Source organism: Pseudomonas sp. FSL W5-0299, from assembly GCF_005930655.1.
GTDB classification, from domain to species: Bacteria; Pseudomonadota; Gammaproteobacteria; order Pseudomonadales; family Pseudomonadaceae; genus Aquipseudomonas; species Aquipseudomonas mandelii.
On record NZ_RXHX01000023.1, the window covers coordinates 57,672 to 104,514 of the forward strand.

A 46,843-nucleotide genomic window follows, 5' to 3' on the forward strand; every position below is an offset into this window, starting at 1 on the left:
GCTGCGGCGCCGCCGCTCTCGACCATGGTTTCGGTCAGCGTGTTCCAGGCCCCGCACTCGCCGCACTGGCCGGCCCACTTGGGGAAGGTTGAGCCGCACTCGGTGCAGCCGTACATGCGCTTGGCCTTGGCCATCTGAACTCCCGGCAAAAACCGCGATGATAGCTCAGCTGACGCAGATCAGCGCGGCGCCGCTGTGCGGATTTCACCGTTGGCCAGACGCGCGGCGCTGTTGCCCAACGGATCTTCGGCATTCAGGTCGGCGCCCTTGGCCTTGAGCTCATCCAGCAATTCGACTCGCTTGAACAGTCCCGCGTACATCGCGGCCGTCTGGCCAGCGCCGTTACGTTGGTCGGGGCTGCAATGGGCGGCCAACAGGGTTTTGGCGATCTGGATTTCGCCCTTGAAAATGGCGCCCATCAGGGCGGTGTTGCCGCGCTGATCCTGCGCGCAGGCATCGGCCCCTGCCGCGAGCAAACGGTCCACGGCGGCTGCCTGGCCGTGATAAGCCGCAAGAATCAGCGCGGTGTAACCCTTGCTGTCGCGGGTATCGAGGGCGTAACCGGCCTCTATGAAGGTATCGAGCATCGGCACGTCGCCACGGCGGGCGGCGTCGAAGTAGTAATTTTTCAGTTGAACCTTCAGCGCTGCGGGATCTTCGGCCGGCGCGCCGAATACGCTGAAACACACGCACGCCAGAAACAGCGATAGGCAAAAACGCATGGCAATCTCCTTGGTCTGACGGGACCTCGTCAGAGGCCCCGCTTTTTCAGGCAAACGCGATCAGTCCGCCAGCTTGGCCGCCAGTGCCTTGACCCGGCCCAGATCACCCTTGGCCACCTTGGTCACGCCGCTCCCGTATTCCGGGTCGGCCTTATAAAGGAAGGACAGGATGATGTGCTTGCTCTCGTCATCGGTGGTGGCCAGTGAGCCGCCGAAGCTCTCGATCAGGTCCTTGCGTTCTTTCTTGCTGAACGAGCGATACAGATCGCCGGCTTGCTTGAAGTTCTGCTCACGCTGGATCTTCGCCTGCTGCGTGCTGCCCGACAGGGCCGACTGGCTGTAACGTGCGGTTTGCGACTCGTCACGAGGCAGCAAACGGCTCGGCTGATAATTCACACCGCTGCTGCTATGGCCGATGTTCATCGCGCCATCCTGATTACCGTTGTTCACGGCGACCTTGGGTGCATTGATTGGCAATTGCAGTGCATTGGCGCCCAGGCGATACAGTTGAGTATCGGCATAAGAGAACACCCGTCCTTGTAATAAGCGATCTTCGGAAGGTTCGATGCCAGGAACAAGATTGGCCGGTGCCATGGCAACTTGTTCTGTTTCCTGGAAGACATTTGCCGGATTTCGGTTCAACACCATTTGTCCAACTTTTCGCTCAGGAACTCCGGGCCAGATTTTGGTTGCGTCCAATGGATCGAAATCAAACTTGTACAAGTCTTTAGGATTTAACACCTGGACGTACAAGTCCCATTTTGGAAAGTTACCCTTGTTAATATGAGACACCAAATCATTAGTCATATGACTGTAGTCTCGACCTTGAACGTTGGTTACTGCTTTTGGATCGAGGTTATTAATCCCCTGCAGACTTTTCCAGTGAAACTTCACGTAGTGAACTTCACCCTTGGCATTAACTAACTTGTAAGCATGAACACCGTTACCGTCCATTTCCCGATAACTGGCGGGTGTACCGGAATTGGAATACAACTCCGTCAGCGTGCGAGTGGCCTCTGGAACATGGGAAAAGAAATCGAAGCGGCGGGCATCATCGTCCAGGTTGGTACGTGGGTCCGGCTTGAAGGCGTGGACCATGTCCGGGAATTTGATGGCATCACGAATGAAAAAGGTCGGAAAATTGTTGCCGACCAGGTCCCAGTTGCCGTCCGCCGTATAGAACTTGGTCGCAAAGCCCCGGGGGTCACGCAGGGTTTCTGGCGAATGGTTGCCGTGGACGACCGCCGAGAAACGCACAAACACCGGCGTGCTTTGACCGCCAGCGAACACCTTGGCCTTGGTCAGGTCACTCAGGTCGTCCGTCACGGTAAAGGTGCCGTGGGCACCGGTGCCGCGGGCATGCACGACGCGCTCGGGAATGCGCTCGCGATCAAAGCGTTGGAGCTTCTGGATCAGTTGCACGTCCTGTAGCAGCACCGGGCCATTGGCACCGGCGGTTTGCGAATTCTGGTTGTCGCCGACGGCAGCACCGTTATCGCGGGTCAGGGGGGCAGCGTGGACGGAGAAGGTCAGCAGGCTGGCGGTTAATACGCCAAGGGTACGCCGATGGGGGAAAGCCCCAAGGCCAAGGGTGGAAGTCATATCAGGTTCCTCTGTTTTCAAGGCGCACTCCAAGTGCGCTGCCCAGAGGCTAGTGGCCCGGAGCGCAGAACATAAATAGAAAGAACGTAATGCGATGATTCAGAGAATTGTGTGGCTAATCAGCCTGTTAGCGCGTAGTTCGCGCGCGATTGCTGGCACTTTGCAAACTAAATGCCTGCAAATGTGTCGATAAACATGGGCATTGTAAGAAGGCGTTTCGAGCAGGACAGGATTTGCTGATTTACACTGCGTTCACCAACCTCATCTGTAACAAGGAAATAACCTATGGGCGTGATAAGTGAGTTCAAGGCCTTCGCGGTCAAAGGTAATGTGGTCGACATGGCCGTCGGTATCATCATCGGCGCCGCGTTCGGCAAGATCGTTTCATCGTTTGTCGGCGACGTGGTGATGCCGCCAATCGGCCTGCTGATCGGTGGGGTGGACTTCAGTGACCTGGCGGTTACCCTCAAGGCAGCCAACGGCGATATCCCGGCGGTGGTGCTGGCCTACGGCAAGTTCATCCAGAGCCTGATCGACTTCATCATCGTCGCCTTCGCGATCTTCATGGGCGTCAAAGCCATCAACCGTCTGAAACGCGAGGAGGCCGTGGCCCCCACCCTGCCGCCGGTTCCAACCAAGGAAGAAGAGCTGTTGAGCGAGATTCGTGACCTGCTCAAGGCCCAGAACAATCAGCCCTGAAGGCTGGTTGCGTGCAAAAGAACGGCGCCTTCGGGGCGCCGTTTTTTTTTACCAGAAGTTCTCCACCGCCACTTGGCCGGGTCGTCGACTGAGGCTCAAGTGCATGTCCCGCTGCTTGAGCAGCTTGCGTGTGTCATCGATCATCTGGGGGTTGCCGCAGAGCATGACCCGCGAGTGCTCGGGCGTCAGCGCCACCCCCGCCACCCGCTCCAGTTCTCCGTTGTCTATCAGCGTCGTGATTCGCCCGTTAAGGGCGCCGGGGTGCTCCTCGCGCGTGACGGTCGCGATGAACTGCAACTTGTGCGCGTATTCGGCCAGATAGTCGCGCTGCGCCAGCCCCGCGATCAGCGCCTGATAAGCCAGCTCGCGGGCTTCCCTTACGCTGTACACCAGGATGATCCGCTCGAATTTCTCCCACACCTCAAAGTCCTGCAGGATCGACAAAAATGGCGCCACGCCGGTGCCAGTGGATAGCAACCAGAGATCACGACCGTCGACGAAACGATCCAGCGTCAGGTAGCCGAAGGCCTGACGGTCCACCAACAGCGTATCGCCGACCTCCAGCCGACTCAGTTCGCTGGTGAACTCCCCGCCTGGCACCACGATGGAAAAGAACTCGAGAAATTCGTCATGGGGCGAGGAGACCATTGAATAGGCGCGCCATACCGTGCTGCCATCGGTCCGGGTAACGCCCAACCGGGCAAATTGCCCCGCCCGAAAACGAAAACCGGGGTCTCGGGTGGCCCGCAACGTGAACAGGTTGGGGGTCAACGGCTGAACGTCGGTCAGGGTCTGGCGAGTGAATTTTTCTGCGCTGGCGGTCATGGGGTGCTCCATTCAACAGATGCCCCAGTGTCCCGCAAAGCGAGTGATGTAAACACCGGTGATTTGTAGTGGCTTTAGACGAGCCACCCATGTCCTGGGGTTACTGATGCGATTGTAAGTGCCCCTCCTGTCACACTAACCAAAGGGTACAACACAAAATTCAATAGAAGCATTGGGTACAACATATAACGTTGTTAATCCTGACTAAGAACCAGTTATTTACTTTTCAACCTTTTCAAGAGCAAAAAAATTGCAGCCTCTTCGTAGGAATACTCCTACACTCGTGACGTGCCGGATTTCGGATCCAATGTGCACCCCCCAGATACCCCGTATGGAGTTACGCCAATGGAAATGTGGAAGGAATCACGTTTAAGACAGATATCTGAAGCGAGAGACGTTGGAGATGCCTATGAGATATCACTGGATTTCGTCAAAAGCCTTGGCTTTAATTTTTGTGCATTTTCAATCACTTCTCACTTACGAGGCCCACACTTCGATAGAGTGAATTTCAACAACTACCCAAGTGGCTGGAACGCGGAATATGAACAAAATCACTTCAGAGAAATAGACCCAGTAGTAGCTCATTGCAATCATTCAACAATGCCCATTTTATGGGAAGAGAAGGTTTATTCGAAGACACCAACGCTGTGGCAAGCACAGAAACAACTCGGTTTGCAGTATGGCTGGTCGCAATCGCTCCATGGCGACAACGGGCTGCGCAGCATGCTCAGCCTGGCAAGAAGCGACTGCCCCATCACCCCCTATGAATGGTATGAAAAACTGGGCTACACGATGTTCATCAGCAACCACCTGCATGGGCTCGTCGCGAAAAAATTGCCTGATCGCGTGAAGGATTACTGCAAACCGCATTTATCGGCACGCGAGATCGAGATATTGAAACTGTCAGCCGATGGCAAAACCGCCTACGAGATAGGCATCATCCTGTGCATCACTGAACGCACCACGAATTTTCATATTCACCGAGTAATAATGAAACTGGGCGTCAACAACAAGCTTGCGGCAGTGGTCGCAGCCACCAGGGCGTGCTTGATCTGAGCAGTACACCCCTAATAACCAGGAGGAAAAACCTGCGGGCAATCCAAAAGAAAAAAACGTACCATTTGCGGCTCCTCCAGAGTGTTGACGAATGCACCATTACGTCGCAGTCCACTCGGACGGTCCCGCCCGCTACAACGCTTCAGGCAGCGGGACACCACACCCGTTGACTACCCAGAGCCCCGCCTCATGCCCCTGCTCGAAACGCCCTTCGCCCAACTCGATCTGATCCGTCAGCCAGAACAGCAGAACGAACCACTGCAAGCTTTCGATGCCGCAGACGAGTACATGCTCAATTATCTGGCCGAGCAGCAACCGGCCGTGGACACCCGAGTGCTGGTGCTCAACGATAGCTTCGGCGCGTTGGCCGCGAGCCTGGCGGGGCACGTTGTGGTGACCAGCAGCGGCGACTCGTTTCTGGCCTTCCAGGGCCTGGAAAAGAATCTGATCCGCAACGGCCAGGCCTTTGATGCCGTGCCGAGCGTACCGGCCAACGAAGCCTTTGCGGGGCCGTTTGACCGCGTGTTGATCCGGGTGCCGAAAACCCTGGCCTTGCTGGAAGAGCAACTGATTCGCCTGCAAAGCCAACTGGCCCCGGGTGCTCAGGTGATTGCAGCAGCGATGGTCAAGCATCTGCCCCGTGCCGCCGGTGATCTGCTGGAGCGTTACATCGGCCCGGTGCAAGCCTCGTTGGCGGTGAAAAAAGCCCGGCTGCTGATCGCAACGCCTGAAGCCAAAAACCCAGCCGTGTCCCCCTACCCTTCACGCTATCAACTCGACACACCGGCGATCGAACTGCTGAACCACGCCAATGTGTTCTGCCGCGAAGGGCTGGACATCGGCACTCGAGCATTTCTTCCACACTTGCCACAGAACCTCGGGACAGCGCGCGTTGCCGATCTCGGTTGTGGTAACGGCGTACTGGCAATCGCCAGCGCTCTGCAAAACCCTGAGGCCCATTACACGCTGGTGGACGAGTCATTCATGGCGGTGCAATCGGCCGCCGAAAACTGGCGCGCAGCTCTGGGTGATCGTGACGTGATCGTCCGCGCCGACGATGGCCTGGCCGGACAAGAACCGCAATCGCTGGACGTTGTGCTGTGCAATCCACCGTTTCACCAGCAACAAGTCGTAGGCGACTTTCTCGCCTGGCGGATGTTCCAGCAAGCGCGCGAAGCTCTGGTAACCGGCGGTGCGCTGTACATCGTCGGCAACCGTCACCTGGGTTACCACAGCAAGCTCGCGCGGCTGTTCCGTGGCGTCGAGCAAGTGGCGGCCACGCCGAAATTCGTCATTCTCAAAGCCCGCAAATAATCGCAGGTAAAAAAAACCCTCCGTGACAGGAGGGTTTGAATCCGTGCCGCAAGGCAACGGGGATGGGAATGTCGGGTGTTTCAGTGCGTGGACAGACCTGCGGCGTTCATGAACATGCGCATCAGGCTGGCCACGATAAACAGGGCCCCCACGCTACCGACCCAAATCAAGGCCAACCAACCGAGCCGCTGCCAAAGCGGTTTTTTCTCTGCCGCCTTGATTTCCTCCAGGGAATGTTTGCCAGCCATCATCTTGACCTCCTCTGAAACGGCGCAGGTTCAAGCCCTGCGCCATTGTCGTGTGCGCTAGTGATAACCGTCTTCGTGGGTCACCTTGCCGCGGAACACGTAGTAGCTCCAGAAGGTGTAACCCAGGATGAACGGGATGATGAACAGCGTACCGACCAGCATGAAGCCCTGGCTTTGCGGCGGTGCAGCAGCGTCCCAGATCGAGATCGAAGGCGGTACGATGTTGGGCCACAGGCTGATGCCCAGACCGCTGTAGCCGAGGAAGATCAGCACCAACGTCAGCAGGAATGGCGTGTAGTTCGCATTGCGGGCCACGGCGCGGATCAGACCGTACATGGTCACCAGCACCAGGATCGGTACCGGCAGGAACCAGAACAGGTTCGGCAGGGTAAACCAGCGGGCCGCGATCTCGGCATGGGCCAACGGGGTCCAGATACTGACGATACCGATCACCGCCAACACCACGAACGCCAACGGCCGCGCCAGATCATGCATCTGCTGCTGCAACTTGCCTTCGGTCTTCATGATCAGCCAGGTGCAACCCAGCAGCGCATAAGCCACCACCAGCGCGAGGCCGCAGAACAGGGTGAACGGTGTCAGCCAGTCCAGTGAACCACCGGCAAACTGGCGATTGACCACTGGCAACCCATCGATGAATGCCCCCAGGGCCACCCCCTGGAAGAAGGTTGCAGCAATCGAACCACCGATAAACGCCTTGTCCCACAGATGACGCTTGTGGTCCTTGGCCTTGAAGCGGAACTCAAACGCCACGCCCCGGAAAATCAGCCCGATCAGCATGAAAATCAGCGGCAGGTACAGCGCCGAGAGCACCACCGAATAGGCCAGCGGGAACGCGCCGAACAACGCCGCGCCACCCAGTACCAGCCAGGTTTCGTTGCCGTCCCAGACCGGGGCGACGGTGTTCATCATCACGTCACGGTCGGTCTTGCCCGGGATGAACGGGAAGAGAATCCCGATCCCCAGGTCGAAGCCGTCCATGACCACGTACATCATGATGCCGAAGATGATGATCACGGCCCAGATCAGCGGAAGATCAATACCCATGACTCAAATCTCCTTGGTCAGGCTGGGACCGTGGTCGTCGTCGGCGGAATCGTCGGCGGCGGACAGCGGACGGGCCGGCGTGCGTTTCTTGCCTGGACCACCCTCGGGCGTTTCCTTGCCTTCGTCGATCTTCGGCCCTTTGCGCACCAGGCGCATCATGTAGCCCAGACCGGCACCGAACAGCGCGAAATACACCACAACGAACAGGACCAGCGTGATGCTCATCTGCAGGAAGCTGTGATTGGAGGACGCGTCCGCCGTGCGCATCAGGCCATAGACCACCCACGGCTGACGGCCGATTTCAGTGGTGAACCAGCCCGCAAGGATCGCAATCAGGCCGGATGGGCCCATCCACAACGCCAGATATAGGAACGGACGCGAGGTGTACAACTTGTCACTCTTGCGCAGCCACAGGCTCCACAATCCTGTGAAGATCATCAGCATGCCCAGACCCACCATGATCCGGAACGACCAGAACACAATGGTGGAATTCGGCCGGTCTTCAGGCGGGAAGTCCTTGAGCGCCGGCACTTGCTTGTCCAGGGAATGGGTCAGGATCAGGCTGCCCAGGTAGGGAATTTCTACCGCGTATTTGGTCCGCTCTTCTTTCATGTCGGGCCAGCCGAACAGGATCAGCGGGGTCGGCTCATCGCCGTGATTTTCCCAGTGACCTTCGATCGCAGCGATTTTCGCCGGCTGGTGCTTGAGCGTGTTGAGCCCGTGAAAGTCACCGATGACCGCCTGAATCGGCGCCACGATCAATGCCATCCACATGGCCATCGAGAGCATGGTGCGGATCGCCGGGTTGTCCTTGCCGCGCAGCAAATGCCAGGCCGCGGAAGAGCCGACGAAGAAGGCAGTCGCGACGAACGCGGCCGTCGCCATGTGCATCAGGCGGTAGGGGAATGAGGGGTTGAAGATCACGGCGAACCAGTCGGTTGGAATGACCTGGCCATTAATGATTTCGAATCCTTGCGGGGTCTGCATCCAACTGTTGGAGGCGAGAATCCAGAAGGTCGATATCAGCGTGCCGATGGCAACCATGACCGTGGCGAAGAAGTGCAGATTGCGCCCGACCTTGTTCCAGCCGAACAGCATGACGCCGAGGAAACCGGCCTCAAGGAAGAACGCTGTGAGGACTTCGTACGTCAGCAACGGCCCGGTCACGGAACCGGCGAAATCCGAGAAGCGGCTCCAGTTGGTGCCGAACTGATACGCCATGACCAACCCGGACACCACACCCATGCCGAAGTTGACGGCAAAGATCTTCGACCAGAAATGGTACAGATCGCGGTAAGTGTCGTTGTTCGTCTTCAGCCACAAACCTTCGAGTACCGCCAGGTAACTCGCCAGGCCAATGGTGATAGCCGGGAACAGGATGTGGAACGAGATGGTGAACGCAAACTGAATTCGGGCGAGATCAAGCGCCTCCAAACCGAACATAAGTCTTCCTCTGTCAGGTAATACCGGCTGAAGGCTTGCGGCCTGCACCCACTGCCCCCACGGATATGGAGTGTGGCGAATTAGAATTCGTTCTTTTTTTACAAACGTCACAACGTAGGGAGTCTGGCCATCTGGCCACCGGATCATTTCCACAAGGGTCTTGATCTGGATCAAGCAATGGTTAAAAGAGTAGTCCCATTTTTGACGATGGACGGTGTGGTCTTTTGCCGCGTGACAGGTTGCCTCATAGCTCTACTCATGAACTGAAACACATTACCGGTGAGAGCGAGCCGGCTCGCGAAGCAGTGTGTCAGGCAGCAGAGGTGTCGACTGATACTCCATCATCACGAGCAGGCTCGCTCCCAAAGGGGAATGTCGGTGTTTTTGGAGATCGGTGTCTAGCTAACTAAATTTTCCCAGCCTGCAACTTCTGGTTACAGCTTGGTGATAATCTCGACCCTCACCTCGCTCAAGACCTGCCCTCAGATGCCCAGCCAAGCGCCCTTGCTGTTACGCCATCACCGCCCTTTTATCGCGTTCTGGCTGGCTCGGGTGTTTACCGCCAGCGGTTTTCAGATGCTCACCGTGGCCATCGGCTGGAATCTGTATCAACTGACCGGCAATGTGCTCGACCTGGGCTTGGTAGGGCTGGTGGAATTTGCTCCACGGGTTTTGTTCATGCTGCACACCGGGCACGTTGCGGACCGCTATGACCGGCGCAAGGTCGCGGCGATCTGCCAATCTCTGCAAGCGATGATTGCCCTCTCCCTGGCCATCGGCAGCGCAACCGACCATGTCACCCGCGAGATGATCTTCATCCTCGCCTTCCTGCTCGGCGCCGCACGCTCCTTCGAGATGCCGACCACTCAGGCCCTGCTGCCGAGCATCGTGCCCAGCGCGCTGTTCCCCCGCGCCGTCGCCGCCGCGCAGTCGGCTCAACAATCAGCCACCATCGTCGCCCCGGCCCTTGGCGGTTTGCTCTATGCCTTCGGCAGCGTCTGGGTGTATGGCCCGACCGTGATCCTCTACCTCATTGCCTGCTTGTTGATGCTCAACCTGCCCGCCCGGCAAACACCGTTGAACAAGGGCAAGGCGACGCTGGACTCATTGCTCGCAGGCATCCGCTTCATTCGCAGTCGGCCGGACATTCTCGGGGCGATTTCCCTGGACCTGTTTGCGGTATTGCTCGGCGGGGCAACGGCACTGCTGCCGGTGTTCGCCAAGGACATCCTGTTGACTGGCCCCTGGGGCCTGGGTCTGTTGCGCTCAGCCCCGGCAGTCGGTGCGCTGCTGATGTCGCTGTACCTGGCGCGATTTGCCGTGGAGCGCAAAGTCGGGCGGGTGATGTTCACCGCCGTCGGTGTGTTCGGCGTCGCGACCATCGCGTTCGGCCTCTCGACTTCGTTCTGGTTTTCCCTAGCCGTGCTGGTGGTGTTGGGCGCAGCGGACATGATCAGCATGGTGATCCGCGCCTCCTTCGTGCAACTGGAAACCCCGGACGAAATGCGCGGCCGGGTCAGCGCCGTGAACGGTTTGTTCATCGGTGCTTCGAACCAGTTGGGCGAGTTCGAATCCGGCCTCACCGCCCATTGGTTCGGCACCGTGCCGGCGGTGGTCATGGGCGGTATCGGCACGCTGGTGGTGACCGGGGCGTGGATCAAATTGTTCCCGACCCTGGCCAATCGCGACCGCATGCATGTGCCAATCGAAGAAGCCAAGGCCTAGAGCAGTTTGTCCAGGGTGATGGGGAAATCCCTCACCCGTTTGCCAGTCGCGTGATAGATCGCATTGGCCACCGCTGCCGCCACGCCGACGATGCCGATCTCGCCCACGCCCTTGGAACCCAGGGCATTGACGATCTCGTCGTGTTCTTCGACAAACAGCACGTCAATGTCGCCGATATCAGCGTTTACCGGAATGTGGTATTCGGCCAGGCTGTGATTCATGTGACGACCCAGCGCATGGTCGGTCTGCGTCTCCTCGTGCAAGGCCATGCCGATGCCCCACACCACGCCACCGAGAATCTGGCTGCGGGCCATTTTCGGATTGACCACTCGACCCGCCGCAATCGCGCTGACCACCCGGTTCACCTTCACCGTGCCCAAGTCCTCATCCACCAGCACTTCGACGAACACCGCTGAATGGGTGGCGGTGGCGTAGGCTTCGCGCTTCTTGTCAGGCTCGGCATCAACCTGAACCTCGAGGGTGTCTTCTCCGCAGTCCCGGGCCAGGTCGGCCAGTTTTACCCGCGCATCGCCAAATGTCAGATATCCGTCTTCAAAAGCCGCTTGTTCCGAGGTCACACCACTGAACGCGGGTGAGGTTTGCCGCGCAACGGCGAGCAGCTTTTCCTTTAAGGCTTCGCAAGCCTGCTGAACGGCCGTACCGACCGACGACACCGTGAACGATCCGCCCTGCAATGGCGCGGTTGGCAATGAAGAGTCGCCAAGGACAAAAGTGACATCCTCTACCGAAACGCCTGACGCCTGCGCGGCAATTTGCGTCATGACCGTGTAGGTGCCCGTGCCGATATCGGTGGTGGCGCTACTGACGATCAGCTTGCCGTTGTGATCAAGCGAAGCCTTGGCGCTGGCCTTCTGCTGCATCGCTTCCCAGACACCGCCGGCCATGCCCCAGCCCACTAACTGTCGACCCTGACGCATGCTGCGCGGTTCGGGATCGCGCTGATCCCAGCCAAAGCGTTTGGCACCTTGGGCGTAACATTCGCGCAAGGCTTTGCTGGAGTACGGTTTGTCTTCGTTCTGATTGCGCTCGGAATAATTGATCAACCGCAGCTGCACCGGATCGATGGCCAACGCACAGGCCAGTTCGTCCATCGCACATTCAAGGCCAATCAACCCCAGCGCCGCGCCTGGCGCTCGCATGTCGAGGGGCGTGAACACGTCCAGTGGCACAAGTTTGTAGGTCAACTGCACGTTGTCGCAGTGATAGAGCATGCCGCTCCACTCCACCACGTGCTCGGTGAAATCCTCGAAACGCGAGGTCTGGCCGATGGCGGTATGAGCCACCGCCAACAAGCGTCCATTGGCCGCAGCGCCCAATTGCAAACGTTGCAAAGTGCGCGGACGGTAGCCGAAGGTGAACATCTGCTGACGAGTCAATGTCACTCGCACCGAACGCTTGAGGTGCAGCGCGGCCATCACGGCCAGCGCCAACTGGTACTGCGGACGCAGGCCAGAGCCAAACGCACCGCCGACATACGCGGCGAAAATTCTGACCTGCTCTTTCTCAAGCCCGAACACCTTTTGCACGTATGACTGACAGTTCTGCGGACCCTGAGTCTTGTCATGGATATGCAGACTGCCATCGGCCTGATAAAGCACTGTGCTGGCGTGCGGTTCCATCGGGTTGTGGTGTTCGATCGGCGTGCTGTAGTTCAGATCCAGACTCAGGGCGGCACCGGCAAATTCGGCCTGGAAGTTCCCACGAGGTTCAGGCAGCTTGGCGGGTGCCGGTTTGGCTTCGCCTTGCAGGCTCAACAGATCGGTCTGATGAGACTCGGTGTCGTATTCAATCTTTACCAGCGAACCGGCATAACGCGCCAACTCAAGGTTATCCGCAACGACGAGCGCCAGCGGCTGGCCGCTGTACAGGACCTTATCGTTGTACAACGGACGAAACGGCGATCCCTCAGCCGAGTCGGCGTCTTCGTAATCCTTGTCATAACTGGCGATTGTCGGACGCTGGAGGTGATCGATCACCGCGACAACACCGGGCAATGCCAGCGCCTCGGAGGCGTCAATGCTCAGCACGCGACCGCAGGCGATAGAACTTGAGACAACGCTGCCGTGGAGCAGACCCTCCTCAGGAAACTCACCGGCGTAGCGGGCCTGGCCGGTAACTTTGAGAGGACCGTCGACCCGGTCCAGTGGTTGGCCCATGGGTAAGGTAACTGTGTTCATCGGGCTTGCCCTCCTCGCGCGGCATCGCTCAAGGCGCGAACAATTGCCTCTCGCGCCAGTTTGACCTTAAAGGCGTTATGTTCGAGCGGTTCGGCCTTTTGCAGGAGCATGTCGGCAGCGGCGCAGAAGGTTTCATGGTTGGCCGCCCTACCCTCCAGCCATTGCTCGACGGCATTGTCACGCCACGGTTTGTGCGCCACGCCACCGAGGACCAAACGCGCTTCGCGAATGGCCGGCCCGGACAAGTCCAGCGCTGCGGCGACCGACACCAGGGCGAAGGCGTAAGAGGCGCGATCGCGAATCTTCAAATAATGGCTGTACTCGGCAAAACCGGCGGCGGGCAACTCGACCGCGGTAATGAGTTCATCGTCGGCCAGTTGGTTATCGCGCTCAGGGGCATCGCCCGGCAATCGGTGGAAGTCGGCAAACGCAATGGTTCTGGCACCGTCGCGCCCCTGGACGTGGACGATTGCCTCCAACGCCGCCAACGCCACACACATGTCGGAAGGATGGGTGGCGACACAGTGCGAACTGGCGCCGAGGATCGCGTGAATCCGGTTGAGACCGTCCCGTGCAGGGCAACCACTGCCGGGCTCCCGCTTATTGCACGGCACGCTGGCGTCGTAGAAGTAATAGCAGCGAGTGCGTTGCAGAAGATTGCCGCCGGTGCTGGCCATGTTGCGCAATTGCGGCGAAGCACCTGCCAGGATCGCCTGGGATAACAGCGGGTAACGCTGCTCAATCAGCGGATGCCAGGCCAGATCGGCATTGCTGACCAAGGCGCCAATCATCACGCCGCCGCTGGCCGTTTCCTTGACCTCGCGTAGTGGCAAACCGGTGATATCGATCAAATGTTCGGGGCGAGTGAGGTTCTCTTTCATCAAATCCAGCAGATTCGTACCGCCGGCGATGAAGCGCGACGCCGGACTGGCGAGGTGCACGGCGTCCTGCACCGAATCGGGTTTGCTGTAGTGGAAAGGATTCATTGACCACCTCCTTGCCCAGGCTGGCGGCAGGAGGGAAGTACCTCTTCGATGGCATCGCGAATATTGTTGTAGGCACCGCAACGGCAGAGGTTTCCGCTCATCAGCTCCTGAATGTCCGCGCGGGAGTGCGCCCGCCCTTCATTCGCCAGACCGACCGCCGAACAGATCTGCCCCGGCGTGCAATAGCCGCACTGAAAGGCATCGTGCTTGATGAAGGCTTGCTGCATGGGGTGCAACTCATCGCCGGTTGCCAGCCCTTCAATGGTGACCAGCTCTGCGCCGTCGCACATCACCGCCAGCGTCAGGCAGGCGTTCACCCGCTTGCCGTTGAGCAACACCGTGCAGGCGCCACACTGGCCGTGATCGCAACCTTTTTTGGTGCCGATCAGGTCCAATTGCTCGCGCAGCAGGTCCAAAAGCGTGGTCCAGGGCAAGACCTCCAGTTGACGCTCCTGACCGTTGAGGGTCAGGCGTAACGGGTGACGAACGAAGGACGGCTGCGCCGCTTCGGGGGTGGTCGCACTCATAAACACCTCACGGTTAGTCGTAATAAGCGGCGTTTTGGCAAACCGCCGTCATAAGGGGTACGACTTCGGGGTGGCGAGAGTGTTCAAGGAAACTGATGGGCGCGGAAAGACCAGTATTGGAGCGGGCGAAGTGTTCGTTTGGCTGTTACTAAAAGGTTCGCGCAACTTGAAACCACGAACAGTCAGACCACCAACTCAACCGCCACCGCAGCCCGAGCAGCTTTACCGCACAGTTGCTCCACCAGCGCCAGCGCAAACGGCAGCGCCGCCCCCGATCCCTGGGCAGTGATGCAGTTGCCGTCGACCACCACGGGCTGGTCGACAAAATTGCAGCCCGACAATCGATGGCTGGCCGATGGCAGGCAGGTCATGCGCCGCTGACGCAAGACGCCAAAGGCTTGCAACGCCAGCGCCGGGGACTCACCAATGCCGGCGAACAGGCGCCCGGCGGCGGCCTGGTCCTTGATCAACTGTTGCAGGGGTTGATGCGCGGCGAGGTGCTGGGAGCCCACCTCGCCTCCAGGCAATACGAGAAGGTCGAACGGCTGGGCCAGCAAGTCCACCAGCATTGCATCGGCGGTCAGGCGGGTACCGCGGGCACAAGTGATCATGCGTCGCCCCTCGATGCTCGCCGCCACCACTTCAACCTTGGCGCGGCGCAGTACATCGATCAGGGTGACGGTTTGCAGGTCGTCGATGCCCTCGGCGAGGGTAATCAAAGCTCTAAAGGTCATGGGCGCGGTCCACAGAATGATCTTTAAAGCGTAGTCAGCTTTCCTGACCCTTGTTCGAACGCAGCCGTTACTTGATGTAAAGCTGTGTCGACATCGTGTTGCGGGGCGCGTTGATGGACGTGTTGCTGAAGGTGAAGATGCCGTCCTGCTTGCCCTTCAGATCGAAGATGTACAGATAGCCGACGGTTGTTTCTCCGGATGCGCACTCCTTCAGGTTGCCGGTTTGATAGGCACACACCGCCGTCCGGGTGCCGTCTACGTTAAAACCATCCAGCGCGACGTGCGGACTAAGGCTGCCATATCCAATTTCCAGAACGTAGACCTTGATGTCCGGACCACTGTGGTCGCAGCTCGTCTGCTCCTGTTTCTCGACAATGTTTTCAAGACCACAGCCCGGCGATTGGACCTTGATCACTTTCACCTGGCTCAACGGAGCCGCCATCGCCGCCGAAGCAGTTTGCGCCCCCAGCCACAACGCCATCGCGACGCCCATCACCGCAACCCCACGCTTTTTAATGCACTTCATAACGCCCCCCCAAAACCAGCGCGCAGTATGGCTCACTTCGCTTTACGGCAAAACATCGACGACGATCGCAGCCATAAGCAGCCATAGCCCCACGCTGCTGGTATGATGCGCGGCTTTTTCCGGCCCACAGAAAATTACCAGGCGCTATCAGCGGTCTGTGCTTTGCTGTTGAGGTCGATACATTCACGGCGCCCGGCGCGCCACGGGGAGCAGACATGCTGGAAAGGCTGTTTCAACTCAAGGCACACAACACCAACGTGCGGACCGAGATTCTGGCGGGCGTCACGACCTTCTTGGCCATGGCCTACATTCTGTTCGTCAACCCGAGCATCCTCGGCGAGACCGGCATGGACAAGGGCGCGGTGTTTGTCGCGACCTGCCTGGCAGCAGCCATCGGCTCCACGGTGATGGGCCTGATCGCCAACTACCCGATCGCACTCGCGCCAGGCATGGGCCTGAACGCCTTCTTTACCTACACCGTGGTCCTGCACATGGGCCACACCTGGCAAGTGGCGCTGGGGGCGGTGTTCATCTCGGCGGTGCTGTTCTTCCTGTTGTCGATCTTCCGCATCCGCGAATGGATCATCAACAGCATCCCGCTGCCGCTGCGCTCAGCGATTGCCGCCGGTATCGGCCTGTTCCTGGCGCTGATCGCCCTGCATAACGCCGGCATCGTGGTCAGCAACCCGGCGACCATGGTCGGCCTCGGTGATTTGAAGCAACCCGCTCCGATCCTCGCGACCCTCGGTTTTGCCCTGATCGTTGCCCTCGAAGCGCTCGCCGTGCGCGGTGCGGTGCTGATCGGTATTCTGGTCGTGACCATCGCGTCCATCGCATTGGGCTTCACGCCGTTCGGCGGCGTGATGTCGATGCCGCCGTCCCTGGCGCCGACCTTCCTGCAACTGGACATCAAAGGTGCGCTCGACATCGGCCTGGTCAGCGTGATTTTCGCTTTCCTGTTCGTCGACCTGTTCGATAACTCCGGCACCCTCATCGGCGTCGCCAAGCGCGCCGGCCTGATGGGCAAGGACGGCCATATGCCGAAAATGGGCCGCGCCCTGATCGCCGACAGCACCGCGGCCATGGCCGGTTCGCTGCTGGGCACATCGACCACCACCAGCTACATTGAATCCGCCGCTGGCGTGAGTGCCGGTGGCCGTACCGGCCTCACGGCCGTCGTGGTGGCGATCCTGTTCCTGCTGGCGCTGTTCTTCTCGCCGTTGGCCGCCAGCGTTCCGGCGTTCGCCACCGCACCGGCGCTGCTGTTCGTCGCGGTGTTGATGACATCCGGCCTGGCCGAAATAGACTGGGATGACATCACCGTCGCCGCACCGGTCGTGGTCACTACGCTTGCCATGCCGTTTACGTACTCCATCGCCAACGGCATCGCCTTCGGTTTCATCTCCTGGACCGCGATCAAGTTGCTGTCCGGCCGCGGCCGTGAGCTGAACCCGGCGCTGGTGATTCTTTCGATTCTGTTTGTGATCAAGTTGGGTTGGTTCAACGCATGACTTTTGATTCCCAGGCCTACGCCGTTCAGCTCGAAGAAAAGGTCACGCGCCTGCGCGATCTGCTGGCCCCGTTCGATGCACCGGAACCTGCGGTGTTTGACTCGCCGCTGAAAAATTTCCGCCTGCGCGCCGAATTCCGCCTGTGGCGCGAAGGCGGCGATAGGCATTACGCGATGTTTTCCCAGGAAGACAAACGCACGCCGATCCTGATCGAAGCGTTCCCGATCGCCAGCCTGCGCATCAATGAACTGATGCCGCAGCTCAAGGCGGCCTGGAAGGCAAGTGCGGCGCTGAGCCACAAGCTGTTTCAGGTGGAGTTTCTGACCACCCTGGCCGGCGATGCGATGATCACCTTGTGCTATCACCGTCCACTGGATGAACACTGGCACGCGGCGGCATCGAAACTGGCCACCGACCTGAACGTCAGCGTTATCGGTCGTTCGAAAGGCAAACGCGAAGTGATTGGCCATGATTACGTGGTCGAGAAACTCGACGTCGGTGGTCGCACGTTCAGTTACCGTCAGCCCGAAGGTGCATTCACCCAGCCCAACGGCACCGTGAACCAGAAGATGCTCAACTGGGCTTACGACGCCCTCGGCGATCGCCCGGACGATTTGCTGGAGCTGTATTGCGGCAACGGCAACTTCACCCTGCCGCTGGCGACCCGTGTGCGCAAAGTGCTGGCCACGGAAATCAGCAATACTTCGGTCAACGCCGCACTGAGCAACCTCAGCGAAAACGCTGTGGATAACGTCACCCTGGTGCGGTTGTCCGCAGAAGAGCTGACCGAAGCCCTGAATGAAGTTCGCCCGTTCCGTCGCCTGCAGGGGATCGACCTGAAGAGCTACGAATTCGGTAGCGTCTTCGTCGACCCGCCTCGCGCCGGCATGGACCCGGACACCTGCGAACTGACCCGGCGCTTCGACAACATCCTCTACATCTCCTGCAACCCGGAAACCCTGGCCGCCAACATCGCCCAGTTGCACGATACCCATCGCATCACCCAGTGCGCGATGTTCGACCAGTTTCCGTGGACACATCACATGGAATCCGGGGTGTTGCTGACCCGTCGTTGAAGGTCAGTCGCTTAGACAAATCAGCCGTCATCACGACGGCTTTTTTGTGGGTGCTCAATCGGTGACATCTGTCTTGCGCGGACGCCCGCCTTTTCGGCCATTGGCCCGCGCGGCCTCGGCTTTGGCGGCGCTGCTTTGGCGACCATTGCGCGAGGCGATGACCGAGGCAGCCATGTCCATCAACGGCTTGCTCGCCGAAATCATCCCAGCGATGGACACGTGCAGATCCTTGCCTTCATGGCACAGGGCGGTTCCGGAAAAGCCGACTTTGAGGTCTGCGAAATCCTCGACGTCAAAATCATCAAATTCCGGATAGTGCTGCACGGGCAGCAGCACGCCACTGCCATCAATGAAACTGACCGCCAGACAAGGCTCCACAAACCTCACCGAAGTCGCCTGCAATCCGCTCTTCTGGCGCACTTGCCCGCGCTGGATGGCTTCATCCAGCACGACCTCGGTGACAGGCCGATCGACCAGCATGCCTGCCTGTATCGTTTTCATAGTTGGATCTCCACACCCTCAGGAGCGCCGATCAGCGCCAACAGGGTCTTGTTCGTCTCGGGTTCATAACAAGCCGAGCCAATCATCCAGGTCGTATTCGCAATCCTTTTTATCACCACGACTTCGCTGGCCTGCCAGTCCCAAATCTGATGATCAAGACACACCGTGTGCAACTCGCCCCACCAGATGGCACGGGCGCGGCGCAAGTGGGCGGGTTGGCCGAGTGCGTGACGCAATCCTTCCAGCACGGCCACTGGCGGCCGATTTGAATGAGGAACCACATCCCACAGCTCGACACTGTTGTGCCAAAAGCAGAATTTGAAGCGTGCACTCCAGCTTCCGGCGTCCACATGTGCGTGAGGCGGACAGTGCTCATCACGCAACATGATCACCATTGAAAACCCTTTGTAGCTGAATAACCGCATACCAACCCATCCGTTAGGTTAAGGAATCCGAAGACCCGAGATTCCCTGGAAAACCGACGATTGGCGCGACGCCAAATCGCCTTTACGCCTCTGAGACTAGCGCCAAGCCTCGCCTTGGACCGGTGGATAACGGCGCAAAATAGTAAGCAATCCTTTCGCCGCGCCCACAAAAAAGCCGTCACGAGGACGGCTCTGCGGGCGTGTAACACCCTCATCCCGGCAGGTTTTTCCGATACTCGGTGGTGGTCATGCCGGCATAACCCCAGTTATCGGTGTCGACTTCTTCGATCACGATGTGGGTCAATTTCGGATCCTTGCCGAGGACTCGCTCCAAGGTGTCGGTAATCTCGGCGATGACTTGGGCTTTCTGCTCCCGGGTGACGCCGTCACGGGTAATACGCACGCTGACGAAAGGCATGATGCTGCTCCTGGCCGGTTATCAAAGAAGACGCCGGTCAAGTAAAGCACCGCCGGGCCGATTTCATCTACAGTGGCGAAATCCAGTCCCTCATTGACCCCCGGTGTCATCCATCATGCAGCGAGTATTCGACGATCTTCAGCTGGGCAGCATCGAACTGTTTTGCCTCGCCGCCGAGGCCGGCAGCTTTACGGCGGCCGCGTTGGTGGCGGGTGTCACACCGGCCGCCGTGAGTCGATCGGTGTCGCGCATGGAAGAACGTCTGGGCGTGCGGCTGTTTGCGCGCACCACCCGCAGCGTCAAGCTGACCGACAGCGGTCGGCGCTATTACGAGGAATGTCGTCAGGCCCTGGCGCAGTTGGTGGAGGCTCAGCGCGAGGTCATGGGCCAGCAACAGCAACCGTCCGGGACACTGCGCATCAGTATTCCCACGACGTATGCGCACCATCGGATCTTGCCGTTGTTGCCGGCATTTCGGGCGCGTTTTCCAGACGTGAAAGTCGAATCGCACATCAGCAATCGCAACATCGATTTCGTTGGCGAAGGCTATGACATGGCGATCCGCGTGCGGGCGATTCCGGATTCCGGGCTCATCGCCCGGCACCTTGAGGACGCCGCCCTGGTGATGATTGCCAGCCCCGATTACCTGAAGCGCGCGGGCACCCCGCAAAGCCTGGACGACCTTGCGCAGCACGAATGCATTCAATACGAATTGCCCAGCAGCGGTCGGCGCATTGCCTGGCTGTTCAACGACGACGGCGTCCCGCGGGAGATTCTTGCCGAGGGCAGCCTCAGTTGTTCTGACGACGTACTCGGCGGCGTGACCCTGGCCAAACACGGGGCGGGGCTTTTTCAAACCTACCGCTTCATCGTTGAAAACGAACTGGCCGATGGCTCATTGGTGGAAGTGCTCAAGCCGTATGGCGGACGCTCGCGCCCCTTCACCCTGCTCTATCCACAGACCCGTCATATGCCGCTTAGACTGCGGGCATTTATCGATTTCCTGGTCGAGCATCTGCCGCGATAAGTCGTGCGACTGTCCGATCACCGCACACAAAACCTCAATGAAACCGCTCTTCAATTGACCGAACTAACCAGCTAGTACAATTTATCTCCACAGGCTGATCACCCCAGCCCATTCCAAAAATAATATGTGGAGAGACTTCGATGTCCCCTATCGTTCTGGTGCTCAACGGCCCGAATCTGAACCTGCTTGGCACCCGCGAACCGGCGACTTATGGTCACGAAACCCTGGCCGATATCTCTGCCCTGTGCGGACGCGCCGCCGAAGAATTCGGCTTGGCAGTGGAGTTTCGCCAAACCAACCATGAAGGCGAATTGCTCGACTGGATTCACGCGGCCCGTGGCCGTTGCGCCGGGATTGTCATCAACCCGGCGGCCTGGACGCACACGTCAGTCGCGATCCGCGATGCCTTGGTCGCCAGCGAATTGCCGGTGGTCGAAGTTCACCTGTCCAATGTTCACGCCCGCGAACCCTTCCGGCATCACTCCTTCGTTTCCGCCATTGCCACAGCGGTGATGGCCGGTTTCGGCAGCCATGGTTATCGCCTGGCGCTGGATTACTTCAGCCAACGTTTGAAGGGGTAAGCGCCGTGACTCAGAACAACGCGGTACTGGCCGGGCTGATCGGCGCCGGCATCCAGGCTTCCCGTACTCCGGCACTGCACGAGCATGAAGGTGATGCCCAGGGTTTGCGTTATCTGTATCGCTTGATCGACCTCGATCAGTTGAAACTCGACAGCAGCGCCCTGCCCGATCTGTTGATGGCCGCCGAACGCATGAACTTCACCGGCCTGAATATCACCTTCCCGTGCAAGCAGGCGATCATCCCGTTGCTCGACGAATTGTCGCCGGAAGCTCGCGGCATCGGGGCGGTGAACACGGTCGTGCTGAAGGACGGCAAGCGCATCGGCCACAACACCGATTGCCTCGGTTTTGCCGAGGGTTTTCGCCGGGGCTTGAAGGACGTTGCCCGCGAGCGTGTGGTCCAGATGGGCGCTGGCGGGGCCGGGGCGGCAGTGGCCCATGCGCTGTTGAGCGAAGGCGTACAGCTGCTGAGTATTTTCGATGTGGAGATCAGCCGTGCGCAGTCCTTGGCGGACAATCTCAATCAACACTTCGGCGCTGGCCGGGCCATGGCGGGGCATGATTTGCCGAGCACGCTGGGCCAGGCGGATGGGTTAGTGAACACCACGCCCATGGGCATGAAGAAACTGCCGGGCATGCCGGTTCCGGTGGAGTTGCTTCGGGCTGAGTTGTGGGTGGCGGAGATTGTTTATTTTCCGCTGGAAACCGAGTTGCTACGCAATGCCCGCGCCTTGGGTTGCCGAACGCTGGATGGCGGCAACATGGCGGTGTTTCAGGCGGTGAAGGCGTTTGAGTTGTTCAGTGGCGTGGTGCCGGATGCGCAGCGGATGTTGGCGCATTTTCAGAGCATGAATGGCTAAGGTTGAAAGTATGAGGGCTGCATCGCAGCCCAACGGGGCGATGCGGCGTGCCGACGCCCCCTCGCCACAGGTCAGGCCTGCAGGTATCGCAAAACCGACTCGCAAATCATTTCCCGATGACGCTGCTTGATGCTTTCGTCCGGCAAGTCGATCTGAAAAATCTCACCGAAGGTATGGCGGTTGGACACGCGATAAAAGCAAAACGAGCTGATCAGCAGATGCACATCCAGCGGCTCAAGCCCTGAACGGAACACGCCCTCTTCAGCCCCGCGACGCAAAATCACGCCCAGGGAATCGAGGATGGTGTTGTTCATCGCCTTGATCGCATCGGAACGCTTCACGTATTCCGCGTTGTGAATGTTCTCGATGCTGACGATGCGCACGAAATCGACGTTGCGATCATGGTGGTCGAAGGTGAATTCCACCAGTCGCCGAATCGCCTCCACCGGCGCCAGTTCGGCCAGGTGCAGATGGTTTTCCGTGTTGCGGATGTCGCCGTAGAGTTTCTCCAGCACCTCGACGTACAGCTGTTCCTTACTGCCGAAGTAGTAATAAATCATGCGTTTGGAAGTGTGGATGCGCTCGGCGATGGCATCGACGCGAGCACCGGAAAGCCCTTGCTGGACGAATTCGACAATCGCCTCTTGAAGGATGTTCTCGCGGGTCTTTTCCGGGTTGTTCTTGCGACTCTTGCGCGGCCCGGCAATCGGTTCGGCGGGCACTGCGGAGAGTTCTGAAGTTATCGTCATTGCGGGCTCACGGCCATCACTGCACAGGCTGGCGATTATGGGCCGCACCGCCCAGTGAAGGAAGCCGCGCGGCAGCGGTTTGTCGCCGTGTTTACGATTTTCCTACAACTTTGCCAGACGTACCGCACCACTTCGGGATTTGGCCATGGCCGCCAGGCGTACCGCCACATTGGCCGCACCGTAACCGGCGTAGCCATTTTTGCGCTGGATGATTTCAAAGAAGAACCGCCCTTCGAACGGCTCCGTGTACACATGGAACAGCTCGCCGCCTTGGGCATCGCGGTCATAAAGAACGTTGAAATACGCCAGTTCACTGAGGAATTCGTCGTCGAAATCGAACCGTGCAGCGAGGTCATCGTAATAGTTGAGCGGAATATCCAGCAGCGGCACGCCCGCCTCTTTGGCACGACTGACTTCGGCAAAGATGTCATCGCAATCAAACGCGATGTGATGCACGCCGGAGCCGCGATAACTCGACAGCGCGTGTGAGATCGCGGTGTTGCGGTTTTCGGAAATGTTCAGCGGCAGGCGAATCGAACTGTCACGACTGCGCAACGCTCGACTTTTCACCAAACCGTAAGGATCGGGCAGCACCACTTCGTCATCGGCTTCGAAATCCAGCAGGCTCTTATAGAACAGCACCCAACTGTCGAGGCTGTCGGCCGGCAATGCCATCGCCATGTGGTCGATGCGTTTGAGGCCACCACCGGCCACGGCAGCCGGTTGCAGATGGAAATCAGTGCCGTAGACATCGGCGTCCTGATCCACCAGATAAATCAGGCTGCCATCCGGTGCGCGCACGGCAGCGAGCTCAAGTTCATTGGGACCGACCAGTCCGCGATACGGTTGCCCCTTGTAGGCCACGGCCCGAGCGAGCGCACTGGCGCTGTCCTTGACCCGCACGGCGGTGGCGCACAGCGACGGACCGTGCGCTTCGAAAAAACTGTGGGCAAACGAGTAAGGCTCGGAATTGAGGATCAGGTTGATGTCACCTTGACGCAGCAGGCTCACGCTCTTGGAGCGATGTTGCCCGGCCTTGACGAAACCCAGTCGCTCCAGCCAATGGGAAAGCTTGGCGCCAAGGCTTTCGTCCACAGCGAATTCGAGAAACTCGATGCCGTTGTATTCGCTGGCCTTGGGCGTTTCGAACAGTATGTCGAGGCTGACCGCCGGTGTCGTTTCCTGTGCCAGACGCTGACGGGTTTTCTCCTCCAGATACAGCAACGAACGCAAACCGTCGGCGGCATTGGCCCGAGGCGGCGCGGCACGGAAACCGTCGTTGAAGATTTCCAGCGACAGCGGCCCGGTGTACCCACTCTTGATGATCGGAGCCAGGAAGCCCGGCAAATCGAATTCGCCCTGACCCGGGAAGCAGCGGAAATGCCGGCTCCACTCGAGCACGTCCATCGCCAGAATCGGTGCGTCGGCCATTTGTACGAAGAAGATTTTATCGCCAGGGATCTCGGCGATCGCACTCGGATCACCCTTGAGCGACAGCGTGTGAAAGCTGTCCAGCAGCACACCGAGGCTTGGATGATCGGCCTGACGGACGATGTTCCACACCTGTTGCCAGGTGTTCACATGCCGGCCCCAGGCCAGCGCTTCGTAGCCGATCCGCAACCCGCGTGCGCCGGCGCGTTCGGCCAGCAGGCGCAAGTCGTCGATGAGGATATTTTCATCACCGATGGAATCGGCGGACGCGTTGCTGCACACCAGCACCAGGTCGGTGCCCAGTTCCTGCATCAGGTCGAACTTGCGCTCGGCCCGTTCCAGATTGCGATGCAAACGGTCGCGGCGGCAGCCTTCAAAGTCCCGAAAGGGTTGAAACAGTGTGATCGCGATCCCGAGATCGGCGCACATCTGCTTGATTTCCCGCGGGCTGCCGTCGTAGTAGAGAAGGTCGTTTTCGAAGATCTCCACCCCGTCGAACCCGGCGGCGGCAATGGCTTCGAGTTTTTCCGGCAGGGTACCGCTCAAGGAAACGGTGGCAATGGAACGCTGCATATTTCGGCTCCCGATGGTGGAGACAATCTTGTTAAAGGCGTCGCACCCTTTTTTGCAGGAGCGAAGCTTGCTCGCGAAGGCGATCTTGAGGACGCCATCGCCGGCAAGCCTGGCTCCTACAGGGATCGCGTTTCTCTCGGGGGAATTATTGGCTTGGCAGTCGAACACAGCAATTTAAAGTGTACTACCCAGTTAGTTTTGCGTGCGATTATCGAACACAATGGCCCTTGGCGAATTGACGATTTTTCGTCCACTGCCCAACATCGACGACACATTGAGCCCGGTCACACACATCGGTCTCGATGACCAAAGACTCAGAACACCACATAAAAATAATCGGTGGCCTACATGACTCCTTCTCAAAGCTCTCCCGTGGAGCGTTCCTCCATGACTCCTGCCAGCGGCGGTATCGGCGACAAGATTCGCGGCGCCATGGCGGTCGGCAAGACCCGTTGGGGCATGCTGGCATTGGTGTTTTTTGCCACCACGCTCAACTACATCGACCGCGCTGCACTGGGCGTCATGCAGCCTATCCTCGCCAAGGAAATGAGCTGGACGGCGATGGACTACGCCAACATCAACTTCTGGTTCCAGGTCGGCTACGCCATCGGTTTCGTGCTGCAAGGCCGGTTGATCGATCGGGTCGGCGTGAAGCGCGTGTTCTTCTGCGCAGTGTTGCTCTGGAGCCTGGCGACCGGCGCCCACGGCCTGGCCACGTCGGCGGTCGGCTTCATGGTCTGCCGGTTCATCCTCGGTTTGACCGAAGCCGCCAACTACCCGGCTTGCGTGAAAACCACGCGCTTGTGGTTCCCGGCCGGCGAGCGCGCCGTGGCCACCGGCATCTTCAACGCCGGCACTAATGTCGGCGCAATGTTCACGCCGATGCTGCTGCCGCTGATCCTGCACGTGTGGGGCTGGCAAGCCGCGTTCCTGTGCATGGCGTCACTGGGCGGGATCTGGTTGCTGTTCTGGGGTTTGAAGTACTTCAACCCGGAAGACCATCCGAGCGTCAAACAATCGGAACTGGACTACATCCAGAAGGAAGTCGAGCCGGAGCAGACCCGTGTACCGTTCTCGAAAATCCTGCGCATGCGTGGCACCTGGGCCTTCGCCCTCGCCTACTCCATCACCGCACCGGTGTTCTGGTTCTACCTGTACTGGCTGCCGCCGTTTCTCAATCAGCAATACAACCTGGGGATCAACGTGACCCAGATGGGTATCCCGCTGATCATCATCTACCTGACTGCAGACTTCGGCAGCGTCGGCGGCGGGATCCTGTCCTCGCTCCTGATCGGCCGCGGCATGAATCCGATCAAGGCGCGCCTGTTGTCCATGTTCCTGTTCGCCTGCTGCATCGTCGGCGTAATCATGGCGGCGGGTTCGAGCAGTCTGTGGGTCGCGGTGTTCGCCATCTCTCTGGCCATCGGTGCGCACCAGGCCTGGACCGCCAACATCTGGAGCCTGGTGATGGACTACACGCCTAAACACATGATGAGTACGGTATTTGGCTTCGGCGGCATGTGCGCAGCCATCGGCGGTATGTTCATGACTCAGTTGGTCGGCCACATCCTGACGGTCACCAACAACAACTACACCGTGCTGTTCACCCTGATTCCGGCGATGTACTTCATTGCTCTGACCTGGATGTACTTCATGGCACCGCGCAAGATTCCTACTGTCACCGAGTAAAGTTCCCTCCCTTGGCAGGCCTGGTTCCAGGCCTGCCTGTTTGATTTTCCTACCGACGACTCTGTTGCCACGCCGCCGCCAACCCGCTGCAGCAAATCACCGCGATCCCGATCACCGTGGTCAGGGTCGGTGTGTGGGAGAACAGCAGCCAGCCCAGCAAACCGGCAAAGACGATCTGGCAGTAACCGAACGGCGCCAACAACGCGGGCGCGGCGTGGCGGAAGGCCTGAGTCAGAAACAAATGCGCGGTCATCCCGCAGGTCCCCAGCGCCACCATCATGAAACCATGCCCCAGTGTCGGCACTTGCCAGAAGAACGGCACCAGCGCGCTCATCACCAGGGTGTTGCACAAGCCGGCGAAGAAGTTGCTGGTGGTCGGGCTGTCGATGTTGCTGAGCTTGCGAGTGAGCAACTGATAAAAGCAGAAAAACAGCGCCGAACAGAGCGGCAGCAACACCGCCGGCGTGAACAGATCGCCACCGGGGTGGACGATGATCAATACGCCGACAAACCCGCAAATCACCGCGATCCATTGGCCACGTGTCACGCGCTCCCCCAGCAGCGGCACCGAGAGCGCAGTCACCAGAACCGGCGCAAGAAAGTTGACCGCCGTCGCTTCAGCCAACGGGATGTACTGCAGGCCGGTGGTAAAAAACAAACTGGTGCCCAACAGGCACAACGCCCTCACCAACTGCAGCATCGGTCGTTTGGTCCGTAGGACGCGCAACCCGGACTGCGGCAGAAAAATCCCGGCCATCAACAAGGTGTGCACCACATAACGAGCCCAGACCACCATCACGATCGGATAGAAGCCCGAGAGGTATTTCGAAAAGGCGTCATGGCTGGAAAACAGGAAAGTGGCGACGACAATCAGCAAAATCCCTTTGAAGGGCTGGTTAACGCCGGAAAGCGGAGTGCTGGCGGTCATGGGTTTCCCTTGAGAAGTGAAACGTGTCTCGGGCGGCGAGTTCCAATAATTTAGAACCTGGTTCCAGATTCCAACACAAGCTTCAGCCGAAAGTGTTCGAATACCGCACAGTTTCACGATCAATAAAAATCAACCGTGGGAGTGAGCCTGCTCGCGATGGCGGACTGACATTCAACATTTGAGCTATTTGAAAGTTCACTTTCGCGAGCAGGCTCGCTCCCCGTAAATTAGCTGAACAACTCCGACGCCAGACTCGCCGCCGCCAATTCCTCGGTATACCTCAACAACAGCGGCGCCAATTCATGCAACCGCGCCCCCGGCATCCGCGCACTCGGTCCGGCGATGCTCAGCACACCGATCACACGACCCTCGCTCGGATGCCGCACCACCGCCGCGATCGCCGAGGTGCCCACCGCCGAGCTTTCCTCGACCCAGGCATAGCCCTGCTCCCGCGCCAAACGCAGACGTTCGAGCAGTTCAATGTTGGATCGCGGAGCATTCGGCCCGAGGTCTTTTGGCTGCTCGCCGCCCTGGCGCTCAACCAGCGACAACGCTTCGGCATCGCTCATGCACGCCAGCCACGCATGGCCCGACGCGGTATAAAACAACGGCGCATCGCGACCCATTTCCGGGTCGTAGCGCAGGCCGGAACGGGCCCCCTGGGACTTGGCAATCCAGATCTGCCGCTCACCTTCAATCACCCCCAGACGCACCAACTCCCCGGTGTCCTGGGCCAGGCGATCCAGCACTGGCTGAACGATATCGGCGCCGCTGCCCGACAAATAACGAAACCCCATCGCCACCAGTTTGGTGGACAAGTGATACCGCAGGTTCTCTGGATTCTGCCGCACATAACCCAACCTGATCAGTTCCGCGAGCAGGCGGTGAGTTGCGCTTTTCGGGATGTCCAGTTGCTCCGCGAGCATCTGCATCGGCAGACCGCGAGGGTCACTGGTGAGGCTTTCGAGCACATTGAAGACACGTTCGATCTGACTGCCAGCCATGGGAGGTTCCACCTACAATTTGCCTGATTCTAGAAGATGAACCCTGTAATGCGAAATCTGGAACCCGCTACTCGACAGACCCGCGGGTCGCCCGTTCGATAAAAATCCGCGCCCTGACGGAATTCAATGGGTGATCCATGTTCCTACAGTCAGCGATTCTTCCGGCCAGTGAACGAAATGCCGGACAGCCGGACTGGCGCCGCCCCCCCACACCAGCAACACTCATCACCACGGACAATCAGAGGATTCCCACATGCTATGGAAAAAAGGCCGACGCAGCGACAACGTGGTCGACGCCCGTGGTGATGATGCCGGCAGCGGTGGCGGTGGGATGCGTTTTGGTGGCGGCAAAGGCCTGAGCCTGACCGCGATCATCCTGATTGTGGGGATCGGCTGGCTCACCGGCCAGGACCCGATGCAAATCCTCGGGCAACTGACCGGACAAATGACCGAGCAATCGGCACCGGCCACCAACCAGAGCCGCAAGGCGCCGCCGGCCAATGATGAAGGGGCCGAATTCGTGCGCTCGATCCTCGGCGATACCGAAGACACCTGGGGCCAGATTTTCCAGCAGGCCGGTCGGCAGTATAAAAACCCGACGCTGGTGCTGTTCAGCAACCGGGTTAATTCGGCCTGTGGTCTGGCGACATCGGCGACCGGACCGTTCTATTGCCCGGCCGACCAGAAGGTCTACCTGGACATGGCTTTTTTCCAGGAAATGTCGCAACGCTTTTCCGCGGCCGGTGACTTCGCCCAGGCCTACGTGATCGCTCATGAAGTCGGACACCACGTTCAGACATTGCTCGGCGTTTCCGCGAAAATTCAGACAGCTCGCCAGCAAGGCCGGCAGATGGAAGGTGATGGCGGCTTGTTGGTGCGTCAGGAGTTGCAGGCCGATTGCCTGGCCGGTGTCTGGGCCAACAATGCGCAGCAGCGTCTGAACTGGCTGGAACCGGGTGACATCGAAGAAGCCTTGAACGCGGCCAACGCCATCGGCGATGACCGTTTGCAACAACAGGGGCAGGGTCGGGTGGTACCGGACTCGTTTACCCATGGCACATCAGCGCAAAGGGTGCGCTGGTTCAAAACCGGATTTGCGCAAGGCCAGGTGGGCCAGTGCGATACCTTTGCGGCGAAAAACCTTTAAATGAATAAGTGGTTGTTGATGTTGTTGTTCACCTGCGCGAGCACCCAGGCTGCGGAGCATGGCGTCAAAGAGCTCAGCCCCGGGCGGTTGTTGTTGAAAGAAGGTGAGATGGCGGTGAGCCTCGGCCCGGCGCCCGCGAAAATCGAACGCGTGCTGATCATCATCCATGGTCGTCTGCGCAACGCTGAAACCTATCGCCAAAGCGCCGAGCGCGCAGCGGAACTGGCCGGGCAAAGTGCAAGCACCCTGGTGATCGCGCCGCAATTCCTCAACGAAACCGACATCGCACTTCATCCTGTGGCAGACACGGTGTTGCGCTGGCAGGGCAATGACTGGATGGCAGGAGGTTTATCCACCGCTCCTTTTGCGCTGAGTTCCTTTGCAGCCCTCGATCAAATCATCGAGCGAGTCGGCGACCATCGACAGTTTCCGGACGTGAAGCAAATCATCCTCGCAGGCCACTCCGGTGGCGCTCAGGTGGTGCAGCGATATGCGTTGCTGGCCCGCGAGCAACCGGCCTTGACGGCCGCCGGCGTGAAGCTTCGCTACGTGGTCGCCAACCCTTCGTCCTATGCGTATTTCAATGAGCAGCGGCCAGTGGCGTTCAACCATGCGGCGTGCCCCGGTTTCAATCGCTGGAAATACGGGCTGACGGATTTACCGGTATATGCCAGTGGGCAAACGGCACCACAGATTGAAGGAAATTACGTCAAACGGGACGTGACTTATCTGCTCGGGCAGCAAGACACCGACCCGCAGCATCCGGCGCTGGACAAAAGTTGCGAGGCCGAAGCCCAAGGTGCTTATCGTCTGGTTCGCGGGAAGAATTTTTTCAATTACCTGCTGCGTCGTAATCCGAAAGGGGTGAATCAGCGGCTGGTTGAAGTGCCAGGGGTCGGGCATAACGGGGATGGGATGCTGACGTCACCGGAGGGGCAGAAGGTATTGTTTGGTCAGTGAGTTTGTATGGCCTGATCAGACGTCTTCGCGGGCAAGCCTCGCTCCTCCAAGGGCAGCGCGCCCCACTGTAGGAGCGAGGCTTGCCAGCGAAGGAGCCCTCAAGCCGAAAGCATCTCCCGCAACACCGCACAATCCGCCGCATGCCAATCCGTCAGCTCCGGCCAAGGGTTATCCGGCAGATTCACCAACACCGTCCGCGCCCCCGCCGCTCGGCCGCAATCCAGATCAAAGCGGTAATCACCGACCATCACCATCTCGCTCGCCGGCACGTGCCAGGCCTCGGCCAGTTTCAATAAACCACCGGGATGCGGTTTAGGCGGTGCTTCATCACGCCCCAGCACATCCTCCACGGCAAAACAGTCAGCCAGGCCGATCGCTTCCAGGGTTACGTGCGCCAGCTCCCGGGCATTGCGCGTGAGAATGCCAAGACGATAACCGCGCCCGGCCAACTCCCGCACCAGCTCCACCGCACCCGGCGCCGGTTTCGAACCCAGCGCCAAGTCCCGTTCGTGCTCCAGCAGCCAAGCATGCTTGGCGGCCGCTTCATCGGCCGGCAGCGCCGCGAGGTGGGTCAGGATGTCGTCTTCGGCGGGAATCGCCAACGCCACGCGGATCGCCGCGAAGTCATGCACGGCCACCGTCAGGGTGCCGTCCATGTCGAACACCCAGTGCCGCACCTCGGCCAGGCTCATGCCCAATCCTTGCGATGACGGATCAAGCCTTCCTGAGTCACCGAAGCCACCAGTTGCCCGGCACGATTGAACACGCTGCCACGGGTGAACCCGCGAGAATTACCGGCCCAGGGGCTGTCCATCGCGTACAGCAACCAGTCATCGGCGCGCAGATCCGCATGGAACCACAGCGAGTGGTCGAGGCTGGCGACTTGCATGTCTTTCTGCCAGACCGATTTTCCATGGGGCTGCATCGAGGTGGTCAGCAGACCGAAGTCCGAGGCATAGGCCAGCAGGTATTTGTGCAACGCCGGAGAGTCGGCCAAAGCACCGTCGGCGCGAAACCAGACGTACTTGATCGGATCTGACGGTTGCGGGTTGTAGGGATCTTTCTCGGTGATCGGTCGGAATTCGATCGGCTTGGGGCACAGAAATTTCTCGCGCATGTGCTCAGGGATCAGGTGCGCACGCTGCTGGGTGAGTTCCAGTTCCGAGGGCAGGTTTTCCGGGCCGACCACGGTCGGCATCTCGGCCTGATGCTCGAAGCCTTTTTCGTCGTACTGGAACGAGGCGCTGCAGGTAAAGATCGGGTTGCCTTTCTGGATCGCCGTCACCCGGCGCGTGCTGAAACTGCCGCCATCACGCACCCGGTCAACCTGATACACCACAGGCAACGCGGAATCGCCCGGGCGCAGGAAATAACCGTGCATCGAATGCACATGGCGCGCTTCTTCGACTGTCTGACTGGCCGCCGACAACGACTGACCGATCACCTGACCGCCGAACAACTGACGAAAACCCAGGTCCTGACTGCGGCCACGAAACAGGTTTTCTTCGATCGGTTCCAGGGTCAGCAAATCGACCAGATCATCCAACACTTGGCTCATTCAGACTCTCCTCACACAAAGCTTGCCGCGCAGTCTTGGCTGCGGCGGTCGATTCAGTTTATGGCCAGGGCCCATGGCAGCCATTGTAAACGTCCGTGACTGCTTATCCATGCAAGGTTTGCAGCCATTGTTCACGGGAGATGCGATACAGCACATGGTGACGCAGGGGATGATCGGCCGCGAGCTTGGGATGGTCAAAGTCATCGGCTGAATCATGGTGCATGCCGATCGCCTGCATGACTTTTTCCGAAGGCAGGTTGTCTTTGGCGGTGAACGACACGACTTCTTGCAGCGCCAACCGATCAAAGCCGCAGCGCAGAGCGGTCCACGCCGCCTCACTGGCATAACCCAAGCCCCAATGCTCGCGCGCCAGGCGCCAGCCGATTTCGGTCGCCGGGGTGAACGGCGCATCGAAACCAACCACACCGAGGCCGGTGAAACCGATGAATGCCCCGGTGTCCTTGCGCTCCAGCGCCCAGAGACCAAAGCCATGTTCGGCAAAATGCCCGCGAATCCGTCCGATCAGCGACGCACTTTCCAGACGACTTAAAGGCGCCGGAAAATATCGCATCACCTGTGGATCGGCGCACATCGCCGCAAACTCCGGCAAATCCTCATCGCGCCACTGCCGCAACAGCAGTCGTGCGCTCTCGAGTTCCAGTATCGGCTCCATCTTTGCTCCCCTTTCCATGCCGCAAGTCTACAACGCTGGTAGGATCCTTCACTCATTCCTACCTGAATTCGTTATGCCGCTGCCGCTGATCTACCACGAAGACTACAGCCCCGAATTCCCGGCGGATCACCGCTTCCCCATGGACAAATTTCGCCTGCTGCGCGATCACTTGGTGGACAGCGGCCTGACCCGGGACGCCGACCTGCTGCGCCCGGAGCTCTGCCCCCCGGAGATTCTCGCCCTCGCCCATGACGCTGCCTATATCGAACGCTACATGAGCGGCGAGTTGTCCCGCGAAGACCAGCGGCGCCTCGGCCTGCCCTGGAGCGAAGCGCTGGCCCGACGCACCGTGCGGGCGGTCGGCGGATCGTTGCTTGCGGCAGAACAGGCGCTGGAACATGGGCTGGCCTGTCATTTGGCCGGAGGCACCCATCACGCGCATTACGACTATCCGGCGGGTTTCTGCACTTATGCCGACCAAATTATGTAAACAAATCTTGTTAGACCGCGAAAATAAGGCCCTTGGAGAGTCAAGGTTTCTAAAAAGTGGAAATTAATACCCGAGATTCGACGAGGTGTTTACAAAACTCAGAAATCGCCCCAGCCCCCTCATATGCCATCGGGTGAATCGTGGCGGGAATCCGGGGTGAATCAGTGAACAGCATTACACCAAGAACGGGATTTTTATGAGGACCATCACGAATATCACGAATCGGCGACTAAAAATGTTTACTTATGATTGTGAATGATTATTATTAGCGTGCATCCACCCTGAAGGATATGCGTCAGTGATACGAACCTCTCCGGTGTTTTCCCGGTTACAAGCAGGGAACAACGTCTACGGCTTGCTCAATTCTCTACCTTCACCGATGCTCTGCGAAATGCTCGCGTTTGCGGGCTACGACTTCGTGATTCTCGATCTTGAGCACTTACTGCGCTCCGAAGAAGACATCATGCATTGTGTCCGCGCGTGTGAGGCCGCTGGCATTTCGCCTTGGCTGCGCATACCTCAAGTGGACGAAAAACTGATCGGTCGGGCACTGGATGCCGGCATCGAAGCCATTGTCCTTTCACGCACCGAAAGTGCTGCGCAAGTTCAGCGCGCCATCGAAGCGGCGTTCTTTCCCCCCTTGGGGAAACGCGGAATAACCGGCGGACGCATTACCGGTTTCGGTCGCCTGCCATTACCCGAATACATCGATCTGGCCAATCGTCAGACCCCTATTATTCCCATGATCGAAAGCCGCGCCGGGGTCGACGCTCTCGGCGAGATTCTGCAACTGCCGGGGGTCGGCATGATCATGGAAGGCGCTCTGGATCTGTCGCTCGATCTCGATCTGGGCCCCGACCCGCTCAATCCTCAAGTCTGGCAAACGCTGCAAAACATGGCCGATGCCTGCCTCAGCGCCGCAATACCTTTCTGCGCAAATCCCCGCACGGCCGAACAGAACACGCTGTGGCGCGCTCGCGGGATCCGAAGTTTTCTGGCCGGTGAAGACCGAGGCTTGCTGCATAACGCATTGAAAGCCCGCCTGCATTCTCTCCAACAGTAAAAATAAGCCAACGTAGTCCACATGAAAACAACAACAAACTCCCTACATTTTTCACTCAGTCTTATCACTTTGGGCATCTGTCACGGTGCCGTGGCCGCCGATCAACCCGTCGATTTGTCCACCAGACCTGCCAGTAACATGGAACTGGCACCCATGATGATTCAGGGTGACGTTCTCGGGACGGCCAGCGATCAGGAGGTGCGTACCTATGCCGGCAGTCGCAGCGTTGTCGACTCCAGCGAACAGAAAAAAGCCAGCGTCCGCGGTGTGGACGACGCGCTGCAACGGGTACCGGGCATCAAGATCTTTGACGAAACCGGCACCGGCGCCTTGCCACAGATATCGGTACGCGGGCTGTACGAGAGTCGTAGTGGCCGGATTCAAGCGTTGTCGGATGGCATTCCACTAGCACTGGCGCCGTACGGCCAGACGGGTCTGTCGCTGTTTCCAGTGACCATGGCCACTGTAGACCGTATTGATGTCGTGCGTGGGGGCGCAGCGGTGCAATACGGTCCGAACAACGTTGGCGGGGTGATCAACTTCATCAGCAAGCCGATTCCGCGCGAGTGGGAAACCACTCTGCAGGAGAAGTTGACGTTCAATGCTGGCGGGCGCCAGTTGTGGGACAACTATGTGGGCACCGGCGGCTACCTGACCGACAACTTCGGCCTGCAACTGGACCTCAATACCCTGGGTGGCGAATACGGGCGCGAGCACTCCGAGACCGATGTGCAGAACTACCGTCTGCGCGGCCAGTGGAACATTGACGACGATCGCGATCTGAGCTTCGGTATCCAGCACTACAAGGCCGATATGGACCTGGCCGGAGCACTCAGCGTGCAGGATTACAAGGATGATCCACGGCAATCGACGCGTCCGCTGGACCGCTTCGAGGGCGACACCAATCGCGTGTGGGGCACCTACACCCAGCGCTTGGGCGCCATGGGGCCGTTCGACTCAGTAGAATACAGCTGGACCAACTTCGCCCACGACAGCTACCGCAACTTCGTAGTCGGTCTGCCGTTCACTCCGGACGGTACGGCGGTGACCAAACAGGACGGCCCACGCGACTTTAAAGTCTGGGGCACGGAGCCGCGCATCAGTGCCACCATCGATGGCGACACGGTTGGCCAGACCTGGTTGCTGGGCACCCGTTATGTCAGCGAAGACATCGACTACAAGGTCAACCGCCAGCGCGTCGCTACCGGCGTGACGAGGCCGTTCCGGGACTGGAAGTTCGATGACGACGCCCGCGCGTTCTACCTCAGCAACGCCATCAGTCTGCTCGATCATCGCCTGGCCATCACCCCCGGCGTGCGCTACGAAAACGCCCGCATGGATTACGCAGACGGCATCACCGGGTTCTCGCGCGAGAACAAATCCGAAGAATGGCTGCCGGGCCTGACGGTGGGTTACCAGGCGACCGACGCCTGGTTTGTCTACGCCAACGCCCAGAAGTCCCTGCGTCCACCGCAAGTCACGCAGATCGTCAAGGAAGGCGATGTCGGCGCCGAACTGGCGTGGAACTACGAGACCGGCGTGCGCTATACGCCATGGGACGGCATGCGCGTCGACTTCAACTTGTACCGCATCGATTTCGACGACCAAATCAGCTACAACGCCACGACTGACCGCTTCAATAACCTTGGCAGCACACGTCACCAAGGTTTCGAGAGCGAGATTTTCTGGACGCCGCAAGCTCTACCTGATCTGGACCTGCACGCCAGCTATGCGTACCTCGATGCCAAGCAACGCAACGGCACATTCAAGGGCAACGAAGTGCCGTACTCCTCGCGCAATCAGTTCACGGTTGACGGTCGTTACCGTTTTGCCGAGCACTGGACCTACAACCTTGACGGCCTGTATGTCAGCAGCGCTTACACCGATGCCGCCAACTCCAGCGATGAAGATGCCACAGCCAGTGTGGGCAAACTGCCAGCTTACTGGGTCTGGAACACCGCCATTGAGCGTGAGTTCGAGCTGGCAGACAAAAGCGTCCTGACCGCGTCCGCGGGCATCAGCAACCTGTTCAACCGCGAATACTACTTCCGCGGTATCGACACCAGCCCGTGGGGTCGTCAACCCGCGCCAGAGCGCTCGCTCACCCTAGGCGTCAACTACCGCTTCTAAACCGCGCACTTGCGCACTTGTAAACCAGTGCCCGATCCTCCGGGACGGGCAACTGCTGCCCCCAGGAAACTGCCATGCAACGCCCATTCGTCATTCTTGCCCACGTCGCCCACCCTGCCATTCTTGAGGGTTTCCTGCCTGCCGCGCACAAACGCGGGTTGCCGATCGTGGTGATCACCGACCACGCTCAGGAACACCGGCGCCTGCTCGCCACCTCGCACATTTCGCCGGATGAGCTGCACGTTATCGAATGTGATGTGTTCAATCCGCTAGCGGTCGTCGAGACACTCAACAGCCAAGGTTTGCGCCCCGCCGCAGTGTTCTCCAACAGCGATCACCTGCAGACCGCGACAGCAATGGTGGCCGAGATATTCGAATGCCCCGGCAAGGACTGGCGACTGTGCTATGCGGCAAAGAACAAGGCGGCCATGCGCGAGCGCATGCAACGTCTCGGCTTGCCCGGCCCATGGTTCCAGGTGATTACATCGAATTCCAAACTGCCGACCGATGCGCCATGGCCGGTGGTCGCCAAGCCTCGTGAAGGCGTCGCCAGCCTGGACGTCAGACTGTGTCACAACGCCGCCGATCTGGCCGTTTACTGCAAACAGTTCTGGCAGCAGCAACCGGACCGGGCGTTGTTGCTGGAGGCGTACATGGAAGGTCCTTTATTCACCCTCGAGACACTGGGCGACGGGCGCAACCTGCAAGCCATCGGTGGCTTCGACGTCACCCTTTCAGCACCGCCGCATTTCGTAGAACTCGCCGCACGCTGGAATGGACAACTCAGCCGCGCGCAGCGCGCCGGCGCGCTAGCTCAAGTGGCCGCGTTCGGGGTCAATTTCGGGGTTTGCCACAGCGAGTTCATTCTGACCGCCCAAGGCCCGGTACTGGTTGAGATCAACTATCGCAGCATCGGCGATGGTCGCGAGTTCCTGCTTGATCGGCTGCTGCCACAGGGTTGGTTCGACCGCATCGTCGCTTTGTATTTGGGAGACAGCCTGATCGACGCGCAACCGGCGCAAGCCGAAGCAACCGTTCATTACCTTGTGGTCGACCGCTCGGGGCGTCTGGATCAGGCCAGCGCCAGCTTCAACGTCGAACGTGAGGGCCATTGGTGCGATTACCGCGCACTTCACAACACCGGCGACACCGTGACCATCAGCCATTCCAACAAGGACTACGTCGGCGTACTGAGACTGATCGCGCCGGATGAGGTGAGCCTCGAAGCGCAACTGAATTCGACTCTGAACGACCTGAAGTGGGTGATGGCATGAGCCTCTATCCGGACGCCGCGGATCAGGCGTTCATTACTCGACGCATCATCGACTGCTGCCTGCGCGAGGACATCCGAGGGATCGTCAGCACAGGACAGATTTGTCGGCTGCCGGAAGAACTGAGTCAACACTTGCAGCATCAGCCCGACGCAAGCTGGCTGCGAATCGCCCATCTGGGCGCCGACGAACTATGGCTGCCGGTGGTCAAGGCGTATCCGTTGCAGGACTGGATCGGTACAGGCGACGCCTGGATCAAAGTGTCGCCGCAAAGCCACGGCGAGGTTCAACACGGCTACGGGCTCTGGCTGGGCCACCTGAGCCACGGTCTGGACGAAGAAAGTCTGACGCTGTTCGCGGCGTACCTGAAAGAAGCGGATTGCGCGACCGAACACCGGACCCTGTGCAATCAAGCGTATCGCCAACATGCGCCCGCGCTGAGCGACGTGACTGACCTGAAGGACTGGTCGCAGAGGCTGCTGAAGATCGATCAACTGGCGAGCTACCTAGATCACCCGTTCTATCCAACGGCGCGGGCCAAAAGCGGCTTCGATGCCGCCGCACTCAAAGGCTACGCGCCGGAATTTGCGCCGCGCTTCGAACTCAACTGGCTGGCGATTCCCAACAACGCCCTGACTCTGACCAGCCCGCAGCCGCCGCACTGGCCAAACTTCGAGGACGTCGGCTTGTCACCGACCTTGCAAAACAGCCATTCATTACTGCCAGTACACCCGCTGACATGGGGCGAACTGGAGCAATACGGCCTGCCTGAAGGAACGCTCAAGGCTCCACGTTCGGCCATGCAGGTCGAACCTACGCTGTCCGTGCGCACGGTGGTCTGCATCAATCAACCTCAGTGGCACATCAAACTACCGTTGTTAGTCAGCACGCTCGGTGCGCGCAATTTGCGCCTGATCAAGCCCAGCACCCTATACGACGGTCACTGGTTCCAGACCACCCTGCAGGCCTTGACCGAGCGCGATCCGGCACTGGCGTCACGTTATCTGCACGTTGACGAAAAACACGGTGGTCATGCCGACGAAAGTCGTCACCTAGCCTATATCGTGCGCCGTTACCCGACGGGTCTTGAGAACACCACACTCGTACCTGTCGCCGCGTTGGCCAGTCCGCTTGCCGATGGACGCCTTTTCCTCGAACAGTTGGCCGAGCGCTTCTACGCAGGTTCGTTGCAACACTGGCTGGACGATTATCTCGATCTGCTGCTGCAGGTCCATCTGCGGTTGTGGCTGCATTACGGCATCGCGCTGGAGGCCAACCAGCAGAACGCCGTATTGATGTTCGAACAAGGTCAGCCATTGCGTCTGCTGATGAAGGACAACGACGCCGCTCGCCTGTGGCATCAGCGCTTCACCCATGCGTGCCCGGATCTCGCTGATCTGCCGGCAGTCTTGCAGGACGAGCGCATTCGCGTCGACAGCAGCCAACCGTTGGCCGAGATGTTCTGCACCATCACCTTGCAGCTGAATATTGTTGCGATCCTAGAAGCGATAGCGACCGCAGGCCTGGCCTCTCGATCCGGTCTGTACGGCACGCTGCGTCAGCGTCTCAAGACCTGTCTGCAACATCTCGAAGCAGAAGGCATCGACTGTGACGACGCGCGTCAATGGCTGCTCGACAGCCCGAAACTGCCGGTGAAATACCTGCTCAGCGCCGGCAGCCTGTTCAGCAAAGCGCATTCCGGTGCTAGCGACATCAACAAGTTCTATGGCTACAGCGCGGCGAATTTCCTGCTGGAGGATGCTCCATGCAACGGAGTCTGATCACCAGCGTTCTGCTGGGGCATTACCTGTCGGCTTTCACGGCGCTGGGTATTCCGTTGTACTTGCCGCGCATCCTCGCCGACCTCGCACCTGACACACCAGGCTGGGCCATCGGGGTGCTGTTCGTACTGCCGACACTATGCACCGCACTGGCGGCGCCGATCTGGGGACGCTGGGCCGATCGCAACGGTTGTCGCTTGTCGTTGCTGCGTGCGCATGCCGGACTGTTCGCGGGCTTCCTGCTGGCAGGCTTCAGCCCCAATCTGCCGGTGTTCGTCCTGGCATTGATCATCCAGGGCACCTTCGGCGGCGCGATGGCGGCGTCCAACGCCTACCTGTCGACTCAGTTCAAGGAAGGCGATCTGTCCCGCGCCCTGAACTGGACGCAGTATTCGGCGCGCCTGGCGATGATCAGCGGCCCGATCCTGTTGGGGCTGCTGACCGCGCAAGGCATGGGATTGAGCCTGTATCGCTATCTGGCCTGGTTACCGCTGCTGGCCTTCGTACTCATCCTGCCGCTGCCCAAGGACGCCCCCAAGCATGTCTTGGACAGCAAAAAAGCAGAGGCATTGGGCGACCTGCCGGAAGACATGCCGCGGCTAATGGCGGTGCAGTTTCTGTTCAGCTTCGCGATGGTCGTCACCTTTCCTTACTTCATGCCCTTCGGCGAGCAGCTGGGAATTGGCAGCGATGCCATGATCGGCGTGCTCTACAGCCTGCCGCATCTGGTTTACCTGCTGGCCCTGCCCTGGGTTCAGAAGCATCAGGGCAACCTGCTATTGCCGGGGCTGGCACTGCTGGTAATCAGTAACGCGTTGCAATTCTGGAGTGTGCAGGCCGAATCCCTGTTCATTCTGCGTCTGCTCAGCGGAGCCGGCATGCTGCTCAGTTTTGTCGGGCTGCACCGCTGCCTGAGCCAGCGCAGCCGAAAAGGCAGCGCCGGTCGCCTGTTCGGCTGGTTCGACTCCAGTGGCAAATGGGCCGGTACCGCCGCTGGTGTCGCAGCCGCTCTGGTCAGTCAGACCTTCGGCATTGCGTCCCCCTTTCTCGTTGCGTGCCTAGCGGCCATGACGGCCATGGTACTCGCGCGCCCTCTATTGATGACCTCCCGGGAGATTCCGGCATGACGCTCGCTATCAATACCGTATCGTTGAACACCGTATCCCAGCATGACCATGCCCTCGATGGCGAAGCCCAGCGACATGCCATCGAGTGCCTGCTCAATTGCTATCTGCGCGAATACGCATTGCCCCGCAACGAAGCGAACCTGAACGATCAAGCACAGGATCTGCCGATGAGCCTGCGCCAGGCCAATGGCCGTTGCATCAGCATTCGCCTACCCAGTGGCCGCTTGGTCGTACGCATCGACCGCGCCAGTCTTCTGGGCCGCTGCCACTACATCAGCGCCCCCTATTTCAAAGGCAATAACCAGAGCTGGCGACCGTTGAACGCCCACGAACTGGCGCGCCTGCTCTGTACCCCGCTGAGTGGAGCCGACCGCGTCGGCGAGATGCTGCAACAGATCGGCAACAGCCTGCAGATCACCCGCACCTTTCTGCGGCATTCACGCCCGGCCAACCAAGCAGCCGACAGCCTGCTGGCGTCCGAGCAACATCAACTGTGGGGCCATGCCCTGCATCCGACACCGAAAAGTCGCGAGGGCATCTCCCGTGACGATTTGCTGGCCTGCTCGCCGGAAGTTGGGGCGCGCTTTCAGTTGCACTGGTTCAAGGTTGATCCGACGCTGATTCGTCATCAGGGCGAAGATCCGCGCAGCACGCTGCGCCAACTGTCGGGGCGCGAGGACGCCTATCCGTGCCACCCCTGGGAAGTCGCCCGCGTGCTTGCCAACCCGCTGGTGCAATGGGCGCAGCAACAGGGTTTGATCACCTACCTCGGCCCCCTGGGTCAGGCCATGTACCCGACGTCGTCGGTGCGCACGCTCTACCATCCGCAGATGGCCTACTTCATGAAGTTCTCGATGCACGTGCGCCTGACCAACTGCGTACGCAAGAACGCTTGGTATGAACTCGACAGCGCCGTCGCCCTCACTCGCCTGCTCGGCCCCATCATGAGCGAGTTGGCGACGCAACAACCGGGCTTTATGTTGATGCCCGAACCCTGCGCCACCAGCCTGGACCTCAGTGCCCTGGGTACGCTGGAGGAGGCCCGCGAAGTCACCGAATGTTTCGGTATCGTTTACCGGGAAAACCTTCCCGTCGCCGAACGCGAGCGTTATCAGCCGCAAGTGGCAATGGCGCTGTTTACCTGGGATCAACAAAGTCGCAGTGTCTGCCACCCACAGGTACAGCGCTACGCCGACAATACCGGCTTGACCATTGAGCAAGCCACGCTGAACTGGCTGGATGCCTATGCCAGTCAGATGCTCGGCGGTGTGCTGTATTGCCTGTTCCGTCAGGGCGTGGCGCTGGAGCCGCATTTGCAGAACACGGTCATCGGCTTCGCTGAAAACGGCCTGCCCAGTCAGGTCTGGATTCGCGATCTAGAAGGTACCAAGCTGGTTCCTGAAATCTGGCCCCCTGAACGCCTGAGTGCGCTGGATGAACGTACCCGCAGCTCGGTGTACTACAGCGCGCAAAAGGCCTGGCAACGAGTGGGCTACTGCGCACTGGTGAACAATCTCGGCGAAGCGATCTTCCATCTGGCCAACGGCAGCGGCGCGCTGGAACAACAATTGTGGGACCGAATCGGCGACCTGCTGCACGCGCAATCCACGCGTCTGGGCCATCCGACTGAACTGCGTGAGTTGTGCGCCGGCGCGCCCTTCCCAAGCAAGGAAAACTTCATGACGCGCCTGATGATGCGCGCCGACCGCGAGGCCGGTTACACCTTACTGCCCAGCCCGCTGACGATGACTGAAAAGAGGAAACAAGCATGAACCTTCCTGCCTCCGTCACCCGACGCATCGAGCAGCTCAAGACTGAACACGACGCGCCATTGTGCGCCTACGTCTACGATCTGCCTGCCCTTGAACGGCACGTAAAGGCAATGCGTCAGGTACTGCCCGAAAACTGCGAATTGTTCTACGCCGCCAAGGCCAACCCGGAAGCCCTGGTGCTGAAAACCCTGGCGCCGTGGGTGGACGGTTTCGAGGCTGCCTCCGGCGGCGAGCTGACGTGGCTACATGAACAGTGCCCCGACCAGCCGCTGATCTTTGGTGGCCCCGGCAAACTCGATCGCGAACTGAATATCGCCCTGCAGTACCGGATTTCGGCGTTTCACGTGGAGAGCGTGACCGAACTGCGAAGTCTGGCGAGCATCGCCCGCGAACGCGGAGTGCGGGCTCCGGTGATGCTGCGGCTGAATCTGAAGCTGGCCCAGACACCGCAGAGCCGATTGGTCATGGGTGGCAAACCCACGCCGTTCGGTCTGGATGAAGAAGGCCTTGCAAGCGCCCTGCAATTGCTGCGCGAAGAGCCGTCCCTAGAGCTCAAGGGACTGCATTTTCATCTGTTGTCGCACCAGTTGGATGTCGACGCACACCTTGAATTGATTCGCAGCTACTTCCTGACCTTCCGCCAGATATGCGCCAACTACGACCTGCAACTGCCGCTACTGAACGTCGGCGGAGGGATGGGCATCAACTATCAGGACGCGGCGCAGTCGTTCGACTGGCCACGGTTTTGTCAGGGCCTGAAGGGGTTGATCGATGAGTACGACATGGGCGCGACGCGCATGCGTTTCGAGATCGGCCGTTTCATCAGCGCAGCATGTGGCTACTACATCATGCAGGTGCTGGACATCAAAAGCAGCCACGGCGAGTTTTTTGCCATCGGACGCGGCGGTACTCATCACTTTCGCACGCCTGCGGCTCAAGGCCACGACCATCCGTTCACCGTACTGCGAGGCACTCAGCCGGCACAAATCAGCGATCAGTCCGTGACGCTGGTGGGTCAGTTATGTACGCCAAAGGACGTCCTTGCCAGACAACAACCGGTGGCGCAGCTAGCGATTGGTGACCTGCTAGTATTCACTCTCGCGGGCGCCTATGCCTGGAACATCTCGCACCAGAACTTCCTGATGCACGAACCACCATTGAAGGTTTTTATCGAGGGCTGATTCCACGCATATCTGTGGTTGCTTGTCCGATGTGTCCTTCAAACTCTTCGGACAGCTTTCATCCTGCTTAACCGAATTTTCAACGGATGGGAAGTGGGTGGTGATAACTCCTTTCGAAGTCCCATAATGAGGTTTCGGCACTTGCCAATGGGGTTGCCGTCTGCCAGCGGACAACATGCCGAGATGACAATCGGGTCATATAATGAGTGGGTCAGAGCAGTTTTGACACTCCCTGTGAACAATAGGGATAAACTCGCGATCTTGCAGTTTGCGTAATTGCACGTAGTTGACCACCCATTTGCATTGCATCTGACCATCTATTTGTATTCAACTTGACCCGCGTGCTCCGTTACATCGGCAGATAAACGAGAAACTGGCCTACGAGATCGCGCTGCTCAAGCGCATCAAAGTTGTCAAGCGCAGCGAGCAATTAAGCCCGGATCAAGCCAGCTTGCTCGACGATTTGATCGATACCGACATCGCTGCTATCGAGGCTGAACTTGAAGCGCTGCAACCGACGTCAACAGGGGGTCATGCCGAGATAAGGGAAAATTAGGACATTTTCTTCGCATGCGGTTGTTCTATAAAGGGGGGGCCGCAGAATTCGGAAAAAATCGTACGCTAAGGGTTTCCGACCTGCCGTAGTGGCCTGAATTTCCCCTCTTCAAGCTTGCGGCTTTGCCGCCAGACGTAATCGCCGGTCAGGTTGATGTGCTCCCAGGGCGATGCGCGAGTTGGCGCAGGTGATGAACATGGCGCGAGGTGCCTGTTCGTGGGCGAGCTTCTTGAACAGGGCAGCCTGCTAAGGATAGACCTCGTCGCGAAACCGCTGGTAGCCCTCGACTATGTTCCGCAGGGCCTCTTCGGCACTTTCACCGTAAGCGCTCCATGAACCCCACATTCAAAGTCACCACCTGTCCCAGACGCGGCCCCCTATTTCTCTACCTGTGGCGCATAAATAGCTCACTTACTATTTTGCTGGCATAAGAATGCCAATGTTTGGCTATTTTAGTGGCACAACAGTGCCAAAGTTTGGTTATTTCAGTGGCACAAAAACGGCGTTTTTCAAGGTAGTTGTCGCGTCAACCGTCTAACTATGCCGCTCTTTTCTCGACCTGCTGTTCCCGATCCGGGTTCAGCAGCACCGTGCCGATCGGCTCCCAGTTTCGTGTCTGTCCAGACCAGCGCTCCGGGCATTTCTCCCGCGCTTGCTCATACAGCTCATGACGCCGAGCCAGGATCTGCTGATCCTGGCCACGGTGCCGTTCGGCCGGTGTCACGAAGCGGATTCGGCTGTGCCGGTGCTCGTGGTTATACCAGCGCATAAAATCCCTTACCCAGGCTCGGGCGGCGTCCAGGCTGGCAAAGCCATTTGTCGGCCATTGCGGGCAGTACTTCAACGTCCGGAACAGTGATTCCGAGTACGGGTTGTCATTGCTTACTCGCGGTCGGCCACGGGACGGCGTGATGCCCAGATCATGCATTTTGCTCAACAGCGTCAGCGATTTCATCGGTGCACCATTGTCCGAGTGCAACACCAGTGGCTCGTGCAAACACTGCTCGCCGATCACGCTACGTTGCAGTAGCGCAGCCGCCTTCTCGCCGCTTTCTTCTTCGTAAACCTCCCAGCCCACGGCCTTGCGGCTGTAAATATCCTCGATCAGGTACAGGTAGTAATACTTGCCACGCACTGGCGAGGGAAGGTACGTAATGTCCCATGACCACACCTGGTTAGGGCCTTTGGCCGCGTGAGTCGTCGGTGCGGCGTGGCGCCTGGGGGGCTGGCTACGACCACGATGCTGTTGTTGACCCGCTGCACGCAGCACTCGATAAAACGTCGCTTCCGACGCCAGATAGCGCTGTTGGTCGGCCAACCTCGGCACGATCTGGCTGGGCGGCAAATGGGCGTACGCCGGGCTGTTGCACAGGCTCATGATCGCTTGTCGTTCGACCTCGCTCAACGCATTGCGTGGCGTGGGCCGTACCGTGGTCGTTCGGGCATCGGCCTGAACAGCCTCGGTTTCGCTCCAGCGCTGCAAGGTTCTGAGCGAGAGACCGACTTCCTGGCATGCCCTGATCTTTCGGGCTCCTGCCACCCGGGCCTCACTCAACCAGGTCACGAGTAACTGCCGTTCCGGCAACGCGGTCAGTCGTCCTCGTTGTCGATCCCCCAGTAATCGTTGAGCTTTTTTCGCAGCACCAGCAACGCGGCGGTTTCAGCCAGCGCCTTGTCTTTGCGGCGCAGTTCGCGCTCAAGTTCCTGAATGCGTTTCTTATCTTTGCGAGACTGCTCTCGGTCTTCTTTTTGCTGGGCTTTTTCCGACTTCTGGCCAGCGATAAACGCTTGTCGCCACGCCGTGATCTGCTCGGGGTAAAGGCCTTTGCGGCGGCAATACTCGCCGAGGTCGATCTCGGACAAGCCGGCCGCTTCAAGGACAACAGCAAACTTGGTTTCGGCTGACCAGTTCTCGGTCAACGGCTTGTTTTCGGACACTGCATTTCCTTCAGAACTGAGCTGCTTGCGCCAGTTGGACAAAGACATTTCGCTGACCCCTTCGCGCCGGGAAACCTCGGCCATCGACAGGTTCAGCGGGGGAAGCAGCATCTTAAGTAATGCGGCTCTGCGTTCAGGTGAATAGTACGGCACGACCAGTCTCTTTCCGCCCCCGATATACTTTTTTAGGAAAAACCGGAGAGGCGACAACTATCCTGACACCGGGGGAAAATGCCAAGGCCGGGTATTTCAGGTGGCACAAAATATGGGCCCTATTTCTGTGGTATTTAAATGCCACATAAATGCCACATAAATACAGAAGTACGCCCTATCTGTGCTCATGTGAGCCATTTTGGACCTGTACCGGGGGTAGGACTATTGTTGTACCGGGGGTAGTATTTTCTGTTTTTACAGGGCTTTGGAGGCCCAAAAAACGTCGCGAATCTATTACGTGCATGGTGGATTTGGCGGTACAGCAAAGGATATCGAAAGGTCTCGATAGCGTACGATCCAACCACCCACGATAGGGTCAGGCTTAACGTCGTATCTCTGGCGAACAGTTCCACGGCAGCAGTGCTTCATAGTCCGCCACCGACTGCGCATGTGGTAACTGTTCCAGTACGTGGCGTAGCCACGTATAAGGCTCTTGGCCGTTGACCTTGGCGGTCTCCACCAAGCTGTAGATCTGAGCACTGGCGGTAGCGCCTTTGGGCGTGTCGCTGAACAGCCACGCCTTACGACCGATAACGAACG

At 59.1% G+C, this 46,843-nt stretch carries 43 protein-coding genes and 3 pseudogenes (1 of these 46 running past the window's edge); 21 read left to right on the forward strand and 25 right to left on the reverse strand.

The features are described from left to right. The 3 genes in view from radA to katB are tightly spaced (at most 60 nt apart) and all read right to left on the reverse strand, a layout consistent with a single transcriptional unit that may run on beyond the window. A protein-coding gene (gene radA / locus FHL16_RS23335) for a DNA repair protein RadA (RefSeq protein ID WP_077749406.1) crosses the window boundary here: on the reverse strand, positions 1-134 show its beginning. Its footprint begins 1,234 nt before the window's first position; the window shows 134 of its 1,368 coding nt (coding positions 1-134); the start codon lies at positions 132-134; its stop codon lies off the left edge, out of view. 45 nt (positions 135-179) lie between these two features. Further along, positions 180-722, reverse strand: coding sequence for an ankyrin repeat domain-containing protein (locus tag FHL16_RS23340; RefSeq protein ID WP_077749407.1), 543 nt, complete (start codon positions 720-722; stop codon positions 180-182). Between the two features lie 60 nt (positions 723-782). Beyond that, positions 783-2,324 carry a catalase KatB gene (gene katB, locus FHL16_RS23345; protein ID WP_077749408.1) on the reverse strand — a complete coding sequence of 514 codons (1,542 nt, stop codon included), beginning with the start codon at positions 2,322-2,324 and terminating at the stop codon, positions 783-785. A 285-nt stretch (positions 2,325-2,609) separates the two neighbouring features. On the opposite strand from katB, the gene mscL reads away from it, so the two are divergent. Continuing rightward, complete coding sequence (gene mscL / locus FHL16_RS23350; RefSeq protein ID WP_010467482.1) at positions 2,610-3,023, forward strand: large-conductance mechanosensitive channel protein MscL; 414 nt, start codon at positions 2,610-2,612, stop codon at positions 3,021-3,023. Positions 3,024-3,071: 48 nt separating this feature from the next. Here mscL and FHL16_RS23355 read toward each other — a convergent pair whose 3' ends face one another. Next, positions 3,072-3,848, reverse strand: coding sequence for a ferredoxin--NADP reductase (locus tag FHL16_RS23355; RefSeq protein ID WP_010467481.1), 777 nt, complete (start codon positions 3,846-3,848; stop codon positions 3,072-3,074). Between the two features lie 345 nt (positions 3,849-4,193). Here FHL16_RS23355 and FHL16_RS23360 point away from each other — a divergent pair, with 345 nt between their 5' ends. Then, positions 4,194-4,904, forward strand: a complete 711-nt coding sequence (locus tag FHL16_RS23360) for an autoinducer binding domain-containing protein (RefSeq protein ID WP_077749409.1) — start codon at positions 4,194-4,196, stop codon at positions 4,902-4,904. 189 nt (positions 4,905-5,093) lie between these two features. Then, the gene (locus FHL16_RS23365) at positions 5,094-6,218 is read left to right on the forward strand and encodes a methyltransferase (RefSeq protein WP_077749410.1); all 1,125 of its coding nucleotides are present in this window, start codon (positions 5,094-5,096) and stop codon (positions 6,216-6,218) included. Positions 6,219-6,298: 80 nt separating this feature from the next. Here the strand turns inward: FHL16_RS23365 and FHL16_RS23370 are convergent, their stop codons facing one another. Genes FHL16_RS23370 through FHL16_RS23380 form a run of 3 tightly spaced genes read right to left on the reverse strand, consistent with a single transcriptional unit; the run spans position 6,299 to position 8,974 of the window. Continuing rightward, the gene (locus FHL16_RS23370; RefSeq protein WP_010467474.1) at positions 6,299-6,466 is read right to left on the reverse strand and encodes a DUF2474 domain-containing protein; all 168 of its coding nucleotides are present in this window, start codon (positions 6,464-6,466) and stop codon (positions 6,299-6,301) included. 57 nt (positions 6,467-6,523) lie between these two features. Continuing rightward, the gene (gene cydB / locus FHL16_RS23375; protein WP_010467472.1) at positions 6,524-7,531 is read right to left on the reverse strand and encodes a cytochrome d ubiquinol oxidase subunit II; all 1,008 of its coding nucleotides are present in this window, start codon (positions 7,529-7,531) and stop codon (positions 6,524-6,526) included. Between the two features lie 3 nt (positions 7,532-7,534). Then, positions 7,535-8,974 (reverse strand): cytochrome ubiquinol oxidase subunit I, encoded by a 1,440-nt coding sequence (locus tag FHL16_RS23380; RefSeq protein ID WP_010467471.1) that lies wholly within the window; start codon positions 8,972-8,974, stop codon positions 7,535-7,537. A 486-nt stretch (positions 8,975-9,460) separates the two neighbouring features. Here FHL16_RS23380 and FHL16_RS23385 point away from each other — a divergent pair, with 486 nt between their 5' ends. Beyond that, positions 9,461-10,699 carry an MFS transporter gene (locus tag FHL16_RS23385; protein ID WP_077749411.1) on the forward strand — a complete coding sequence of 413 codons (1,239 nt, stop codon included), beginning with the start codon at positions 9,461-9,463 and terminating at the stop codon, positions 10,697-10,699. On the opposite strand, the gene FHL16_RS23390 is transcribed toward FHL16_RS23385, so the two are convergent. The 5 genes from FHL16_RS23390 to FHL16_RS23410 form a co-directional block, all read right to left on the reverse strand. Next, positions 10,696-12,897 (reverse strand): xanthine dehydrogenase family protein molybdopterin-binding subunit, encoded by a 2,202-nt coding sequence (locus FHL16_RS23390; protein ID WP_077749412.1) that lies wholly within the window; start codon positions 12,895-12,897, stop codon positions 10,696-10,698. The two genes, FHL16_RS23385 and FHL16_RS23390, sit on opposite strands and share 4 nt — an antisense overlap. Then, a complete protein-coding gene (locus tag FHL16_RS23395) occupies positions 12,894-13,883 on the reverse strand; it encodes an FAD binding domain-containing protein (RefSeq protein WP_077749413.1) in 990 nt (329 codons plus the stop codon). The genes FHL16_RS23390 and FHL16_RS23395 overlap by 4 nt, the downstream gene beginning before the upstream one ends. Further along, the gene (locus tag FHL16_RS23400; RefSeq protein WP_077749414.1) at positions 13,880-14,410 is read right to left on the reverse strand and encodes a (2Fe-2S)-binding protein; all 531 of its coding nucleotides are present in this window, start codon (positions 14,408-14,410) and stop codon (positions 13,880-13,882) included. The genes FHL16_RS23395 and FHL16_RS23400 overlap by 4 nt, the downstream gene beginning before the upstream one ends. 182 nt (positions 14,411-14,592) lie before the next feature. After that, complete coding sequence (locus tag FHL16_RS23405) at positions 14,593-15,144, reverse strand: DJ-1 family glyoxalase III (RefSeq protein WP_077749415.1); 552 nt, start codon at positions 15,142-15,144, stop codon at positions 14,593-14,595. 67 nt (positions 15,145-15,211) lie between these two features. Then, on the reverse strand, positions 15,212-15,670 hold the full coding sequence (locus FHL16_RS23410) for a DUF4879 domain-containing protein (RefSeq protein WP_077749416.1): 459 nt from the start codon (positions 15,668-15,670) through the stop codon (positions 15,212-15,214). 215 nt (positions 15,671-15,885) lie between these two features. Between FHL16_RS23410 and FHL16_RS23415 the strand changes: the two genes are divergently transcribed. Together FHL16_RS23415 and trmA are read left to right on the forward strand one after the other, a co-directional pair. Next, a complete protein-coding gene (locus tag FHL16_RS23415; protein ID WP_010467459.1) occupies positions 15,886-17,181 on the forward strand; it encodes an NCS2 family permease in 1,296 nt (431 codons plus the stop codon). Beyond that, on the forward strand, positions 17,178-18,257 hold the full coding sequence (gene trmA, locus FHL16_RS23420) for a tRNA (uridine(54)-C5)-methyltransferase TrmA (protein WP_077749417.1): 1,080 nt from the start codon (positions 17,178-17,180) through the stop codon (positions 18,255-18,257). Before FHL16_RS23415 ends, trmA begins: the two co-directional genes overlap by 4 nt. A 54-nt stretch (positions 18,258-18,311) precedes the next feature. Here the strand turns inward: trmA and FHL16_RS23425 are convergent, their stop codons facing one another. The 3 genes from FHL16_RS23425 to FHL16_RS23435 form a co-directional block, all read right to left on the reverse strand. Continuing rightward, a complete protein-coding gene (locus tag FHL16_RS23425) occupies positions 18,312-18,758 on the reverse strand; it encodes a DUF2442 domain-containing protein (protein ID WP_010467455.1) in 447 nt (148 codons plus the stop codon). Next, positions 18,755-19,183 carry a DUF4160 domain-containing protein gene (locus FHL16_RS23430; protein ID WP_077749418.1) on the reverse strand — a complete coding sequence of 143 codons (429 nt, stop codon included), beginning with the start codon at positions 19,181-19,183 and terminating at the stop codon, positions 18,755-18,757. Before FHL16_RS23430 ends, FHL16_RS23425 begins: the two co-directional genes overlap by 4 nt. A 211-nt stretch (positions 19,184-19,394) precedes the next feature. Next, on the reverse strand, positions 19,395-19,601 hold the full coding sequence (locus tag FHL16_RS23435; protein WP_010467451.1) for a tautomerase family protein: 207 nt from the start codon (positions 19,599-19,601) through the stop codon (positions 19,395-19,397). Positions 19,602-19,716: 115 nt separating this feature from the next. Between FHL16_RS23435 and FHL16_RS23440 the strand changes: the two genes are divergently transcribed. The 3 genes from FHL16_RS23440 to FHL16_RS23450 all read left to right on the forward strand — a co-directional run bounded on the left by FHL16_RS23440 (position 19,717) and on the right by FHL16_RS23450 (position 22,069). Further along, positions 19,717-20,628 (forward strand): LysR family transcriptional regulator, encoded by a 912-nt coding sequence (locus tag FHL16_RS23440; RefSeq protein ID WP_010467449.1) that lies wholly within the window; start codon positions 19,717-19,719, stop codon positions 20,626-20,628. Between the two features lie 140 nt (positions 20,629-20,768). Further along, positions 20,769-21,209, forward strand: a complete 441-nt coding sequence (aroQ, locus tag FHL16_RS23445; RefSeq protein ID WP_077749419.1) for a type II 3-dehydroquinate dehydratase — start codon at positions 20,769-20,771, stop codon at positions 21,207-21,209. A 5-nt stretch (positions 21,210-21,214) separates the two neighbouring features. Beyond that, positions 21,215-22,069, forward strand: coding sequence for a shikimate dehydrogenase (locus FHL16_RS23450; protein ID WP_077749420.1), 855 nt, complete (start codon positions 21,215-21,217; stop codon positions 22,067-22,069). A gap of 71 nt (positions 22,070-22,140) precedes the next feature. Here FHL16_RS23450 and FHL16_RS23455 read toward each other — a convergent pair whose 3' ends face one another. Then, positions 22,141-22,818, reverse strand: coding sequence for a TetR/AcrR family transcriptional regulator (locus FHL16_RS23455; protein ID WP_042932539.1), 678 nt, complete (start codon positions 22,816-22,818; stop codon positions 22,141-22,143). Positions 22,819-22,920: 102 nt separating this feature from the next. Next, positions 22,921-24,822: a 3-dehydroshikimate dehydratase QuiC gene (gene quiC, locus FHL16_RS23460; RefSeq protein ID WP_077749421.1), complete on the reverse strand. Its 1,902-nt coding sequence runs from the start codon at positions 24,820-24,822 to the stop codon at positions 22,921-22,923. Between the two features lie 387 nt (positions 24,823-25,209). Between quiC and FHL16_RS23465 the strand changes: the two genes are divergently transcribed. Continuing rightward, positions 25,210-26,511 (forward strand): MFS transporter, encoded by a 1,302-nt coding sequence (locus tag FHL16_RS23465; RefSeq protein WP_010467439.1) that lies wholly within the window; start codon positions 25,210-25,212, stop codon positions 26,509-26,511. A 49-nt stretch (positions 26,512-26,560) separates the two neighbouring features. Here the strand turns inward: FHL16_RS23465 and FHL16_RS23470 are convergent, their stop codons facing one another. Together FHL16_RS23470 and FHL16_RS23480 are read right to left on the reverse strand one after the other, a co-directional pair. After that, positions 26,561-27,439 carry a DMT family transporter gene (locus FHL16_RS23470; protein ID WP_010467437.1) on the reverse strand — a complete coding sequence of 293 codons (879 nt, stop codon included), beginning with the start codon at positions 27,437-27,439 and terminating at the stop codon, positions 26,561-26,563. Between the two features lie 227 nt (positions 27,440-27,666). Continuing rightward, positions 27,667-28,443, reverse strand: coding sequence for an IclR family transcriptional regulator (locus FHL16_RS23480; RefSeq protein ID WP_010467435.1), 777 nt, complete (start codon positions 28,441-28,443; stop codon positions 27,667-27,669). A 253-nt stretch (positions 28,444-28,696) separates the two neighbouring features. Between FHL16_RS23480 and ypfJ the strand changes: the two genes are divergently transcribed. Beyond that, positions 28,697-29,590 (forward strand): KPN_02809 family neutral zinc metallopeptidase, encoded by an 894-nt coding sequence (gene ypfJ / locus FHL16_RS23485; RefSeq protein WP_077749423.1) that lies wholly within the window; start codon positions 28,697-28,699, stop codon positions 29,588-29,590. Further along, positions 29,591-30,550, forward strand: coding sequence for an alpha/beta fold hydrolase (locus FHL16_RS23490; protein WP_077749424.1), 960 nt, complete (start codon positions 29,591-29,593; stop codon positions 30,548-30,550). 98 nt (positions 30,551-30,648) lie between these two features. Here the strand turns inward: FHL16_RS23490 and FHL16_RS23495 are convergent, their stop codons facing one another. The 3 genes from FHL16_RS23495 to FHL16_RS23505 all read right to left on the reverse strand — a co-directional run bounded on the left by FHL16_RS23495 (position 30,649) and on the right by FHL16_RS23505 (position 32,781). Next, positions 30,649-31,242, reverse strand: a complete 594-nt coding sequence (locus FHL16_RS23495) for an HAD family hydrolase (RefSeq protein ID WP_010467429.1) — start codon at positions 31,240-31,242, stop codon at positions 30,649-30,651. Continuing rightward, on the reverse strand, positions 31,239-32,108 hold the full coding sequence (gene tesB, locus FHL16_RS23500; RefSeq protein ID WP_077749425.1) for an acyl-CoA thioesterase II: 870 nt from the start codon (positions 32,106-32,108) through the stop codon (positions 31,239-31,241). The genes FHL16_RS23495 and tesB overlap by 4 nt, the downstream gene beginning before the upstream one ends. A gap of 103 nt (positions 32,109-32,211) precedes the next feature. After that, positions 32,212-32,781, reverse strand: a complete 570-nt coding sequence (locus FHL16_RS23505; protein WP_010467427.1) for a GNAT family N-acetyltransferase — start codon at positions 32,779-32,781, stop codon at positions 32,212-32,214. A 73-nt stretch (positions 32,782-32,854) separates the two neighbouring features. Between FHL16_RS23505 and FHL16_RS23510 the strand changes: the two are divergent. From FHL16_RS23510 to FHL16_RS34740, 9 genes and pseudogenes are all read left to right on the forward strand, one after another. Further along, a pseudogene (locus FHL16_RS23510) lies at positions 32,855-33,259 on the forward strand (histone deacetylase); the annotation flags it as partial. Between the two features lie 310 nt (positions 33,260-33,569). Then, positions 33,570-34,334 (forward strand): HpcH/HpaI aldolase family protein, encoded by a 765-nt coding sequence (locus FHL16_RS23515; RefSeq protein WP_032861804.1) that lies wholly within the window; start codon positions 33,570-33,572, stop codon positions 34,332-34,334. A gap of 21 nt (positions 34,335-34,355) precedes the next feature. After that, complete coding sequence (locus FHL16_RS23520; RefSeq protein ID WP_077749426.1) at positions 34,356-36,464, forward strand: TonB-dependent receptor family protein; 2,109 nt, start codon at positions 34,356-34,358, stop codon at positions 36,462-36,464. A gap of 74 nt (positions 36,465-36,538) precedes the next feature. Next, positions 36,539-37,738: an ATP-grasp domain-containing protein gene (locus FHL16_RS23525; RefSeq protein ID WP_032861802.1), complete on the forward strand. Its 1,200-nt coding sequence runs from the start codon at positions 36,539-36,541 to the stop codon at positions 37,736-37,738. Beyond that, positions 37,735-39,516: an IucA/IucC family protein gene (locus FHL16_RS23530; RefSeq protein ID WP_077749427.1), complete on the forward strand. Its 1,782-nt coding sequence runs from the start codon at positions 37,735-37,737 to the stop codon at positions 39,514-39,516. The genes FHL16_RS23525 and FHL16_RS23530 overlap by 4 nt, the downstream gene beginning before the upstream one ends. Beyond that, positions 39,501-40,643: an MFS transporter gene (locus tag FHL16_RS23535; protein WP_077749428.1), complete on the forward strand. Its 1,143-nt coding sequence runs from the start codon at positions 39,501-39,503 to the stop codon at positions 40,641-40,643. The genes FHL16_RS23530 and FHL16_RS23535 overlap by 16 nt, the downstream gene beginning before the upstream one ends. Beyond that, positions 40,640-42,415: an IucA/IucC family protein gene (locus FHL16_RS23540; RefSeq protein ID WP_077749429.1), complete on the forward strand. Its 1,776-nt coding sequence runs from the start codon at positions 40,640-40,642 to the stop codon at positions 42,413-42,415. Before FHL16_RS23535 ends, FHL16_RS23540 begins: the two co-directional genes overlap by 4 nt. Beyond that, positions 42,412-43,596, forward strand: coding sequence for a type III PLP-dependent enzyme (locus FHL16_RS23545; protein WP_077749430.1), 1,185 nt, complete (start codon positions 42,412-42,414; stop codon positions 43,594-43,596). Before FHL16_RS23540 ends, FHL16_RS23545 begins: the two co-directional genes overlap by 4 nt. A gap of 367 nt (positions 43,597-43,963) precedes the next feature. Continuing rightward, a pseudogene (locus FHL16_RS34740) lies at positions 43,964-44,110 on the forward strand (transposase domain-containing protein); the annotation flags it as partial. 210 nt (positions 44,111-44,320) lie between these two features. Here the strand turns inward: FHL16_RS34740 and FHL16_RS34535 are convergent. From FHL16_RS34535 to FHL16_RS23565, 3 genes and pseudogenes are all read right to left on the reverse strand, one after another. Continuing rightward, a pseudogene (locus tag FHL16_RS34535) lies at positions 44,321-44,497 on the reverse strand (carbonic anhydrase); the annotation flags it as partial. 193 nt (positions 44,498-44,690) lie between these two features. Then, positions 44,691-46,243, reverse strand: a protein-coding gene (locus tag FHL16_RS23560) for an IS3 family transposase (RefSeq protein ID WP_138739066.1) whose coding sequence is annotated in 2 segments (ribosomal slippage) — positions 44,691-45,781 and positions 45,781-46,243 — 1,554 coding nt in all. Because the reading frame shifts where the segments join, the coding sequence is not laid out codon by codon here. Between the two features lie 382 nt (positions 46,244-46,625). Then, on the reverse strand, positions 46,626-46,843 hold a 218-nt coding region (locus FHL16_RS23565), incomplete at its 5' end, for a transposase domain-containing protein (RefSeq protein ID WP_138739067.1).

What these genes read in the sequence shown, in the direction of transcription:
- FHL16_RS23545 (WP_077749430.1), top strand. Translation starts at nt 42,412, where the DNA reads ATGAACCTTCCTGCCTCCGTCACCCGACGCATCGAGCAGCTCAAGACT.
- FHL16_RS23390 (WP_077749412.1), bottom strand. Translation starts at nt 12,897, where the DNA reads ATGAACACAGTTACCTTACCCATGGGCCAACCACTGGACCGGGTCGAC.
- FHL16_RS23495 (WP_010467429.1), bottom strand. Translation starts at nt 31,242, where the DNA reads ATGAGCCTGGCCGAGGTGCGGCACTGGGTGTTCGACATGGACGGCACC.
- trmA (WP_077749417.1), top strand. Translation starts at nt 17,178, where the DNA reads ATGACTTTTGATTCCCAGGCCTACGCCGTTCAGCTCGAAGAAAAGGTC.
- ypfJ (WP_077749423.1), top strand. Translation starts at nt 28,697, where the DNA reads ATGCTATGGAAAAAAGGCCGACGCAGCGACAACGTGGTCGACGCCCGT.
- FHL16_RS23490 (WP_077749424.1), top strand. Translation starts at nt 29,591, where the DNA reads ATGAATAAGTGGTTGTTGATGTTGTTGTTCACCTGCGCGAGCACCCAG.
- FHL16_RS23430 (WP_077749418.1), bottom strand. Translation starts at nt 19,183, where the DNA reads ATGCGGTTATTCAGCTACAAAGGGTTTTCAATGGTGATCATGTTGCGT.
- FHL16_RS23425 (WP_010467455.1), bottom strand. Translation starts at nt 18,758, where the DNA reads ATGAAAACGATACAGGCAGGCATGCTGGTCGATCGGCCTGTCACCGAG.
- FHL16_RS23380 (WP_010467471.1), bottom strand. Translation starts at nt 8,974, where the DNA reads ATGTTCGGTTTGGAGGCGCTTGATCTCGCCCGAATTCAGTTTGCGTTC.
- FHL16_RS23405 (WP_077749415.1), bottom strand. Translation starts at nt 15,144, where the DNA reads ATGACCTTTAGAGCTTTGATTACCCTCGCCGAGGGCATCGACGACCTG.
- FHL16_RS23360 (WP_077749409.1), top strand. Translation starts at nt 4,194, where the DNA reads ATGGAAATGTGGAAGGAATCACGTTTAAGACAGATATCTGAAGCGAGA.
- tesB (WP_077749425.1), bottom strand. Translation starts at nt 32,108, where the DNA reads ATGAGCCAAGTGTTGGATGATCTGGTCGATTTGCTGACCCTGGAACCG.
- FHL16_RS23340 (WP_077749407.1), bottom strand. Translation starts at nt 722, where the DNA reads ATGCGTTTTTGCCTATCGCTGTTTCTGGCGTGCGTGTGTTTCAGCGTA.
- FHL16_RS23465 (WP_010467439.1), top strand. Translation starts at nt 25,210, where the DNA reads ATGACTCCTGCCAGCGGCGGTATCGGCGACAAGATTCGCGGCGCCATG.
- FHL16_RS23395 (WP_077749413.1), bottom strand. Translation starts at nt 13,883, where the DNA reads ATGAATCCTTTCCACTACAGCAAACCCGATTCGGTGCAGGACGCCGTG.
- FHL16_RS23415 (WP_010467459.1), top strand. Translation starts at nt 15,886, where the DNA reads ATGCTGGAAAGGCTGTTTCAACTCAAGGCACACAACACCAACGTGCGG.
- katB (WP_077749408.1), bottom strand. Translation starts at nt 2,324, where the DNA reads ATGACTTCCACCCTTGGCCTTGGGGCTTTCCCCCATCGGCGTACCCTT.
- cydB (WP_010467472.1), bottom strand. Translation starts at nt 7,531, where the DNA reads ATGGGTATTGATCTTCCGCTGATCTGGGCCGTGATCATCATCTTCGGC.
- aroQ (WP_077749419.1), top strand. Translation starts at nt 20,769, where the DNA reads ATGTCCCCTATCGTTCTGGTGCTCAACGGCCCGAATCTGAACCTGCTT.
- FHL16_RS23400 (WP_077749414.1), bottom strand. Translation starts at nt 14,410, where the DNA reads ATGAGTGCGACCACCCCCGAAGCGGCGCAGCCGTCCTTCGTTCGTCAC.
- FHL16_RS23435 (WP_010467451.1), bottom strand. Translation starts at nt 19,601, where the DNA reads ATGCCTTTCGTCAGCGTGCGTATTACCCGTGACGGCGTCACCCGGGAG.
- FHL16_RS23535 (WP_077749428.1), top strand. Translation starts at nt 39,501, where the DNA reads ATGCAACGGAGTCTGATCACCAGCGTTCTGCTGGGGCATTACCTGTCG.
- FHL16_RS23505 (WP_010467427.1), bottom strand. Translation starts at nt 32,781, where the DNA reads ATGGAGCCGATACTGGAACTCGAGAGCGCACGACTGCTGTTGCGGCAG.
- FHL16_RS23530 (WP_077749427.1), top strand. Translation starts at nt 37,735, where the DNA reads ATGAGCCTCTATCCGGACGCCGCGGATCAGGCGTTCATTACTCGACGC.
- FHL16_RS23385 (WP_077749411.1), top strand. Translation starts at nt 9,461, where the DNA reads ATGCCCAGCCAAGCGCCCTTGCTGTTACGCCATCACCGCCCTTTTATC.
- FHL16_RS23540 (WP_077749429.1), top strand. Translation starts at nt 40,640, where the DNA reads ATGACGCTCGCTATCAATACCGTATCGTTGAACACCGTATCCCAGCAT.
- FHL16_RS23410 (WP_077749416.1), bottom strand. Translation starts at nt 15,670, where the DNA reads ATGAAGTGCATTAAAAAGCGTGGGGTTGCGGTGATGGGCGTCGCGATG.
- FHL16_RS23470 (WP_010467437.1), bottom strand. Translation starts at nt 27,439, where the DNA reads ATGACCGCCAGCACTCCGCTTTCCGGCGTTAACCAGCCCTTCAAAGGG.
- FHL16_RS23525 (WP_032861802.1), top strand. Translation starts at nt 36,539, where the DNA reads ATGCAACGCCCATTCGTCATTCTTGCCCACGTCGCCCACCCTGCCATT.
- FHL16_RS23480 (WP_010467435.1), bottom strand. Translation starts at nt 28,443, where the DNA reads ATGGCTGGCAGTCAGATCGAACGTGTCTTCAATGTGCTCGAAAGCCTC.
- quiC (WP_077749421.1), bottom strand. Translation starts at nt 24,822, where the DNA reads ATGCAGCGTTCCATTGCCACCGTTTCCTTGAGCGGTACCCTGCCGGAA.
- mscL (WP_010467482.1), top strand. Translation starts at nt 2,610, where the DNA reads ATGGGCGTGATAAGTGAGTTCAAGGCCTTCGCGGTCAAAGGTAATGTG.
- FHL16_RS23365 (WP_077749410.1), top strand. Translation starts at nt 5,094, where the DNA reads ATGCCCCTGCTCGAAACGCCCTTCGCCCAACTCGATCTGATCCGTCAG.
- FHL16_RS23440 (WP_010467449.1), top strand. Translation starts at nt 19,717, where the DNA reads ATGCAGCGAGTATTCGACGATCTTCAGCTGGGCAGCATCGAACTGTTT.
- FHL16_RS23370 (WP_010467474.1), bottom strand. Translation starts at nt 6,466, where the DNA reads ATGGCTGGCAAACATTCCCTGGAGGAAATCAAGGCGGCAGAGAAAAAA.
- FHL16_RS23355 (WP_010467481.1), bottom strand. Translation starts at nt 3,848, where the DNA reads ATGACCGCCAGCGCAGAAAAATTCACTCGCCAGACCCTGACCGACGTT.
- FHL16_RS23455 (WP_042932539.1), bottom strand. Translation starts at nt 22,818, where the DNA reads ATGACGATAACTTCAGAACTCTCCGCAGTGCCCGCCGAACCGATTGCC.
- FHL16_RS23520 (WP_077749426.1), top strand. Translation starts at nt 34,356, where the DNA reads ATGAAAACAACAACAAACTCCCTACATTTTTCACTCAGTCTTATCACT.